Origin of the sequence: Senegalia massiliensis, from assembly GCF_900626135.1 — a bacterium.
GTDB classification, from domain to species: Bacteria; Bacillota; Clostridia; order Tissierellales; family SIT17; genus Anaeromonas; species Anaeromonas massiliensis.
On record NZ_LR130786.1, the window covers coordinates 57,672 to 115,342 of the forward strand.

Here is a 57,671-nt window from a genome sequence, read left to right on the forward strand (position 1 = left end):
CAAACGATATGCCAACGCGCTTGATTTATGATTTAGCTCCTCATATGTTATGTTTCTAGTACCACAAGTAATCGCAACACTATTAGGATAATTCTCAAGGTTTTTTTCAAACATAGAGTCAATTGTTAAGTTTTCATTATACTTGAGAAATTTGTTGTTGAAATCTTTTAATATCAATTTGCTTTCGGAACTAGTAAGAATCTCCATATTACTTATTTTTTTATTGCTGTGTTTAAAAACTTCTTCAAGAGCATTCTCAAAATGGCTACACATACCCATCACCGTAGATTTATTAAACACAAACTGATTATATTCAACATTATATGAAATCCTACCTTTGCTCAATTCAAATAAAAACGTTATATTGGAAGGTATGTCCTGTTTAGGTCTTTGGAAGTATATTGATGTCATGTAACTTGTTTTTTCAAGCATTCTATCAACAATTAATGAATCGTGAACATGTTCTAGGTTTTCCTCACATTGATTATTAACTTTATTCAACTCTCTTGTTAGTTCTTCGATTTGCATTTCACTGTTACAGTTTACTATTAATGGATAGATCTTATTCAAATACGATACCAAAAATACAACTTCTTCATAATTATTATATCTTCCAAGAACGATGGACCATGCCGTATATATAATTTCTTTCATCTTTTCAATATCTATACCTTCAGTAGGTTCAAAACTTCTTGAAATCTTATCAATGCTTCTTTTATCACTAGACTTTTTTTGATTATCAAATGGTAATAATTGTTTATTAGGAATCTGATTTAAATATTTTACCCAAAATATATTTTCTTTGTTCATATCTCACCATTTATGTTTGAATTGGAAAACTCAAACACTCCTTTCTTTATCTATTTTAAATTAAACATTCGTGAAACGCCATAACCTAAATAAATACAGGACATTTTTTTCTATAAAATAATATAACTCCTCACTGATTTATGATAAAAATAAAGTGAGACTCTACAAATCCACAAAAACCTGAAAGGAGTTATATATAATACCACAAAAATAACATTCTTTGGTAGAGATTTATTCTGATTGCGAAACTTTTTTAAGTAATAAATCTAAATTTCTTTCATTACTTGAAGATAACATATCCTACAGATACTTTTTAAATTAATTTCCTTAAATCTTCAGATCATTTAAGAGAATTTTGTGGGTTTAAAAAAGGTCCTGACGAATCTAAATTCACTCTTTTAAGAAAGTTTTTAAATAGATCTTCAAGTTTTCTATGATAATCTTATTGATTTTAATGAATAAATATGCCAACAAATTGTCAAAGTTAAAGCTTCTATGACTATTTTTGATACCTCAGGAATCGAAGCTTTCGTTACTGAAAATAATTTTAAAAATGTTAATAAAATTATCAAAGAATTAAATTTTTTAAAAAAAGTAAAAAGTTTTGATGATTATTCTGACCCATATAAAGCAGAATATTATTTATGTCTTCACATGCTGCTTGTAATACTGATATAAAGCGACTATATATTAATGGCCAATTTAAAATCAAAAATTTATTAAAATTTAAAATTCAGATTTGTTAAATTTTAATTTTAATTTGAAATATTTTTACTTATATTATTCATTTTTTAAAAATGGTTTCGCAATTATCTATCTATTTTAAATTATAGTAACAAACCCTAATTAAGCATTCTTTATCTTTAATAGTATTTTTCGTTATATTTTATCCTGCAAAATATATTAATTAATTTCTATTCTAATTCTTAATATCATCTGCGAACTTTTTATTATTCTAATTCACTTCTTCTCATTGGTTTAACAGGTGGAAAATAAATAGTATCTCTAATATTAGTAACATTAGTTAAAATAGCTAACAATCTATCTATCCCTAATCCTATTCCAGACATAATTGGCATACCATATTCCATGCAAAGTACATATTCCTCATCAGCTTCACTTGCAACTTCATCACCAGCTTCTCTCATTTTTTTCTGTTCTTCAAATCTTTCTTTTTGCTCTATCGGATCAACTAATTCCGAATATGCTTTTATTAACTCCCATGAATTAACTATGAGTTGAAATAACTCTAACCTTTTAGGATTATCATCGCAGGTTCTTGAGAGACATACAAGTTCTGTTGGGTATTCTGTTACAAAAGTAGGCTGAATTACATGAATTCTACTATACTTTTTATATAGTGCATCTAATAATGAACTATATGTAAAATACTTATCATACTCAATATCTAAATTCTTTTTCTGTATATCACTAACTAACTCCTCATAAGTGGTTACTTCATCAATATCGATATCTACATATTTAATTAACAATTCCCTAAATGTCACCTCTGGCCATTCTCCAGCAAAATCAATTTCTATTCCTTGATATGTTACTTTAGTAGATCCCATCAATTTTATGATAATTTCTTGTAACATTTTTTGCATAAATTTCATATTATCTTTATAATTCCAATATGCAACATAATATTCAAGTAATGTAAATTCTTGAAGTCTTGATGGATCAATCCCTTCGTTTCTAAAACATTTTCCAATTTCATATATTCGTTCATAACCACCAACCATAAGTCTTTTTAAATATGGCTCATGTCCAATTCTAAGAAATAAAGGAATGTCCAGAGAGTTATGATATGTTTTAAAAGGCCGAGCAGCTGCTCCAATAGCAACAGGCTGAAGTATCGGAGTTTCAACCTCCATAAAATGTTCTTCATCTAAATATTTTCTAATAAGACTTATCATTTTACTTCTTAATTCAAATCTTTTCCTTGTATCATCATTCACCAATAAATCTAGATATCGCTGTCGTACACAAAGTTCTGCTGAATTAAATTTCTCATAACTACTAGGAACAATCCTTAAAGCTTTAGATAATAAATAACACTCTTCAACCCTTAGAGTTTTTTGATTTCCTTTTGTACTATAAATTTCACCCATTACACCAATAATATCTCCAGTGTCTAAGTTGTTAAGATAGAATTTATATTCTTTATCTCCTAAATCATCTACTGTAAATGAAACCTGAAACATTCCACTATAATCTTTTATATCCATAAATGCAATTTTCCCTAAATTTCTTATTTTCGAAATTCTTCCGGCAAAAGATACTCTTTCATCTGCATTAAAAGAATTTAAATCTTTAGCAGAATGTGACTTCTCAAACTGATTAGGATATAAACCACATTCTCTATCCTTCCAATTATTTCTTCTAATTAAACGTGATTCAAAAATATTATTCATTATACACACCCCTCCTATAATATGTTTAGAAATACTTTTTAATTAAGGCTTCTAGCATATTTTTATTTTTATCAAATTGAATAAAAGTAAAATAATTATCAAAGGAAAATTCTTAACACCCTAGCAAAACTTTAGGTTATTATTTAAAAAGCAAGTTTCCTGTCTTAATTATCATAGGCCTCTAACCCAAATGCTACATCCCTTTTACTAGACCAATAGCAAGGTAATTTTAGCAGAAAATATTATAAAATGTTTAATTTTAAATGGTCTTAAAACTGTTTTTATTGCTTTAGAATCTACTTCTGTATATACCTCCATATAGCTAACTTTTTATCTTAAAATCAAGAATTAGCTGCATTTGATGCTAAAGTATATTGTCTTAATCAAAAGTCATTCATAACTATAGAAATCATTTGTAGATATTGATAAAACAGATCCTTTAGATGCTTTGATTATAGCAGATTATGCTAGAGCAAGAACTATTACCAGTTCTCCTTGGTGAGGTTCCCAATTTCTAGGTCTACAAAGACTTATTTGTCATAGATTTCATTTAGTTGAATGTATCACAAGAGAAAAATCATATATGGTATCTAAAATGTAGCTTAAATTTAGTTAATTAAAAGTATTAGAAAGAGATGAAAAACCCTCCTCTAACAATTTTGGTGCTATTTCGACAACCATTTTAACTGATTTTTTATCTCTAGATGATATTATTTATACTCCGATAGAGGATCTAACTAATTTTGTTAAAGAAAAAGGTGAAAATCGATTTAAAAATCCTTTAGCTACCGCTAAATTAATTAAAAAAGCAGCAAGAGATTCCTATCAGTTAGACAAAGTATCATATGAAACTTGAAATATTTATTTAGCTTCTTCACTAACCCTTATCAATATTTTTGAAAAAGAAGTTAAAGTTGTTGATAAAGTTATAGAAAAAAATATTAAAGGTCCTAATACTACAGAATATCAATCGTTAATATCTATACCTGGAATTGGTCGAGTTTTTTACTGTCTAATTAAGTATAACCTATTCATACTTTCGAAATTGGATCTATAAGTGTTTTTGAATCCAACAATGCTTTAGCTAAATACGCAGGATTTACTTGGAAATAAAAACAATCAGGGAATTATACTTCTAATAATACTAAAATGACTAAAACAGGTAATAGATATCTTCGATATTATATGGTTGTATCGACTAATACTGCTAAAAACAATATTACAGTATACAGAAATTATTACTACAAAAAGTTTAATGGGTCAAGCACTTATAAAATAAAAGATCACTTGCACTTACATCACGTGAATTAGTACGCCTGATTTTTAGATTGTCGCCTAACTATTGACATTAAAGCTTCATTTATTTTGGGGTTTCATTAGAGGGAATATTACACATTCTCTAATTGGTTTATCCATCATCATAGAGAATAGTCTCTCTGAAAATCCGAAACCAAATGCAGGAGGCATTCCATACTTCAAAGCCTCAACAAAATCTTCATCATGATTATGTGCTTCTTCGTCTCCTGCTTCACTCATCATTCTTTGTTCATTAAATCTTTCATCTAAATCTAAAGGATCATTTAACTCGCTGTATCCATTACCCATTTCTGATCCAGCAAGAATGATTTGCATCTGTGCAACCTTTCTAGGATCTTCTTTAAGTCTTTTTGGTAATGGATTAAGTTGAACCGGTTGTCCTACTAAGAATCCAGGACCAGACAAGTCTTTTCTAACAACTTTCCATAGTAGATCAACAAGTCTCCAGTAACCTAGATCAGGATCAAATATGACATCAAAAGATTCAAGTTTTTCTTTAATGTCCTCTAAACTCGTATTATAGATATCAACACCTACATTTTCTTTTATAACTTCTTGAAAATCATAAATTTCCCATTCTTTATCCATATCTATCTCAAATCCACGTGATATGAATTTTGAGGTTCCCATTAATGCTTTAGTAATTTTCCTGTACAACTCTTTTGTTATCTCCATTCCATCGCTATAATCAGCATATGCCCAATAGAACTCCATTTGAGTATAATCCTGTAGATGTTCATTACTCATACCTTCATTCCGAAACTGTCTTCCAATTTCGAATGTCTTTTCAAATCCAGCAACCAATAGCTTTTTCTGCCATAATTCACCCATAGATATTCTTAAGAATACATCAATACCTAAAGCATTGTGGTGTGTCTTAAAAGGTTTTGATGCAGCTCCACCTGATGAAACTTCAAGTATTGGAGTTTCTACTTCTAAAAAGCCTTTTTCAAGTAAGAAGTTTCTGACTGTGCTCCAAAATATTTGCTTCTTTATAAAAAGCTCTTTAACATCTTTATTCATAATAATATCAAGATATCTTTTTCTAAACTTCATGTCTTCATCTGTAATGCCATGGAATTTATCTGGTAATGGCTTAAGTGCTTTCGTCAAGTGTTTATATGTTTGAACTCTTACACTCAATTCATCTGTTTGAGTTTTGAATACTTTGCCTTCAATTCCAATTATATCTCCAATATCTGTTTGATTGTATACTTCAAACTCCAACTGAGTTATCTGATCCGCTCTAACATATACTTGAATTTGACCTTCCACATCTTGAATATGCATGAAACCTGCCTTACCTTTGCCTCGTTTTGTCATAACTCTTCCAGCTAGAGAGACAGTTATATTTTTTTCAAGTAGTGCTTTTCTTGAATATTGAGAATAATTATTGATCAATTCTTTTGAGTGAGTTGATGCTATGAATTTATCACCAAATGGGTCAATACCTAAATCTCTCAGCTTGTTCATTTTCTCAGTTCTAATTAATTCATGTTCACTAATTCTTTTTACATTTGAAAATTCTTGAGTATTCATAATTTTATCAAACTCTCCTTTTTTATAGTTCATGATTTTTAATATTAAGTCATATTTCTTAAACAAAAATATATGTGATAAGATTCCAGAAACAAATCAATAAAATTTTAAGTACTATAATCTTAATATCAGGCTCTTTTCACCTATAAATTATATTCTTACCTTTTACAGTTAGCATGTCAGTGCAATGGTCAACTTACATGTAACTTAATTGTTAGCTTTTTCAATATAAAAGCCAATTATCCAATATTATTAACTTAATAATTGTTAATTACTCTAAAGTCCTTTAAAATAATCTATAACTTCATTCAATTTATCAAAAGAATCTTCATCTTTTCTAATAGATACTTCAAAAATCCCAACTCTTCTCATGCTATTTTTCTTCATGTCTGGGATTTTATCGCCGATTTTCCAGTCATACTTCAAACCTTTAACAAACTGAAAATGTTGTTTTAAGTCAGATAAAGAAGGGAGCTCTTTTATATCTTTCCTTAAGACTGGAATATATGAAAAACCATATGCTTCATCTGATAATGAAGGTTCTTCAATATTAAGTTTTAATTGTGTACTTGCAACCAACTCATTGAGATTTAACCCAAAAAGAGATTGATAACAATCTACAATCATTCCACCCCCAGGTCGGGCACCACACTCACTGAATACATATTGCCCACTGCTACTAAAAAATTCTAAATGAAAAACGCCATTCTGGTAATCTAACGACTTTAAAGTTTTGGTCAAAAAGCTTTCTACTTCTGAGTATAAGGCTTTATTTGCTTCTGGATGTACTTGAATGGCTTTAACCACATGCCCTTGATTTATTTGTATAACCGGCTTTTCATATTTGCTGACGCAAAAAGTGCCTAACTTACCATCAACTATATAGCCATCAGCAAAATATTCTTGACCATTAACAAACTCCTCTATTAAATATTTCTTTCCTTTATTCAATTTGTGTGACATTACTATTAAATTCTCAAATGTATCAATCACAAATGTTGAATTTGTTGCAAACCCATCAATAGGTTTTATAACAATAGGATAAGTTAAATAAATATCTTCATTTTTTAATTCATATAAATTTTCTAATATCTGTATTTTTGTTACAGGGACACATTCTTTTGCTTTTAATTTTTGAAGATACTTGTTTCTCATAATAAAAGATTGTTCATAGTTCTTAAATTTTTTATTTATTAGAAATTCAAGAAAACCTGCAGTTATCATACCTCCTTCATATGAAGTGATAATTGCGTCATACTTTTCCGGTTTACCTATGAAAATTGCGGATACTTGATCTAGCTTTCTTACATCTTCTACATATAACCTTTTCCTTACTTCACTTAAATTGTCTCTATCTTCTTCATAATCCCATTGATCTATTAAGTTATCTACTATTATGTTACTTCTTGTGCAGTGCTCTATTAGCTTTTTATTATGACCTACTATTAGAACTTTCTTTTTCAAAACTTCCACCACTTTCAATAATAAATTTCTTGAAATCAGACACAACTTTTTCTAGATTAAAAAACGTTTCTTCTTCACTTTTTCCTTTAACAATAAATCTACCTATTCTAGATGAAGTTGACGCATTACTATCAGGTATTCCCATACCACATTCCCACTCATACTCAAATGCAATCAAATCCTTATTTTTTTCCTTTAGATAGTCTGCGGATGGCAATTCAATAATTACTGTCGGACTTGGCAAATAGCTAAATCCAGTATTAGTACTAATTTCTTTAAAGCTTCCTTTATATTTTTCGGGCTCTAATTGAACCAAATTCATGTCAATATCAAAATTGTACTTGAATTTTTCCTCGACTAATGTTCCACCTAATCTGGCGGCACATTCGCTAAAAACTATCTCTCCATTTTCATTTAAAAAGAATTCTAAATGGAATACACTATTTCCTAAATCAAGAGTTGGCATTACTGAATTAAGTATAGTTTCCACCTCATTATATAAGTCTTCATGTTCACTCTTCTTTAATGAAATCCCTTGTGTAAGTTCTCCATTATAAATATTTAACAACGGCGTTACATATTTAGAAACAATAAATTGCTGAAGTTTATAATCTGAAAACCATCCATCAACATAATACTCAGTTCCACTAACAAATGACTCCACAATTATAGTATTAAATCTGTTATACATAGCATCCAGTTTCGGTTTCACTTCTAAAAAAGTTTTTTTATCAGTAATTTTATAAGTAAAAATTGTTCCTGTACCAGAGTTTGGCTTAATAACAAATGGGGTTCCAACTAATTTTTTCAAATCATCAAAGCTAAACGCCTCATCATATTCTGTATACTTAGGCAATTTCACAGCACCCGCTAGTTTGGTTTTCTGGATGATCTTATCTCTAAAAGAAATTGCCACATTAGGCAAAATATAATCAACAGAAAGCAGCTTTGCCATTATAGATACATTCACTAGTGTATATTCATAAGGTGAAATGACTAGATCTATATCCTCTGCCTGATTTCTCATTAGTGAAGATAACACAAAAAAATCATTAGTACTATCTTTCACTTTTATTCTCATTTCATGATTCTCAGGACTAGGTAAAAACTCTGGATCGTCCCAATCGTCTATTACTTGAATTAGTTTGATATTCTTATTTCTAGTAGATTCTACTAATGATTTTTTAAATCCATAACATAAAACATTCTTCATTAAGAAACACCTCAATATCTTGAATTTTTTCTTTAAATTAGTTAGTTTATTATAATCCATAAATTCATAGTAAAAGCTCTTATCCTCAAGCATTTTAATGAGCTCCTCTATTATTTATATATTAATAACAATGTTGCTAACTAATCAATTAGTTTGCAGTGATCATCTGATTTATCAATTATATTAAATAACGAAAGGTTGGTATAGGAACAACCGTATATTTTATATTCTTCAAATAAAATACTTCGAACCCGCACCTCAACACTTCTACCAAAGCCTATACCCATCGGGTTTTCATTCTTATAAATTATAATAATTCCCAAAATAGAATCTGATTTGATTTACCTTCAATTTCTCTCGTTTCGCTTAATCTATATATCTATTTCAAATAGTTAGTATCAATTATTTCGATTTTAACATTCTCATTGAACTTAATAAATTTATAATCGTTATAATGCTCTTTTGAAACTTGTAATATAAATTTAAGATCTTCTCTAATGAATGAATTAAAAACTCCTAAAGTCATGAATCAAGTTATTATTTACTGCATTATATCTACTAAAAATCATTATATTTGCAGTCCCTATATATCAAAATCATAAATTTATTTGTAAGTATTCATCTTAAACAAATCCGAATTACTGGGTAATCCTTAAATTCTCTGTTTTTAACAAAATTATTTTTTAATATTCACATATGGAATTATTGGAAATGATAGTCAGTTCCATACCGTTATATCTCAGTAGAATCTACAAGTTTAAAGTCTTCACTAAAAATACTAAGACCTTATTTATCAATTTATTTCTAAGTCCACCAAAATTAACTTTAATCATTTTCATAGTCCAAATATGTTTTTGAAGTTGCTGGCCCTTTGCCATTTTGATATTTCCCATCGTATAAAGTGATTTCTCCAAGTGGCTGCCAAAAAGTCATTTGACCAATACTCATATTGGGGTAAACAACAACATCTTCCGTTGGCATAAACTGGAATGTGATCCTTCCTTTATAGCCAATATCTATAAGATCAGCGGTTACATGTACAAATAATCCTAGTCTTGCGATTCCAGACTTTCCATGAATTATAGGTACGTAGAAATCACTTCCAATCACTTCCATACTTGCTCCTAAACAAAATTCACCCTTATTAAGTTTCAAGCCTTCTGGAGGTATTTTAATTTTTTTATATGGATTATCTAGTTTTGGATCCAGTACATCTTGAGTATAGAATATTAATTCAGGAAAAAGAGATAAATCATATGAGTTTGTTGATAAATTTTTTTTGTTAAAAGGGTTAATATCAATTTTCTTATTTAAATATTCTTCATAAATTTTATTTCTTGTCAATATCATAATATTAATTGTATGATCAATACAGAAGCAAAAATCATACTCTCCTTTCATTTTATTAATTCTAGTTGATTGTAAAAATATAAGCTTACATTTACAAGACTATAATCGAGGAAAATATAAACTGCATACAATTGTCTTCAATGGCGTACTTATAATCTTAAGCAACCAACATCACACCTCAGTTTTCAAGGTATCTAAACAAATGTTTGTTTCATTAATATGCTTTCTCTGGGATCACTAAAATTGTTGTAATAGTGTTGAGTTTTCTCTACTTTTCCATAGTTCGTCCAAAATGATACTTGTCCAATTACCATTTTATAATTAAGTACGATATTATTGGGAGAATAGATTTCTAGTGTCCATTTATGGCTTGATCCTGTATGTCCTAGATTTGCCGATATTTGCAAAAATAATCCTAATCTTCCAAGTGAACTTTTCCCAATCAATGACATTGCATATCTACTTGAACCTATTTCCTCATATGTTACACCTAAGTATAAGGTGTCTTTTTTTATAACGTAGCTTCCACGTTCCTTCAAATCTATTACATTGAATTTCAATCTGCTATCTTCATCATAATATGCTTCTTTTAAATATTGTCCTAACCTATAGTTGTAGCTATCGCGTTTTATTTGATCTAAAGAAAATGGTTCTAAAGAAATTTTACCAAGCTTATATTCTTCATGTATTTGTTTACCTGTTAATATCATATTCTAAAACAACTCCACATATCTTTCCGGATAGATATTTTTTCTATATCTTAAAACTAAAACTGAATATTCTTGATACTTTCTTAATTCGTTAGTAACTTCTTTGATCTTATACAATCTATCATAGATGACTGGATAAAGATCTTCACAGTTTAAGTTTTTAACTGCTCGTCTTGTAATACAATCACAATAATATGAGATATCTTCTTCACTCTCAAATCTTAACTGATTTCGATCTTCATACAGTATCTCGAAATCTTTATATAGCTTCATAACCTCATCATATGGTTCATGCGTTACATCTATGCCAAACATCTGCTTACAAGAATCAAGAACTTCACTTGGAACTTCTTTTATTGCATAAAACGGAGAAGCGAGTAAGTAGCCATCATCATCAAAATAACTTATAATGTTTTCAACCATTTTCCTAGGATTTGAAAAAAACTTCAGACCTCCACCAACTATAACATGTGTGAATTTTTCGTTAGTTTTAAAATTTAATCCATCTTGAACAAAGTACTCTATATTTGCACTTGGCGAATAGATTTTCTTATTTTTGATCGCACTCTCAATTGCATACCTTGATAAATCAAAAGCTTTACCACTACACTTCGTTAAATGCGCTATTTCACGAACCTGAAATCCTGTAGTACATGCAATTTGAAGAATATTTGATGAAGAATCAATATAACTATGATTTATCCATTTATTTAAGGTTGTGAATGCACCTGGTAAAACGTTCCATTGGTTTATTAAACCTACAAAGTCTGGGTATGGCATGTTTTCAATAATTAGTTTATTCAGCATTCTAACATCTCCTTAAAACATTTTACTTATTTCATTTTCAAGCTTTAAATATGATTTATTCAAAATTTCAAAATCCTTTTTAGTACCCCACCAATGATTATCATTATCATATATTGTGTAAGATTCCCAAGTATCTGATAATCCATCTTTCAATTCATTATAAATTAGTGAGCCCGGTAATGGAACAAATCTGTACAAAGAAATTCTATCAATATTTTCTCGATTCTTTCTTAGAAATTTTATAGTATCTTCTGTTGTAGATTCATCTTCACCAGGAAAACCATGCATCAAATATAGCTTAACCGGAAGTAAATGTTTTTTACATAGTTCTAAAGTCTTTTCTGCCTTTATTATTTTTATGCCTTTTTTCATTTTATTAAGCAACTGTTGAGAACCTGTTTCCATTCCAAATCGAATTTCTTTACAATTGTTTTGCGCAAATGTTTTTATTATATCTTCATCTACAGTATTCAATCTACTATTACACTCCCAATCAATTTGAAAACTGCCTAGAATATTGGCTACACCAATAGCATGTGTTTTGTTGAAAGTGAAAGTCTCATCCATGACCGTAAAGCCATCGCATAGGGGGTACTGTTCCAATAGTTGTTCTACTTCTTTTTTTATTGAATCTAATCTTCTAAATTTAACTTTTTTTCTATTTTGTATTCCGCAAAACATGCACTTATATGTACATCCTCTAGATGTCATTATACTCAAAACATGGTTTTGAGTACCTCCAACTCTTCCGTCTAGATACAATAATGTGGGAGGTAATAAATGCCTTGCTGGAAATGGAATAATGTTTATATTTGTTTCTATCGATTCTATGATTCCTCTATCTACACAGCCATTCTTAAACCAGTACCTTAAACTTTCTTCTGATTCCCCACGGAAAACAACATCTGCTTCTAATTTTTCCAGCACTTCATCTGAATTTGTAGTAGCATGAGTATTGCCTACAATTAAAATTTTAGATTTCAACTTAAAAATATTACGCCTCTCTAGAAACATTGGAAATGTAACTGCCGCCGTTATACTTAAACAGTAAATATCAGCCTTTGGAAAGTTGTCTTCTTTAAAGTGATTTTCCATTGGAATGACTTCTACTTCATATCCATTTTCTTCAAATATTGAGCATATATAAAGCATTCCAAGGGGGGGGAATTCATTTCTATCTTTATAATGAATTTTATCAGTATATTTTGGGTATACAAAAACTACTTTCATTTAACATCCACCTCTATCTTTTTGATGATGTGTTCAAATACTAACTCCTCATCTTTATTATTACAGTCAATAACATACCCATAATTTTCTCTTGTAAGAAGTTCTTTATACATTGAGGAAACTTCGTACTTTATCTTTAATTCATCTTTCTTACCAAAATCTTTTGCCGTATCTCCTCGACTTTTTTGTCTTAATTCAGATATCCTTGGATCTAAATCTAAATAAACATATAAATCTGGTTTTGGAAAAATCCCTGCAATATGATGTAATAATTTTACATCCGAACCTAAACAATAAGAGTACGCTATTGAATCATAGTAATACCTATTCATAATCAAAAATTCGCTATTATTGTTATTTGATAATTCAATAGCATTATTTACATTAATCCATAAATCATGAATTAATAAGTTAGAAACTAAATTTGATGAATAATTGTCTTCGTAGCTAGTACCTATAGGAGAATTTTTTTGAAGTTCACCTATATAGTATCTCGGTTTATAACCATCACATATCTCGTATTTAATGTTATGGGACTTAAAATAATCTCCTAACTTATTAACTTGGGTAGTTTTCCCAGAGCCATCAAGCCCTGCAAATGCGATAATTTTTAAACGAATATTTTTTCACCTCACTATTGTAAATAAAATGACTTCTTTTAAATTTGTCTTGATTGCAAATTAAAGCTATTGACTTGTAATTATCTAGACATACACTATATTCCAGTCCTTGAATAAGCATCTTATAAGCTTCAAATATCCCCGTTTTTTCTATTTCTATGTTTTTACACATTTTGTACTTATCACTCTCCAAAATGGTGTAAGAGCTATCGAAGTAGGCTTGCAAATTTTCTGTCCCTTATACTTCGCCTTCCTTGTTTAATATTCATTTATATTCACATTCAATTTTCTCACCCTTAAAACAATTTTAATTTTCCAGATAAAATTATTGTTATTGCCCCAGCTATATAATAGAACATTCCGAGAGTTATTGCTCCATTATAACCAATACTTAAAAATAAAAAATTTAGAAAAAATGGGCTGAATATTGTTCCTATACTATTTAACAATGAAGTAATTGCGAACATATTAGAAACATTGCTCTCGTCACTATAAATATATATTCTTGCATTTAATAATGGTTGCAAAATACCAATAGATGAACCAACAAGAAAATATATAGCAGGATTTACAAAGTTGGGTTCTATCTTTAAACTGAAATAAAATATAGATAAAACTAAATAGCTAAAAAAAATTGAATATCCAAAGGGAACTTTGATTTTGCTAAAAATAGCTTTTAAAAAACTACCTGTTAAAGTTCCTAATAAAAACATTGAGCTAAATTTTGCAATACTTTCTAAAGGTGTCACAGAAAAATACTCTGAATATACAGTCATTACAAAAGTCGAATTACCCATCAACAAATTCAAACAAAATGTTAGAATTACAGATTGAAAAATAATTTTATTCGATAAAAATTCGCTAAATGCCAATCTTAAATTAATATTTCTAGTTTCAGTTATTTTAGAGTCGTTGAGAATTAATAATTCAATAAGTGGCACTAAAAATATAATAGCATTCAAAAGGGCAATTAATTCCAATGATAACAGTTTATTAATACTTGGAGAAATTATATACGCAAGTGACATTCCAAGGGTTGAAGATAAGTATATAAGATTTGATAACGAGTCAATTTTATTAATGGGAATTACATCCTTTTCTATTTTGTTTTGATTAAGATAGAAAACAGTACCAAACAAATCAGAAATAAAGTTCAAGATTACTATAACTATAATCCCAGCCATATTTTTGAAATCAAAGAATAAAAAACCACAAATAATTAAGTAGCATGAAAATCTTGTAAAACTCGAAACTAATAATATATTTTTAATTGAATAGTTATTTATTTTCGTAGAAATAATTGGGCCAATAAGTCGCGGAAAATATTCTAGAACAGTTACAAGCGCAATCATCCAACTTGAATATTTTGTTAAAACTAAATAGTTAATAAATATAGGATAGAATAATATATCTCCTATAGAAGACGTTAGATTTGCAATTAATAACGAAACTGTATTTCGTATTCTCATAGTAGTCCACCTACATGTCAATATTTTTTATTGCCTTAATTGTTTTTTTGAAAAAGTTGATTTATTTTTAAATAAGACAAATAAAATTTACATAAACCATAAATGTATTAACTAGAATAAATATTTCTGTTTTTTTAACACCGGGAATGAATTATGAAATTTACTCGATTATAACTTCCATTATTCAGTTCATAGATAAATTATTTAGTTTAACATGACAAGTCATTTTCAGCAACTTTATCAAAAATTCCTTAATTAGTAATGTCTATATTACTGATTACAGATATTTGTTTTTCAAAGTCCAATTTATTTTCTAAAAAAATTGAATTTTACAAATCTTATTTAATACAGTTTAACAAAAAGTACATTTTTTGTCAATAATAAGTGCCTGGATTTTTCGCAAAATTCTGATTAACATATAATAATGTCCTCTTATAACATTTATGATGTAAGCGTAAAAACGGTTCTTTCCATAGTTAGTTGATTAAATAACTATTCCATAATATAATATCTATATATAAAAATTTTGGAGAAATAAATATTGGAAGGTTTAGTTAAATTATTAGATAAAAATTTAGAATATATAAATCATGAAATAATAGAAGATACTATTTACATAAATGTAAAGTCAAGTAAAGAAGAATCTTTTCTAATAACCAACTATAATATACTCCTTCAATTATCCAATCTTCTTTTTATAATATATTACTTAGTTCTTCTGTTCTCTTTTCTATAGGCATTTTTATTCCATAAGTTTTTACTGTGTTATCCAAAAAATATTGTCTAGATCAAAGTGTTGGATATTATACTTCTTTGATATTTGTTTCGCTATATAAGATTTTCCCGTTCCGCTACCACCTATAATATGTATTTTCACAATATATCCCCCAAAACTTAATTTAACTTATCTACTATCTATATCTAAAACTTATTTTATCTAAATATTAATAAATTAGTTTTCATGCTTATTACATCATATAGATAATTAAAATTTTATTCATATATTTCATTAAGCAATGTAAAATCTATAGTTTCATCAATAATTTCATAGTTATATATAAAGTGATTATTTTCAAATTTAGTAATTTTATTATCTTCATCATATTTTTCTTCTAAAGTTGTTACAATGATTTGAAAGTGATTTTTATTAAAAAAATATATATCTATCTCATCATATCCACTACTACCACTAACCATTATTCTTTTAATAGGAAGTTTATTTTCTATTTTCATTTTTTATTTGTTTCTACAACTTTTAAGCTATTAAAATATTTTAATAATCTATCTATATCATTCCTATCTAATTTAGAAGTATGTTGTATATTTCCATTGGGAGGTTTAATAATAGTACCTGTATCAAATTCTGTTTGTATTGAATACTCATGTTTTAAATGATTTATTATTTCTTTTTGATATTTTTGATTTCCAGTACAACCTAATAAATTAAATAAAATGATAAAGATTATAAAATAATATAATATCTTATTCATAAAAATCTCCTTTAAGGCTTATTTTCTGTTTTCTTAAATAGATTTACAAAAAATTTTCCTATGCCTAATGTCTCTCCAATATATCCTGAAATTTTTATAAATATCTTTGTAATTACTATCCATATAAATAATAAGGCTAATAAACGTCCAATTACTTGAAAATCCATAGTTTTCTCCTCTTTATTATTTTAAAAATTAATTAATCTCATATCTAAACTAAATTTATTCTACAAATATTCACTAATTAAATTAATTGACTTATCTGTAGCATCTAATTCAATTATTGATCCTATTGGCATTGTAAACATTGGATGTGTATGACTACAATCTACTTCAGCTAAAAAAGGAAAGTTATATCTGCCTATTACTTCTTCTAATATTTCATATGGCTTCCTTTTGCTTCCTCTATCTTCAAAAAGTTCATGCTTTCCTAGTATCAATCCACCTATCTTATCAAATATATTATTGGCTTTTAGCATAGCAAATGAACGCTCTATAGTTTCAGCACCTTTTAAAGAATCTTCTATAAACAATATGTCTCCTTTTTTAATTTCAGGCATGTATTCACTTCCCCATATACCTGCCATTGTATTCAAGTTCCCTATTATTAATCTACCTTTAATCTTTCCTTCATTTATAGTTATCCACTCATTTTTATTCGATTTTTTGCTTCTATTTTGACTTTCCCAATCTATATATTCCTCAGTCCACATTTTTGGCATTTTATAATTATAAGGTATATTAATTTCTTTAACTAAAATATCTTCAAAATATTTAAAATTCAGTTCATTAAAAGGTTCTATTTCTCCAAATGAAGCTACTAATGCTGGCCCATAAAAAGTAGTTATTCCAGTTTTAGCATAAATAGCAAATAATATTGCTGTCATATCAGAATATCCTATAATTATTTTAGGATCTTTTTTTAAAGATTCATAATCTATATATGGTACTATTGAATTTGAATTCATTCCACCTATTGTAGAAATAATGCATCTTACTTCTGGGTCTCTTATTAACTGATTTAATTCTTCTGCTCTATCTTTTATACTACCAGACCTATAAAAGTCTTTTTTATCTGTTAAATTTCCAGCTTTTAATTTAAATCCTTTATTTTCAAGAAATTTTTTACTTCTGTTAAATCTATTAGGGCACAATGCAGTAATAGGTGTTGATGGTGAGAAAAATCCAATTGTATCTCCTCTTTTTAGTTTTTTTATCATTTATTTTACCCCCGTTACTTAATATCTATTTGTATAAAAACTTTATTTTACTATTAAATATTCAATTAACCTTTATCATAATTTATTCTATATATCTTTACAAAATCCTTTTTTATTACAAAAGGACCAGAGATAGTTTATTATTTATAATATCTCTGGTCCTTTACACATATATCTTTACTAATCTATTTTCTATTTTTATATAAACTTATTTTTGCAATCTTTTTTCTTTTATAGTTCTTATTTTATTTTTTAGCAATCCATCTTTCATTTTTTCTTTTTCTACAAAAAACATAGATAATCCTCCAGATCCTACATGAGTTCCTACCGCTGCCCCCATTTGCATTATATAAATTTCTCCATCAAAATCTGTTTCCTTCTTAATTTTTTCTTGTAAATTACTAGCTATATTTATATCTGTAGTATAACCAATAATAATGAAATCTGTAATATCTTTATCTACTCTTCTTGTAAACTCATCTATATAATAATTTAATGCTTTATTTTTTCCTCTTACTTTAGATACTATTGCTCCTTTACCATTTTTCATGGACATTATAGGTTTAACTCTTAAGACTTTACCAATTAATGCACTGACATTAGTTAATCTACCACTTTTTATTAAATTATCTAAGTCATCTACACAAAGAAAGTGCTTAACTCGGGTTTTATGATTTTCATTGAACTCTATTATTTGGTCAAAACTATAACCTTCTTCAAGTAATTTAGCAGATTTTACTATTAACCAACCACTTCCATGACTCATAGATAAAGAGTCTACTACGTGTATTTTAATATTAGAATCTTTATTATTTTCATAATAATAATCTTTTGCTATAACAGCAGACTGATATGAGCCACTTGTTCCACTAGACATACAAATACATAATATTTCAGTATATCCATCTTTAACTGCTCTATCTATAATTTTTAAATATTCTTCTGGGCTAGGCATTGATGTAGTTGGATTTTTATCTAGAGATCTTTGTACTTTATAAAATTCATCTGGCTGAATATCTATCTTATCTTTATAACTCTTTCCTTTAATAATAATATTAAGAGGCGCAACTCCTATATTATAATTATCAATTATCTCTTTAGATAGATCACATGTGGAATCTGCCATAATCTTAATCATATTTATCCCACCTTATATTTTAATATTTTATCATTCGTCAAATTTCTACAATATATTTGTTTTTACTAGTATAGCACATATTTAATCAATTAGGTATATACTATATATAAAAAATCTCTTAAATAATTATTTAAGAGATTTTATGTAACAATATAAGTTACTATTACTATGTTTTTATTGTTTTTTTGCAACTATCATAAACCTATGTTCTGTTCCAACAATATAACCTTTTTCATCTAACTCTTTTTTTAGTTTACATAAGTTCTCAAAGCAAGAATCAACTGAAAAATTAGGAAACTCCCACTCAATAATCTTAGCAAAATAAACTAGTGCTCCTATATCATAGAACTTACTTTTTGGAAAATATTCATGAGAGAATAATATTTCAAAACCAGCATCTTTTAATATTTTAATATTATTTTCTAAGTCATGATTTAAGTATTGATGCTCTAAACCATCAATTAATTTATATGCTAAATCATTATTATTTTTCCCTCCAACCTGCTGTGTTATAAAAAAACCATCTTTTTTTAATATTCTTTTTACTTCATTCATATCAAAAGCCTCATGTTTATTAATAACAATATCAAAATTATTATCCACATAAGGAATATTACTATCTTCTATTATCTGTTTTACTTCTATTCCTAATGAAGATAATTTCTTTTTACATAGTTCTACATTTGGTGGATATGCTTCTGTAACACTTGTTAATTCATAAGGGTGATTTAAAGTTAATAAAAATTCTCCACCACCAGTACCCATATCTAATAATCTATGAGAAGGATTAACATACTTTAATATAATTTCTTTATAATTCCAAGGAAGTTTCTCTTCTTCATATCTTGCATCAATATGGGAAAAGTCCCAGCCCTTAAATGTATATTGTTCTTCTTTTTTCCATTCTTCTTTCAAATTGTTATAGTTCATTATAATCACTCCCTTGACCCTTTTGAAAAAATTACTAAGAATACTAAATCAAATTTCTAGTAAATTAACACTATGTACATATAAATCTTCCTCTAATTATTCCAACTTTACTCTTTAAATCAATAAATCTTAATATATATATTTACTATACCACTTACAAGTAATATCAATAACTTTATCCCAATCTTTTCTCATACCATGTTTTGCTCCCTTAACAATTTCAAGTTTTGAGTTATCTATTATTGTATTTATTGCTTTTTGTGACCTTTCTAACAACTGTAACTCTTCTTGATCCTTGATATTGTCTCCATGAATAATTAATATAGGACAGTCAACATTTCTAAATAAATCCTTTTGATTGATTTGCTCAAAATCCATCAAAGTCTGATTAGTAATTTTATGTTTTCTATTTGTGCAAAAATAAAAGAAACCTTGTTTATGTAAATTATCTAACTGTTTTTTGGAAAAATAATCATTCCAATCATATTGCATACTATCTGTTAATGCTCCAACTAAAACCATTGTTATTACTTCTTTTCTATAGTTTTTTAAACATGCCAAAGTTCCAAAGCTATTTCCAAACAATCCTATTTTTTTATATCCTTTCCCTAAAGCAAATTGAATAGCAGAATTTAAGTCATCCACTTTATTTGTTAAAGTTATAGAATTGTCGTCACTTTCTCCACATCCACTAAAATCTATTGCTAAAACATCGTACCCAACTTTGTTTAAAGCTTCTGCCAAATCATCAAATCTACCATTTGATGATTTATCATTAGTAAATCCATGAGCCATTATGATTATAATATTTGAATCAGCTCTATATAAATTTGCAACAATTTTCAATCCTCTAGAGTTTTTAAAATTTATCTTTTTGCCATCCATAGTTTGAGACATTATACTCCTCCCTTGATATAAAAAATTCATTAATTTTTTGATATAAATAAGGCTGAATTAATGGATAAGTTAATGTTTTGGGTATAGTATCAAAAGGTTTGACTTCTCCAATTTCAGAATTTGGTAATTTACCAAGAGATTCTACATTTGAGTAAAATAATTGCCCAAAAGATTCAACTTCCTTTCTAGATACTGAATATATACAAACTGGAATAAGATTAAAATCTTTTGCTCCTGTTTCTTCAATCAATTCTCTTGAAGCTGTGTAATTGATATTTTCATTTTCTTCTCTATGACCACCTGGAATTTCCCAACTTAATCTTTCCTTATGTCTTACAAATATCCATTTATCTTTATATCTTGACATAATAACTGCAAATTTAAGTTTGCTATCTTCAACTGTATTTAATTCATAAAAGTTTACCTTTAACACTTTAATTATTCCTTCTTCCTTTTAATTTTTATATAATATAATTTCAAAAAAATTTATTTTCTATATTTCATTATTTTCAGAAAAATACTCTATATTATATTTCTACAAATTTATCTAAATTCCTTCTTTTAGATATTTTAAAGAGGATACCCTAATACTAGGATATCCTCTTTAAAATTTTATTTATTCTATATTTTAAACTTTAAAATATTTTCTTGCATTTCTGTTGCTAATTTTGCTAAAGACTGACTAGCTGTTGCTATTTCCTCTATAGATGCTGTTTGCTCTTCTATTGATGCAGAAGCCTCTTCAGTACCTGCTGCATTTTCCTGTGATATAGCTGATAAATTCTCTATCATTCCTATAATCTCTACTTTCTTTTCTTCCATTTCTCTTCCTGAATAATTAATATTTTTTATTACATATTCCATTCTTTCAATTGCCTCATTAATTCCTTCAAATTTTAAATTAGTAATTTTTACACTTTCTGATTGAGCATTCATTATTTCTCCAGATTCCTTCATTTTACCGACTGCATCTGATGTTTTTCCAATTAATTCCTCAATGATACTAGTGATTTCTTCTGTAAATACAGTTGATTCCTCTGCTAACTTTCTTATTTCATCTGCTACCACTGCAAAACCTCTCCCTGCTTCTCCCGCTCTAGCTGCTTCTATTGCTGCATTAAGGGCTAAAAGATTAGTCTGGTTAGCTATATTTTTAATCATTTGGCTAGCATTTTCTATTTTACTTGCACTTTCATTAGTTTTTACAATAACTTGATTTACTTCTTTAGATAATAAATTACTTTGTTCTGTCTTCTTCGTAAGGTCCTTTAGACTTTCAATTCCTTCATTTTTTAATGTATGTACTTCCTTAGTAGAATCATTTAAATCACTTATATATACCTGATTCTGTTCTATCAAGTGTCCTAATTTATTAATATTTCCTGCTCCATTATCTGTATTTTTTGCTTGTTCATTAGCTCCATTAGCTATTTCTTCTATAGTTTTCGCCACTTCTTCAGCTGCTACTGATGATTGCTGACTTGTTGCTGTTAATTCTTCAGATGATGATGCAACTTGCTGAGACATATCAGATATATTTCTAATTAAAGTAATAAAATTTCTCTGCATTGTTCCAAGAGCTTTAGATATTGTACCTATCTCATCTTTTCTATTTAAATATTTCTCAGTTTTGCTATCTTTAATAAATGTTAAATCATATTTAGATAATCTTTCAATCATTTCTGATAACTTTGTAATTGGATTTGCAATATTTTTTGCTACTAATAGTGCAATTAAAATAACAATACCAGTTACTATTGAAATTAATATAAGACTATTTAATAATAAACTATTCAGTTCGGAAAAAGCTTGTTGATGTGGTTGTTCTGTAACAACTCCCCATGAAGTTTTTTCTATAAAATTTGTTGAACTAAACATATCCACATTACTTTCATTAGTGTATACTTTTGTATCGTTAATGCCCTTTAATGCATCCTTAACTGCTGGATTTTCTGCTCCACTTTCCCCATTTAAAACTTTTTCTTCAAAATCAGGATGTGCAATATATGTTCCTGATGCATCCACTAGATATCCATATCCTTCATTTCCAATTTTAATACTTGATACAATTTCTTGTAATCCATTTAGATTGATATCTCCTCCAAGTACACCTATAGTTTCACCATTTCTTATAATAGGTACTGCAACCGTTATGCAAGGATTATTAGTTAAACTAGATATGTATGTAGATTCTGAAATATGATTTTCTCCATTTTTTGCATCTATGTACCATTCTCCGTCGCTATAGTCATACTCACTATAATCTTCTACAGATACATCACTAGTACTTGCTTTTAACATACCATCTGCATCTGTTACATATATAAATTCATAAGATGGATAATTCTTCTGAAATTCGCCAAAAATTTTCTTAAGTTCTAAAGGATTCATTTCATGAACGCGTTCATCACTAGCTAAGTATTCTAAAAGTTTTGTATTTTCGTTTAAAAAATAATCTATTCTTTCTTTTAGATTTTCATTCACATTTTTACTGTTTTCTGTAATGTTTCCATTAATCATATTTCTTTGCTCATAGTAATTAATCCCCGTTAAAACTAAAGTAGGTATAAGAGCTACTAATACTAACATAATTACTAATCTGCTCTTTAGTTTTAAATTTAATTTCTTCATCTTTTGATACACTCCCCCATATACATATTAATTTATTTTATATAAGCATCTTATTATCTTTTTCATCACCCCCTTAAATAAATTTAAAAGGAGAAGAAGTTAATCAAGTAACTTCTTCTCCCATGTTTTTTCTATTCTGCCATTTCTAAAGCAATTTTCATCATATTAGTGAATGCATTTTGCCTTTCTTCAGAAGTTGTTTCTTCTTTAGTTACTAAATTGTCAGATACAGTAAGTAAACATGCTGCTTTTTTTCCAAGTACTTTTGCATTATGGAAAAGAGCAAAAGCTTCCATCTCTACAGCTACACAGCCATACTTATTATAAATCTCTTTATATTCTTCAAAATTTTGTCTGTAAAATACATCAGAAGAATGGATTCTTTCTATACTCACTGGAATTTCTAACTCCTTTGCGTACTTTTCAAGACGCTGGTTTAATTCTGGAGTACCTTCAATGACATCACTTTCATAACCACCTTGTACTTTTGCATAACTAGATTCACTCCAAGCATCCTTAGCTAATATTACATCATATAGTTTTGCATCTGGAGTATAAGCTCCACAAGATCCAATTCTAATAATATTTTCTACATCATAAAATCTGTAAAGCTCATAAGAATAAATTCCTATACTAGGCATTCCCATGCCACTTGCCATAACAGAAATTCTTCTTCCTTTGTAAGTACCAGTATATCCTAAAACATTTCGAACTCCATTAAACTGTTTTACATCTTCTAAAAATGTATCTGCTATAAATTTTGCTCGCAAGGGATCCCCTGGCATTAAAACAGTCTTTGCAATTTCATTCTTATTTTTTGCTTCAATATGTGGTGTTGGTATCATAATATTTTCTCCTTTATAATTTAATATATAACCCCTACCATTAAAATTAACTCTAGGGTTAGAAGATTTAGTAATAGTACTTAAATTCTTCTTATAACTAGAATTGTATCTAACTTTGTTTATATTTTCAAGATTTATCTATTTAATAATTTAAAATTTACTATTTTTGTAATAATTTCATCCATTTTTACAATGATTATTTAAATTTTAACATACAGCTTATATCTTTGCAATATAATACTAATGTTATTAACATGAGATGATAATTGATTTATAGTTTGCTTTTTATAATCATGTCATGAATCTCCCATCCCAAATCCCCTGAACACCACCCTTGATTTCCTAGTATAACAACATCAATATTAAAGGATGGATAATAATATAATCTACAACTAACTCCATACTCTTCTCCAGTATGTCCACAACGAATTACATTGTTGTCTTTATCCAAAATAAACCAATTCCCATATCCATATTTCCATACATAATCTCTAAATCCATTTGATCCTTCATCTAATACATATGGCATAAGAATTTTATTAGCCATATCTTCTCCTAGTATTTTTGTAGCTCTTAAGGATTGTACAAAACTTATAAGGTCATATGCAGTTGATGTTGCACCACCATCAGAAGCTGGAACAGGAGTAGCTGTGTAAATGTTTTTCTTCCAAAGAACCATATTATCTTCTTCACTTTCTATAGGCTCATAACCTTCTGCCACATTATTATATACTTCATCTAAGCTTATAAAATCTGTATTATTCATATTTAATTTAGAAAATATATTCTTTCTTACATAATCAAAATACGATACTCCTGATACTTTTTCTATAATAAGCCCTAACAAAATATATCCAGCCCCATTATATTGAAACTTTTCTCCAACGTTATATATAGGTTCATCATAAGCAAATAATTGAAGATAATCACATAACTTTTTAAAACTATAAATAGGTTTTTTAGACCAAAGTTCCTCCCATTCATAATCACTTCCATTTTCATCGAAGTAGTCAGCTATACCCGATGTATGTGTTAATAAATTATGTATAGTTACTTCTTCAGGTATTTTTGTATTATCTAGTTCCAAATATTTAACAACACTTGTATCAAAATTAATTTTTTCATTTTCTATTAGTTGTATAATTGCTACTGCTGTAAACATCTTTGATATAGAACCTATTCTAAACTTTGTTTCTATTGAATTTTTAATACACCAGCTTCTATTTGCATATCCATATGATCCAGAATATATTTCTTTATCTGATTTTTTTATTAAAACAACTCCACTAAATTCATTATTATTACTTTTTTCATTAAGTAATCTAACAAGTTCTTCTTTAAACATATTTGCTTACTCCTTTTTATTCTTAAAATTTAGTATAACATCACTACAGTTTATTATATTCTACAAATTTTTCTTTCTTAATAAATTTGATGTCATTAATTTCTTCATCTTCAGTATTAAAATTATATCTACCTACTATATATTTAATTAAAAACTTAGTTGTTTATTATTCTTTGTAACTAATCTATTCTCTTATACTTTCAATAAAAGAAAAACTAATTTATTATCAGCTATTTTCAAAATCTTATATTTACAAAATATAACCTATATAATTAAATCTGTTCTACCTATTTCTTTTAAAGCTTTATTAAACTCCTTTGGAAATTCCTTAGGATTTTCAAGGATTTCAAATACTTTTTCTTTTCCGTATGTGTCATGTATTAAACCCCAAATTTCGTTTCCAAAATAATAGTTTTTAGAATGTTTTAATTTAGGGACCTCTTCTTTTTCCTGTAGTTTAGTACATGAATTTAACCAATATTCAGATATTATTTCTTTAAGATCATCTAAATCTTTTATTTTACCTATTCGAATTAACTGTATCTGAGAATTAAATTCATTAAAAATATCATAAAACTCATCTCTCAGATAATTCCATGTAAAAGTATCCATCCCAACATTTTGTTCCAGATCATTATATATCTTCTTTGTTAAAATTCCTTGTCCATTATTACAATACTTAACAGCAAGTCCTTCAAATGCTAAAAAATAATAAAGATACTCTTCAGGATTGAATTTACTTATATTTATTTCTTGTGAAAATTTATTATAACCTATATGATGTACTTCATGTCCAATAAACGATTTAAAACTATTTAAGTCGTTTATATTGCATACTTTAAAAAACGATAAAACATCAAAATGAATACAGTTTTTATATGGCCAACCAAAGCTATTGCCTATACTTATAGTAAATATAACATCTAAGCTATCAAAGTTTATATATGAAGGTAATCCATTGATAGTATATTTAAGTCCTTCCTTAACGATAGATTCATCAATTAATAATAATTTTTTTATTTCTTTTTCATAAAAATCTAAATTATTAAAAAAACATTTATACTGAATATGATGAATTCTAAGTCTTTCATTTTGAATATCTTTAGTGTCAAGTTGTTGTAAATTAATAAAATAATCTACAAACTCTTCTTTTGTAATATTTGTAATTGGAAGTCCTTTAGTATTGTATCTTTCAAATTCAACTTTATAATCATCATGTTCTAATAAATCCTCCAATTCTTCTCTATATAATTTTCCTTCTTTATGTCTTTTACATAATTCAAGCATCTTAAATACAGTCTTATTTCTAATATTTATATTCAATAATATACTCCTTTCTGACTCTTAAAAATTAAATATTATTTTTAACCATTTTTATTTTTTCATGTATTTCACTAAATACAACATAGAGGAATATTATATTCAGTAAGTTTCCAATGCTTATCTTCTCTTTCAACCATAGATGGATATTTTTTATCTGTTGAATAAGGATATTCGTTAAAACTTTCAAGGATCAGTTCATTATTAAAATTACCAATCTCATTGAGTTAAATTTCTTTAAGTGTAGAATTACCATTTATGAACCCTTCAACATCATAATATTGTGACTTAATATGACTATCAACTCATTCGTTCCAATTCTTTTTATTCATTTCAAAATAATTTTTCATAATTTTCATACTACTCGTATAATAAAATTGAAAAATAAAATAAATGTATTCTAATCTTTTGTTATCTTTTTAAAAGCTCTTTCTAATTCTCCGTTAAAAACTGCGTTTAAAGATTTCTTAGCCCATTCAGGAAATTTAGATCTTTTATATGCAAATATTAAAGTAATAAGAATTGAAAGACCATCATCCATTACTTTTTCAGTTTCATTAATATTACCATATTCTTTTATAAATGCTTTTCCAGCCTCTTCTGATAATGATGAGCATACATTCCTAATGTCACTATACCTATAACCTATTCCTAATAAATTATAGTCAAACATTATTGCCTTTTTTCTATGATTACTCACTGCAAGATTAGTACAATAAAAATCATTATATGTTAGAGTTTTTTCAAGGTCTTCAATTTTATTAAAAATTAAATCATAATTATCTAATATTATGCTCCATACTTTGTAACCACTAGTATTAGATCTATATTTTACAAGTTCAAGATTTTCTTTTGTAATAATATCAATTTCTCTATAGAAATTATCACACTTATCAACTATATATTTTTGCCCTTTATTATGTAAGTCTAGATACCATTCTGCTAATAACCTTGCTACTTCAATATCTGATAAATCAGACTTTACTCCTAATCTATAATTTTCACTTCTTTCTAAGTCTTCTAGTAAAATACTTCTATCTGTATGGGCAAACACTTTAATCGTTGATATATTTAGATCTTTAAGAATAGAGTAATTTTTTATTTCTCTTTTATATTCTTTTTTGAAAAAATACTTAATTATATAATATTTATTTTTATAATTAACTCTAAATAGATAAATTCCATCTTTATCTCGTATTTTTTGTAAATCAATATGATTGGTTTCAGATAAGCCAAGTTTAAATAGTTCTTTGTATATATTTTCAATAATATTCATATATTTTTCCTTTCTTTGACTTACATTTATGATGAATATATTCTAATTGCTTTAATCAGTAAAAGTCAATGTAACTGCTTGAACTAAGTCCATTTCTTTAAACCTTGAAGGTGAAAAGAAATTTTCTAGAGAATACGCTCTCATCATAGTACCACTGTCATAAATCATAATAGCAATAGGTATTTCTTTATTAATTTCAATCCTTTGAAAATCCCTCAAAAAACTTTTCGAAGATGCTGAAATTTCATTCTCCATTTTTAATGAATCAGTTTGGTATGAAGCTCTTCCCATTGTATTAATATTAAAATTTATTGCATGGTTATCTTTAAGTATCATTGCAAATGTCCCTTCTAATCTAGAATCCGGCTCAGCATATACCTGGCCCCCTCCTATAACATCCCAATTATTGTTACTATTTAAGACATAAACATTTAATTTAAGACTTTTTGCATCTTTAGGAGCTTTAAAAGATATTATATTTACATCATCTTGAATTTCTAATGTCTGAAGAAGATAAGTATCACTTTCTGACAATTCATAAGGTTTAATACCTTCCTTACTGAGTAATTTAGATATACCTGTGTTGTTTGAACAACCAGAAAAAAACACTATTGTAATAGTTACTACAAATATTGTAAAATTTTTTTTAATCATGATTTCCCCCTCATAATATAAACTTTTCTTGTAACTGTCTAAAGATTGCTAACATCCCTCATGTATTAATTTTATATTTACTAGATAAAAACAAACCATTCTATAGCGACAAACACTATTCCTACTATAACTAAACTAAGTAAAATAGACCAAATTATATATTCTTTATTATATTTACTTTTTTTAAGAATATAACTATCTGTAAAATATACTATAATCCCAATGATTAACATGATTCCAGCTACAATGATAAAATCTCTTATTGTTAATAAATATTCGTTAGGTAAATTACTCTCTATTCCGATTGTTCCATTTATAAACATTATAATCGATAAAATATAAAAACTTATGATACTTGTTAATCTATGTTTCTTTCTGAATCTTTCATGCTTTTCATAAATAATTTTATGTTGTTTAGGATTAATAAACATGAAATACTTATCATAATATTGTTTATTATAAGAAAACAAAGTTGCCATAATAAAAAAAGTAGCTGATAATATAAACATTACCTTAGTTACCCCTAATAAATAACTTAATCCTAAGTATAGTATGGTAAGAAAAGCCATAGATATAATAGTTCTCATACTAAACCTCCATTAATTAATATTTTATAAGATAAATTATCTTATATATCTATATTAATTATATAGTAATAAAGTCCAACCTCACTTCATTAAAATTAACTGATGGTATGCCTAATGTCCTGTTATTGAATTCCCCATGACAATCTGACCCTGCTGAAACTAACATGTTATTATCTCTACAAAAATCTAAATAAGAACCTGAATCTTCTAAATTTCTTAAATATGGAGAAAAACACTCAATTCCATCAATTCCGTAATCTCTCCATTCTTCTAATAACTTTAAAGATAACTTCTCTCCATTTTCATATGCACTTGGATGAGCTAAAAATGAATATCCTCCTGCATTTTTAATTGTTTTTATTACTTCCTTAGGACTTTTAAAAAGTAATTTTTCTTTACTTAATTCTACCAATTTAAAATATTCATCTAAATTTTTTATTATTCTCTTATCAAGTAAATAATTTAAAGAATCCCATCCACCTCTTTTATTATCATATTCATATGAATAATAATCTTCAATATTTTCTATTTTATTTATGGTTTTTATATATTGAACTATTTTATAATTATATTTTTTTCGCTGAAACTGATTAAATTCTAATAACTCATTTAATTTAAAGTTTTTATAGTCAAAATCATATGCAGTTATATGATACTCTTTCCCTTTATACGTAGTTGAAATTTCTACACCAACAGTATAATAAATATCATTAGGTATAATATCCATCATTCGTATACTATTATTAATAGTGTCATGATCAGTAATAGAAAAAACTTTAATATTTCTATCTATTAAATGTTTCAATAATTCATCTATATCCCATGTTCCGTCTGATTCATTTGTATGAATATGCATATCAACTTTATATTCAATATTTTTCACTTAGTCACCTCAATTTTTATTTGTTTGAAAATTCTAAATCAATACTTTGACATGTAAGTTAGAAGTCATAAAATATCTATGAATATTCTAATTACAGTTTATTTCTATTTAGTACTCGAATTATTACATCTATTAGCTCTTTGTTTTCACCTGTATTTAATAATCTAAAGTATAAGCTACGCATAAAATTCTTTATATTTAAATCTTTACAATAGTTTTTCATGGAATCATCAAGCTCTTCCAATTCTAAAAATGATTCTATCCATTTTGTTAATTCATCTTCTAGAATAATCTTTCTTGAAATAATACTCATTATAGCTGTTACTAACCTCTCATCTTCTTCATGAACATATACATAAGTTCCTATGCTTACTTTATATTTAATATTTTCAAGCATATTCTTAAGTTCATCAATTCCAATTTCTTCACACATTGCTAATTCATCAAGTGCATCAGCTGTATGAGCTACGGAATGCGCCCATCCATACCCTGCTACGTATCCACGCAAATCATTTTCATCTTTAAAGTACTGTGTAACTTTTCTATATATATATCTAGATTCTTGTTTATTAAATAATTTTTCTTTACGATGAGAATAGATAATTAGTGCTACTATCAATATGGAAAAAGACCTTGTAAATACTGCTGTCTCATCCTTTGAATCAATTTTATAAAACAAATGCTTGTTATCAAGAGCTACATTTATGATTTTCTTTAACATTTCTTTTTCAATCTTTTGATTTCCTATCCACCTCGCTAATGTAGAATATATTAGATTATCCCTTAGTTCAGAATCTAAACTTCCTATGTTCTCTAGCATTAATTCAATTAGTTTTTCTAAATTTATTTCATCAGGTATAGCATATTCATTCTTTGCTATTATTTGTAATTTTTCTTTTAAATACTCCATGTGTTTTGTTTCTCCTTTCAATTAACTTCTTCTTTCTTTTATTCTACATATATTACCAAACTCCTTTTTTCTTATAAAAAAATCAGAAATATTCCAAATGGAATATTTCTGATTTTTATACTTCTAATTTTATTGAATTTCCTGAAGTATCTTTTGTATATACTTTTTTACCTTTTTCAATAATTTTATAATTAAGTTTTTTCAATCTATTAATAGTTTCTTTCCTCATATCTTTATTAGGAAGTTTAATTGTATAATACTCCATACCAACTGAATTTTGTGGTAAAGGACCTACATCAGTTCCATTCCAAATATTTAAACCTACATGATGATGGTAACCACCAGAAGATAAAAATAATGCTGATTTTCCCATCTCCATAACCACATCAAAACCTAAGCCATTAACATAGAAATCCTTAGCTTTTTCTAAATTATCTACATGAAGATGAATATGTCCTATTATAGCATCTTCAGGCATCCCAATCCATCTACTATTTTCTGATTGTGATAATAAATCTTCATAATCTAAAAGTCTGTTAGACATTTGTACTTTTTTATCTTCCCATATCCATTTACTACTATCAATGTCCGAATATATTTCAATTCCATTATCATCTGGATCTTGTAAATATATTGCCTCACTAACTTCATGATTTGCTCCTCCAAGAATAGGATAATTTTTTTCTTTGATATTTTTTAAAAACGATCCTAATTGTAATCTATTAGGTAATAATATTGCAAAATGATATAACCCTGTTCTCTTTGGTATCTTTTTTATAACATCTTTAGGTTGTCTTAAATTTATTATAGGTGTTGAACCATCAATAGTTAATATTAACTCTTTTTCTTTTTCCTCTAAAACTTTAAATCCCATTATATTTTTATAAAAATCTAAGGACCTCTTCAAATCCTCTACCTTTAATTCTATTTGAGTTACATATATATTTGATTTGTTATGAAACTTTCTCATTTACATCACCTTTCATTAAACTTAATATTTATATAATTTTATTATACCCTTATAATTCACTTTAAAATAATTACATGAAGCTCAGTAATAAAGTTATTTAATAAATTACAGTTTATATAATTTTTAATCGGGTACTCATTTTATATAGAGGTTTAAAGGAGGTATATAATTATGACATGGAATAAAAATGATTATCCTGAATCCATGAAAGATTTAGATGACAAAGTGAGAAATAAAGCCATAGAAATAGCAAATGAACTTTTAGATGAAAATTACTCAGAAGATAAAGCAATTCCTATTGCAATAAATAAGGCAAAAGAATGGGCTGAAAATCATGTTTCTGGTTCAAAAATCCATCATATAGTTCCTAATGGAGATAATTGGGAAATCAAAAAAGAAAATAGCAAAAACGCTAGTTATAAATTTGATACAAAAAAGCAAGCTCTGGATAAAGCAAGAGAAATGTTAAAAAATGAAACAAAGAGTGTTATAGTACACAAAAAAGATGGTACTATAGAAGATGCCCTAACAAATTAGAAGTAGGTTTTTATCCTACTTCTTTTTTTGATCTAATTATTATATAATGAATTTAAGTTATGCTATTGAATTTACTTTCTAGGAGGTAAAAAATGAAGAGCTATCATATGTCAAATATATACAAAAAAATATCTAATAAAATATTAAATAATGAAGATATAAAAAAAGATGATTATTATAAAGAAATAAAAGAATATTTTAAAAGCGATATATTCTTGAAAAAATTAGATAGTATTATGAAAAGCAAAGATTTTAGTGCTAATAATATTTTTGAATTATTATCTGAGATATTTAAAAAATACGATAATAAAGATAAAAATTTTTGGTTGAATTATTTATATAATTATATATTATATAAATCTTTTCCTCATGCAATAACCGTTGAATTGAAAAAACAATATAATACTCCTGCTCTAATTTTTACAATTATCTTTAAAGTATTTACTGATTACGAAAGAAACAATGAAAATTTACCAGAAGGAAGATATCCTCTTAAGTTAATTTCTAATTCAAATATTAAAAAATTTAATATATTAAACGAATATAAACAGTTTAAAAAATCATTTGAAAATAATTATGTATATGAATTAATGAAATTACACCAAGAGATAACAGGACACACTACTCTAAATCACGTTACAGGTGTTCATTATGTAGCTATGCATATTTCTTATCAATTATATCATCTAAATTTACCAGTAGACTTAGGAGTAATTTCAGGGGCTGCTGCAGGACATGATATAGGTAAATTTGGATGTAAAGGTAAAGAGCTGAAACGTGTTCCATATTTACATTATTATTATACAGAATTATGGTTCAAAAATAATAATATCGATTATATAGGTCATATTGCTACTAACCATTCCACTTGGGATCTAGAGTTAGAAAATTTACCTATAGAATCTCTAATTCTTATATATTCTGACTTCAGAGTGAAAAATAAAAAGATAAATGGACAAAATAAAATGCATATATATTCCCTTAAAGACTCTTTCGATATTATTCTTCAAAAGTTAGATAATGTTGACGTACATAAAGAAAATAGATATAAAAAAGTCTATGCAAAATTAAAAGATTTTGAAGATTACATGTTAAATTTAGGAGTTAGTCTAGAACCTGAAGTTATTAACTCAGAATCTCCTCCTAGTAAACGTTTTTTACTGATGGAAAATGAAGAAATTGTAAATCATTTAAAGTATAGAGCTATAGAACATAATATATTTCTTATGAACAGATTAGAAAGTGAATCTTCTTTAAGCTCAATATTAGAAATTGCTCGTAGTGAGAATGATTGGAAAAAATTAAGAGGATATTTAAATATATTTGAAGAATACTCAACATATTTTACTCAAAGACAAAAAGAAATTACTCTTGATTTTCTATATGACCTCTTAATGCACAAAGAAGAAGATATAAGAAAACAAAGTGCTGAATTAATTGGTATTTTAATTGCACATTATGACGAAGAATATAGAAAAGAAGTTCCAGAAAATATGGAAGTAGAAAATGAAAAAAATACTAGTTATGATTTACTAGATAAATATATTAATTTAGTAATTTCTCCAGATCACAAGATACTAGATACACATAAAAGATGGATGGGATTAAGTCTTAAAACAATAATATCCTCTATTTTGTCTAATTGTAATAAGTCTCAAAGAAAAGAATTTAGAAATGTAATATTAAATTATTATTCTAAAAGTGATTTAAAAACTGTAGATACACAGTTCTTCTTGTTACAAACAAGTAGTCATATCCCTTTTAATTCTGATGAAGAAAAAATTATTGGTGATATGCTATCTTTTATAATCGATACATTATCAAGTGAAAATGAAATAATTAAGCTTACATCATTACAACAAGTATATAATATAATTTTTAGAATTGATAAAGATAGTGTTTTCATCAATAATGTGAAGAATTATCTAAGATATAATTTAGTTTATTCAAATATACCTTCAGAAAATTATATCAAACTTAAAATTTCAAAGAAAATAAAAATGGATAAAAATATCACTAATATATTTTATTCATATTATAAGAAAGATTTTTCTAAAACACCTGATATATTCTTAATGAATTTAAAAACTGCTACCCATTGGGCTATTAAGAAAAATAATATTGAATTACTCTTAGATTATATTATTGATAATCATGATAAAAATATAATTCATACTGCTATGCATTTCACTAACCTAATAAAAGTAAGTGCAAATGAAAATGTGAGGAATCATGCCGGTGATGCATTACTTAAAATATTTCCATTTCTTTCATTAGATAAAAGAAATGATGTTACTGTTGAACTATTAAGAGCACTTGAAATTCAAGGATATCATTTTACAAAATATATTCCCAATTATTTGGGTCAATTAATACTATATCTTCAGCCAACAGAATTAGATGAATTAATTGATGACTTTATTGATAAAATAAAATCTAATAACAGACAAATTCAATTTTTAATATTAAAAACTGTTGGTATAGCTATACAAAACTATTCAAACTATAATGATCTTTTTTCAGAAAGTGAATCATTTTCTAATAAAAGATTTACAAAGCTATTAGGTATATTACTAAATGGTCTAGTTAATTATGATATTCAAGTTAGTCAAGAAAGTTTTAGAATAATAGGTTCTGAGATTTTTGGAAGTAATATATTAGATTTAAAAGAAAAAAATATTATATTTAAGCATATAGCAAAAAAAATATTGAATTTGCTCCCTACTAAAGAAGAAAGTGAATTATGGTTTCTAAATAATTCTGCTTCATTAAATAACATATATAGATTTATTTCTGATTATATCTTTATAAATGGAAATATAGATATAAAACATACAAAAAAAGTAGCTTTTTTTCCAGGTACCTTTGACCCGTTTTCATTGAGTCATAAAATGATTACCCAGGAAATACGAGATTTAGGCTTTGAAGTGTATTTACAAGTGGATGAATTTTCATGGTCTAAAAGAACACAACCCCATGAAATAAGAAGAGAAATAATTAATATGAGTATAGCTGACCAATTAGATATTTACTTATATCCAGAAGATTTACCTGTTAATATCGCAAATGACAGCGATTTAAAAAAGCTTAAGGAGAATTTCAAAGATAAAGATATATATATTGTAGTTGGCAGCGATGTATTATTAAATGCTTCTTCTTATAAAAAGAATAAAACTGCAAATTCAATTCATAATTTTCCTCACATAATATTTGATAGAAAAGGTGGAGGTTATAATGAAAATAACCTTAATGATATTGAACAAGTATTAAAAAATATAACAGGTGACATTATACAACTTAAATTACCTTCAAAATACCAAAAAATCAGTTCAACAAGAATAAGAGACTATATAGATGAAAATAGAGATATATCTCAATTAATAGATCCATTAGCTCAAAATTTCATTTATAAAACAGGTGTATATAAAAGAGAGCCTCAATATAAGATTTTACTTCAAACTCAATCAATTAGTATAGAGATAATAGATAATATAACCGATACATTAATTCAACATCTATCTTCTACTATACTTAAAAAATATGATAGCTCTTATGATATGTTGAAATTAATACAAAGTAAATTAAATCCTAGAATTATATTATTGAGAGATATTAAAAAAGATACTATTATAGGTTTTTCAATATTTCATTGGATTAGATCTAGTAATCTATTTGAACAATTTAATAATAATCGCATATCTGAATACATTAGAGAAAATTCTGTAGGACGAATAATATCTATCGATGGGATATATATTAATGATAATTCTAGATTTAATAATTTGGATCAAATTTTACTTACAGAAACATTATCATTTTGTTTATCTAAAGATTATACTTATGGAGTATTTAGAAATATTATAAAAGACTATCCTACAAAAACATTAAACGAAGTTTTAATACTACAAGGATTTACTAAAATAAATTTTAGTAATGAAAAAAATCCAATATATGCTGTTAAAATGACAAATCCTTGTACTTTAAATTTAGACTTAGAATCAATTCTTAAACCTGAGTTTTCAAATAATAAAAATATAAGAAGAGCAATTGTAAGGACAAGAAAAAGAATGCAGAGAGTACTTACATCTCTATACCCTGGTCAACTTATTCTTTCCTTTGATAGAAATATACTACATGAAAAAATGATTAAAAAGATTTGTGAACTAAATAATGTTTCTACACAACAAACTACTCCTAAAAAAAATGGAGAAAAAATGTGTGTACCTTTTGGTAGCATTTTAAATGGCAATATTGTTCCAAATACTGTGACTAAATCACTTCATACAGAAAAAATGTATTCTCCTGATATTAGTGATTTTGACATTGAACCATTCCCCTATTATATGAGTTTAGATAATCAAATAAAGATGATTAATTCATTTAATAGACCTGTAATTTTAGTAGATGATTTACTTAATAAAGGGTATAGGATAAAAGCAATTGATCCTTTACTTAAAAAAGAAGATATAAATGTAGAAAAAATAATAGTTGGTATATTATCTGGAAGAGGAAAAGAGCTTATGGATATACAGAATAGAAAAGTTGATTCTGCATATTTCATACCAAATCTAAGAGTATGGTTTAATGAAAGTGCTTTCTATCCTTTTATTGGTGGAGATACAGTATGGAGAGGAAATAACCCACTAAGAAATATATTACCTTCTGTAAACTTTATACTTCCTTATACTTCTCCTATTTTTATAAAAGGAACAGAAAATAAGACTCTTTATGAATTATCAAAAGTATCACTATATAATGCTATAGATTTACTTTCTACATTAGAAAATGAATATCAAAAAAAACATGGAAGAAATTTAACTATAAAACAATTATCTGAAGTATTTTTATCATCAAGATATCCTGATAAAGGTAGCGATATTGAATACGATATAAATTTAAAGGCTTCTCATTATTTGAAAAATGATTTAGAACAACTTAAACGCTTAGAAGACATAATAAAAAGATAAGAGGTGTATTATGAACTTATACCAAATAGATAAAAATATTTATGGATTTTCATTTCAAAAATATAATTTTAAAACAGCTAAAAAAGAAGATTTAATCGATTCTGATAAAATTTATTATTTATTTAAAAATGACCCATTAAAAAGCAGGCGAAGCTACATTGTCTCTTCTCCTTCTCTATTATCTTTAGAAAAGGAAGATATAAATATTTTAAATAATAAAGATAATATAGTCGTAGATGAATGGATTAAGGAAAAAATAGATTCCAAAAAAGTTATTGCTCTAAATATAAGTTATCCAAATTGGAAAGATGTTTTACATCAAAAATCAAGAAAAAATTGGAATATAAATATTTTGGCTCTAGGAGATGTAGGTACAACTTTACTTACTGGATTAAAGCTTTTAGGTGGAAATAAAATCTCAAAAATAGGTATATACGATAGAACATTAGAAAAACAACAAAGATGGGAAATGGAGATGAACCAAGTATATTCTGCATTTAATTACAACTCTCCTGAAGTGAAAATAATAAATAGAGATGAAATATTTGATTGTGATATGTTTGTATTTTGTGCTTCTAAATCAGTTCCAAAAGTAGGTAGCAATATAAAAGATGTAAGAATGGCTCAATTTGAAAGTAATTCTAAGATTATAAAAGAATATGCTATCCAATCTAGAAAAGAAAATTTTAAAGGAATATTTGCAGTAGTATCTGACCCAGTAGATTTACTTTCTAAAGTAGTTTTTTTAGAAAGTAATAAAGATGAAAATAATAATATGGATTTCTTAGGATTAGCTCCTGAACAAATTAGAGGATATGGACTAGGAGTAATGAATGCTCGTGCAGTATATTATTCAAAAAAAGATTCTAAATTAAATCATTTTCTAAAAGAAGGTAGAGCTTTTGGTCCTCACGGAAAAGGTCTAATAATAGCAGATAGTATAAATAATTATAATGATGACTTATCATTGTATTTAACTGATAAAGCTAAAAATGCAAACTTAGAAATGAGAGATATTGGTTTTAAACCTTTTATAGCACCAGCTTTATCATCAGGAGCACTTTCTATTATGGATACTATAAATGGAAATTGGCATTATAGTGCTACTTTTATTGGTGGAGTCTTTATGGGATCAAAAAATAAACTTAAATATAATACTATAGAATTGGAACAATTGAATTTACATGACAATCTATTTAGTCGAATAAAAGAAACATATGAGACTTTAGGAGAAATTATATGAAAAAAGTTTATTTAATAATGTCTAAAAATCCTTCAAAGTTTTTATTAAAAATGGTAAAGCATACTTTAAATAATAAAGATTATATATTGATTGATGACTATAAAAATATACCTAATTTAAAGAACAAAAAAATACTATTTGCAGTAGAATTAGATGATTTTGGTGGAAATATATTCATACAAAAGATTTTTAATCAATTATTCATTTTAGGAAAAGATTCTCTTAAAAACTCTATAGGATCAGTTTTAATATATAACAGTAAAAATGATTTATATACTAAAACAATGGCTCAAAATATTATATTTAATGCAAATATATTAGGTTGCACTTTTCCAGGCAGACCTTTAGTAGAAGCTACAAAAAGTCTGCTAAATATGAAAACATTAGCCAATGCTAAAAATATGACTTTAAAAGAGGCACTTTTTTGTTCTTGTGATACTCTTGGTAATAATTTAGAAAATTTTAATCATAAAAAATTAGAAAAACCAAAGCTATTAGTACTTCATTCTAGCAATTATGAAACATCAAATACATTAAGACTTTGGTCTATGGTTAAAGAAAATTTAAATAATATGGATATAAAAGAAATTCATATTGCAAATGGTACAGTCAGAGATTGCATAGGTTGTCCATATACCACTTGTAAGCATTATGGAGAGAATACAAGTTGTTTTTATGGAGGTATAATGGTAGAAGAAGTTTACCCTGCTATTTTAGAAGCTGATTCTATTGTTTGGATTTGTCCTAATTATAATGATTCTATAGCAGCTAATTTAAAAGCAGTTATAAATAGACTTACAGCACTTTTCAGAAAAACAAAATTCTATGATAAATCCATTTTCTCTATTATAGTATCTGGTAACTCTGGAAGTGATGCTATAACAAAGGAACTTATAAGTGCATTAAATATCAATAAAACCTTTAAACTTCCTCCTAATTTTGCTATTATGGAAACTGCTAATGATAAAGATGCTATTTTAGAAGTTGAAAATATTGAAAAAAAAGCATATGAATTTAGTGAAAATATAACTGATTTTTTACAAAAATAGGTACTCCATTTGGAGTACCTATTTTTTAAAATAATTTTTCTTTAATAAACTTTATACTTCTAATTTCTTCGACAATGAACTTGAATTACCATAATCCTCACATCATTTAATTAGCCACCACTTTATCTTTTACAATAATCCCATCATATAATTCTATTAATCTATTTCCATATAAACTTTTGCTTTTATCATGAGTAACTTGAATAATTGTAATACCATATTCATTATTAATATATCTAAATAATTCCATAATTCTTTCACCAGATTTACTATCTAAATTACCTATTGGTTCATCGGCAAGTATAATACTAGGATTAGTAATAACTGCCCGTGCTATAGCAACACGCTGCTGTTGTCCCCCTGATAAATGACTTGGAATATATTTACGTTTATCCTTAAGACCTACTATCTCTAAAATCTCATCTAATTTTTTATGATATTTTTTTACACGTTGACCACTCATTGATATAGGTAAAAGTATATTTTCTTCCACGGACAAATTATGTACTAAGTTATAAAATTGAAACACAAACCCAATATCAGATCTTTGTATTCTACTGATTTCTCTATCCTTTAATTTTTGAATGTCTCTATCCTTTATTAAAATTTTACCTGATGTTGGAGCATCTAAACCTCCCATTAAATACAACAATGTACTTTTACCACACCCAGAAGGTCCCATAATAGATAGAAATTGACCGTCCTCTACGTCAAAAGTTATATCATTTAAAACTTTTGTAATATTATTTCCAGACCCAAAATTTTTGCATATATTCTTTACTTCAATAACTTTTTTCATTTTTGCCCCCCAATATTTCTAATTGTTATTACTTTTAATTTTAAATTTAGATTAATAATTTAATATATAAACTATTCATATTTTATTTCTTCAATTACATTCATTTTTAAGATTTTAAATATTGGAATTATTGCTGTTAACATAAGAATTACAAAAATCGATGCTACAACTATAAAAATATCTCCCCATTGAAAATTAAATTCCAAATAAATACCTATAGAACTCAATAATACCCCTAATAATTTACTCATCCAAATACTTAATGCTAAACTAAATATACATCCAATTAAAAAAGAGGTTACTATTTCAAAAAATATCATTATATTTAACTGGGCTTTACTCATAGATACGGAATATAAGACGGCATATTCTCGCTTCCTCTGTATAAATCCTATAACTTGATTATTTACTAATCCAATGGCTGAGAGTAAAATAGAGAGTATTAAAAATACCCATACAGTTGATAATAAACCACTTACTTGTTGTTCTTGATTTTCAATAAATTCATTAAATGTTTCTGCAGTAATATTTTCTCCAGATAATTCTTTATATAAAGTTTTTTTCATCTGTTTTAGATTCTTATCGGTACCTACATATATATTGCTAGGTATATCTAATATGTCTTTTTTAAATTGATTCTCAGAAAATACTAGTGTATTCCTAGATATAGTAAATATAGATGAATCTATAGTTCCCGCTATATTTACTTTAATTTTTTTGCTTTTGAAATCATCTGATTTAATTTCTAATTTATCTCCTATTTCAAATCCATTCTTTATAGCATAAAACTCATCTATCATAACCTCACCATTTTTAAGATTTTCTATTTTTCCATCTTTGTTTTTAACTCCAAGTCTTTCACCTTCAAGCCCAGATAAAATAAGATTCATTTCCTTTCCATTGATCGTCGGATTATTCATATAAGTATAAAGAAACTGAAGGTCTTTTACTCCTTGGACTTTCTTTAATTTTAAATAATCATCTTCCTTTTTTTCCATTCCATATAACTGAATATCTAATTCAAAAACATCTCTTGCTTTTATAAATAGATTTTCAAGAGATAAAGATGTTATAAATATCATTAAAATCATTGAAAGTGAAATGACTACAAGCTTAATATTAGAATTAATAATTTTACTAGTTGAAATATTTTTTGCTCCTAAAGAAGCAGCTTCTCCAAATATCATTTTATTTATCTTAGTCATGAACAAAGATAAATATTTAGTTATAAAAGGTAATATTAATATTCCTCCAACCATAGCTAATACTAAAGCTAATATGGTAAAAATAATATTGTATAAATTGTTCATCTTATACAATATATAAGAAAACCCTTGGAATACAAAACCTAATACAGTAAGAACAATAGAAACTTTTTGAATAGAACTTAATTCTTCAAATATTAAATTCTTTATAGAGTAATTTCCAATCTGATAAATAACATGTATAACACTTATCAATTGAATTATTATAGCAAATATTAATGAAAATATTATGTATGCATAATTAATTGGTGCTGATGTTTCTCCTAATGGAACATTAGATACACTCTGAGCTATTGTCCCTAATATTGTTTCTCTAAAATAAAGTCCACAAACAACACCTAAAGTTCCTCCCAACATACCATATACTAAATTCTCCAAAACAAGTATTACATTAACTTTAATTTTACTTGCTCCTAAGCTTCTAAAAGTCCCTACTACAGGAATTCTTGATAATAAAATAACCTTAGCATTAGAAGAAATAACATAATAATTCATCAATAAAGCTAATATCAAAATTATTAACAATACTTGACTAATCATATCAATATTAGAGTCCATTGTCTCCTTATCAACTAAAGATTCTATTATAAAATCATCATTATTTTCTTGAAGTGCTTTAATACTATTTTTTATGTTAGATTTATCAGTAAGACTAATCATTAATACGTTACTTTTATTTTCTTGTTCTGTTATTTTTTCTACTTCAGAGTTGGTCATAACTACAAGATTTTCATTGTCCACACCAAAAAATAAACCTGTATCTTTAGCAATAGCTCCTATTTCATACTCCTTTACTCCTATTTGAGTTTGAATTAAAATTCTATCGCCTAATTCGTATCCATAATTTTTAGCTAATTGAGGACTAATTAAAATCTGATCATCTTTACTAATACCAAAATTATCCTCTTCTGAAATCACAAATAAACTCTCATCTAAATAACTTTTTCTATTACAGCCATATAATTGAAGAGTCAATAAATCATTATTATCAACTACTCCAAACGTAGTTATAGCTGATAATTTATTACTAACATCAATATTATTAGTTTTAAATTCATTCTCATTAAAAAAAGGATCCTCCGTATTTTCATGATTAACGATCATATCGTAACCATGATATGATTCTTCATGTAACTTTTCATACTTATGAATAATATCATCACGAGCTACAAGGTTTAAAAATACAATAAATGTAGAAATCATAAGAGAAAATAAAATCAAGAAACCTCTTAATTTATTTTCCCAAATATTTTTTATAATGTACTTCATAAAAATACCCATATCTTTCCCCTTTATTATAATATTTTTAAAATATATTAACAATATAGCAAAATAAAAACAATTAGAAAAAATTTTTTTATCCTATTAAACATTTTATATTTATTAAGTTAGATAATTATGTACTTACTATTTCTAGTATATATTATTTTTTTCAAAAAAATTGTCATTTATTGTTGAAATAAAATAAAATACTACAAAAATAGGTACTCCAAATGGAGTACCTATTTTTGTAGTATTTGTATATTATATTTTTCTGCTAACTTATCTAATTTCTTTTTGAAATATCTTAACTCATAGAAGTTTCCTCGTTCTTGAATATCAAAGAATTCTTCTCTATAATCATCTATTTCTTTTACCTTTCCTGAGAAATAAAGGGTTTGTATTTTATTTAGTATCTCTGCTACTAAACTACTTTTCACTTGAAACATTTCTTGAGCTTCAACTATTTCTTCTCTAATTTCAGACATTTGTTCATCTAGATTAGATGCTGAATCTGCTGCATTTTTTAATTTAATTTTTATATGTTCTGGCATATTACCTTCAAATTTATAATTAAGAGAATGTTCAATAGTTGCCCAAAAATTCATAGCAAGTGTTCTTATTTGTATTTCTGCTAATATATCTCTTTGACCAAAGGCAGTATGAACAGGATATCTAATTATTATATGATACGATTTATATCCACTTTCTTTTTGATTTTTTATATAATCTTTTTCATATTCAATTTTTAAATCCTTTCCATCTCTTTCTTTTATCAAATTTACTACTTTGTCAATATCCTCAACCATTTGGCACATTATTCTTATACCAGCTATATCTTCCATTTTCTCAGTTATATCATCTAATGGAATATTAAGACGTTTAGATTTATCTAATATGCTTGATATTTTTTTGACTCTACCTGTAACAAATTCAATTGGAGAGTATTCATCCATTTTTCTATATTCATTTCTTATGCTTTTAAATTTTATTTTTAATTCTTCAACTGCTTGATCATAAGGTATAAGCACTTGATTCCAATTTTGTATCATAAAACCTTAACCTCCCCTGAATAGCATATGATACTAAATAATATTCTACATATAATAATTAAATTACTTTTCTATTCTAAAACTCTGCAGATTTTGTCGTTCTAGGGAAAGAGATTACATCTCTAATATTACTCATTCCTGTAAGATACATTATAATTCTTTCAAATCCAAGTCCAAATCCTGCATGTTTTGTAGTACCATATTTTCTTAAATCTAAATACCACCAATAATCTTCTTTTTCAAGTCCAAATTCTTTTATTCTCTCTTCTAATTTCTCAAGGCGTTCTTCTCTTTGACTTCCTCCAATTATTTCTCCTACACCTGGAACTAATAGATCCATAGCTGCAACAGTTTTATCATCATCATTTAATCTCATATAAAATGCCTTTATATCTTTTGGATAATCTGTTACAAACACTGGTTTATCAAATACTTTTTCCGTAAGATATCTTTCATGTTCCGTTTGAAGATCCATACCCCATTTAACTTCATATTCAAATTTTTCATTTGATTTTTCAAGTATGTCTATTGCTTTTGTGTAAGTTATTCTTTCAAAATCAGAACTTGCTACATTTGTAAGTCTTTCTAAAAGACCTTTATCTATAAATTTATTAAAGAAATCTAATTCTTCTTTTGCATGTTCCATGATATATTTTATTATATATTTCATCATATCTTCAGCTAAATCCATATCATCATTTAAGTCTGCAAAAGATATTTCTGGTTCTACCATCCAGAATTCTGCAGCATGTCTTGCAGTATTAGACTTTTCTGCCCTAAAAGTTGGTCCAAAAGTATATACATTTCTAAATGCTTGAGCATAAGTCTCAGCTGCTAACTGTCCACTTACGGTAAGTGATGTTTCTCTCCCAAAAAAATCTAAAGTAGAATCTATTTTTCCTTCTTCAGTTTTTTGAATATTTTCAAGATCTAATGTTGTAACTCTAAACATTTCTCCTGCACCTTCTGCATCACTTGAAGTAATTATAGGTGTATGAGTATATACAAAATCTCTTTCTTGGAAAAATTTATGAATAGCATAACTTGCTAAAGATCTCACTCTAAATACTGCTGAAAAAGTATTACTACGAGGGCGAAGATGTGCTATTGTTCTTAAGTACTCAAAAGTATGTCTCTTTTTCTGAAGTGGATAGTCACTAGGTGCCTCTCCTTCTATAGTTATTTCACTAGCCTGTATTTCAAAGGGTTGTTTTGCATCTGGTGTTAATACTAGTTTCCCTCTTACTATTATAGCACTACTTACTGAAAGTTTTGTAACTTCCTTAAAATTATCTAATTCATTACCTATTACTATTTGAATTCCCTTGAAAAAAGTTCCATCATTTAATTCTATAAACCCAAATTTTTTAGAACTTCTAGATGTTCTAATCCAACCTGAAACTTTTATTTCCTTGTCTTTAAATTGTTCTTTGTCTTTATAAATTTCTCTTACTAAAATATTTTTCATTTTTTTACCTCCTTATTTTTTTGCAAAATAAAAAATCTTCTCTCCCTAAAAAGGGACGAAAAGATTCCGCGGTACCACCCTAGTTGTCTTATGACCAACTCTAATCAAAATAACGGTTTGTATCCGTCTAATCCTACTCTCAAAAGATTTCAGTTAGAAACTCAAGGATGTTCTTCAATATAGTATACATGTTGAACTTTCACCATAATCAACTCGCTAAAATGTTTTTCTATATCTACTCTTCCTATCATAGTCTATTGAATATATTGTAACCTTATTGTATTATAGTTATTATAATATATAAAAAAAAATAAGTAAAGTATATATTAATTTAAAAGGAGTGTGAAATATGATTTATATAGAAAATAACAATTTTGACCCTCATTATAATCTAGCATTAGAGGAATATGCAGTAAAGGGATTAGACTTAGATGAAGATATACTTATATTGTGGCAGAATGAACCTTCAGTAATCATTGGAAGAAACCAAAATACTATTGAAGAAATTAATAAAAATTATATTGAAGAAAAAGATATTAATGTAGTTAGAAGGCTATCTGGTGGTGGAGCTGTCTATCATGACTTTGGAAATTTAAATTTTACTTTTATAACTAAAAACTTTAAATCTAATGTAAATAATTTTAAAACGTTTACACAACCTGTAATAGATGCATTACAAAAACTAGGTGTTAATGCTGTTTTCCATGGAAGAAATGATATTGTAGTAGATGGAAAAAAAGTTTCAGGTAATGCACAATATTTCTTTAAAAATAAAATGCTTCATCATGGGACAATCCTTTTTGATTCTACATTAGAAGATATTGTAGAAGTTTTAAATGTAGGTGATGAAAAAATCAAATCTAAAGGTATAAAATCTATTAGAAGTAGAGTGACTAATATATTACCTCATTTAGAAAAAAAGGTGTCTATGGATGAATTTAAAGACATTCTTTTAAAATTTATACTGGATACTGATAATATAGAAGAAAAAGAATATAAGTTAAGTGATCAACAGTTAAAAGAAATTGAAGAACTTAAGAACTCTAGATATGATAAATGGGAATGGAATTTTGGTGAAAGTCCTGAATTTGAAATTCAAAAACAAAAGAGATTTGAAGGTGGCTCTTTAGATATAAGATTTACAGTTAAAGATGGCAAAATTAAAGATTTAAAAATCTATGGAGACTTCTTTGGAGACAAGGATGTTAACTCTTTAGAGAATAAATTAATAAGTGAGAAATACAAAATAGAAGACATAAAAAATATACTTGATGATATAGATATTGAAAAGTATTTTTATAATATAAATAAAGATGATATTTTAGAATGTCTCTTTAGTTAATAATCTAAATAAAAAATAGCAGCCTTAGCTGCTATTTTTTATTTGAATATGTGAATTGGTTTATCTATTATTCCATGAGCTGCTTCCATTACTGTTTCTGATAATGTAGGATGTGGATGTATAGCCTTAGCAAGCTCATAGGCTGTTCCTTCAAGCTCCATAGTAGTTACAGCTTCTGCAATCATATCTGTAGCTGTTGGAGCTAAAATGTGAACTCCTAATATCTCTTTGTATTTATCATCTGAAACTATCTTTATAAATCCATCAGTTTCACCTTCTGCAAGTGCTTTTCCATTTGCAGCTAATGGGAATGTGCTAGTTATTACATCATATCCCTTTTCTTTTGCTTGTTGTTCAGTTAAACCTGCTACACCAATTTCAGGGAAACTATATATACAAGATGGAACTGTATTATAGTTTATAGTAGATTTTTCTCCTAATATATTTTCAACTGCTGAAATTCCTTCAGCACTTGCTACATGAGCTAACATATATTTTCCATTTACATCACCTATAGCATATATATTATCAATATTTGTTCTCATATGCTCATCTGTAACAATACCTTTTTTATATTTTTTAATATCAATATTTTCAAGGCCTTTTAGATTTGGTACTCTACCTATACTAGTAAGTATTTTGTCACCTTCAAATACTTTTTCTTTCCCTTTAACTATAGTAGTAATTTTGTTATCTTCTATTTTTTGTATATCACAATTATATACTATTTTCACACCATCTTTTTTCAATATTCTATTCATTTTTTTACTTATATCATCATCCAGACTTCTTAGTATTTTTTCAGAACGATGTAGGATTGTAACTTCAGTTCCTAAGGCATTATATAGTGTAGCAAATTCTACTGATATTACTCCACCACCTAATATTAGTAACTTTTTAGGTAAATTATCTAAATCTATAACACCTTTACTTGTTACAATATATCCTTTTTCCATTGACTCTTTAAAACCAGGTATATTAGGTAATCTAGGAGAAGATCCTGTAGCTATAATTATATTCTTAGTATTGATTTTTTCATTATTTATTTCTATAGTATTTTTATCAACTATATTACCAAATCCATTATATATATCAACACCATTTTTCTTTAATAATGTCTCTACTCCTCCTGTTAATTGGCTAACCACTTTATTTTTTCTATCTTTCATATTTTCCCAATTTATTTTTACATTTGATTTATCTTCTAAATCTATACCATATTTTTCTGAGTTCATCATATATTTATATATTTTTGCACTTTTAAGCAATGTTTTAGTAGGTATACAACCCCAATTCAAGCACACACCACCAATATTTCCATCTTCTATAATAGCAGTTTTTGCACCCATTTGAGCTGCTTTTATAGCAGCTACATAACCACCAGGACCTCCACCTATAACTGTAATATCATAATTAGTCATTTGTATGCCTCCTAACTTAATAACAATAACATAGGGTCTTGTAAATATTCTTTTACTTTATTTAAGAACCTACCTGCATCTGCACCATCTATTATTCTGTGATCTATACTTAAAGAAATAGGAACAATATCTCTTATAACTATTTCTCCATCTTTTACTACAGGTTTTTTAGTTATTCTACCTATGCCTAATATTGCTGCTTCTGGATATTTTATAACAGGCACTCCATAAGTAGAACCTACTGCTCCATAATTAGTTATAGAGAATGTTCCACCACGAAGATCTTCTAAGCCTATTGTTCTATTTTGTGATCTTTCTATTAAATCATTCATTTCTTTTGATATTTCTAAAATACCCTTTCTATCAGCATTCTTAACAACAGGTACCATAAGTCCTTCTGGGGTATCTACTGCTATACCAATATTATAATACTTCTTCAATATTATTTCTTCATTTTCCATATCATAACTTGAGTTTAATATTGGATATTCTTTTAAAGCAAGAGTTATTGCTTTAATTATAAATGGCATATACGTTAGTTTTATACCTTGTTTATCAGCAATTTCTTTTTGTTCTTTTCTAAATTCAACTAATTCTGATACATCAAAATCATCCATAGATGAAGCATGCGGTATTACTGATTTTGACAATACCATATTTTCTGCAATAGTTTTTCTCATTTTAGATACTTTAACTCTTTCTACTTCTCCATCTATTTTGATTTCAGGAATATCTATATCTTTACTATAGGATTTTTTGTTATTACCTTTAGAATCATTTTTTTGGTCAGATTTTTCTTTCATTTCACTAGCTTTATATATATCTTCTTTCATTACTCTCCCATTTGCACCGCTGCCATTTATACTATTAATATCTATTCCTAAATCTTTTGCAAGTTTTCTAGCTACTGGTGTTGCTAGTGATTTCTTTTTAGAAGTAGTTTCTTCTTTTCCTTCATTTTCGTCACTACTTTCTAATACATCTTCTCCCACTTCTAATTCTCCTACAACTCCAGCCATATCTTTTCCTTCATCTATTGTTTCTTTTCTTGTTTCTCCTTTTTTTTCACTTTTCTCTTCTACATTTTCACTTTCTTCACCATCATCTATTTCTACAACCACATCACCTACATGAATAGTATCTCCTTCTTCAGCAAGTAATTTTGTTATTACTCCATCAACTGGTGAAGGAATTTCTGCATTTACTTTATCAGTTTCTACTAAAAATAATGTATCTCCATCTTTTACTTCATCTCCTACATCAAACATCCACTTTAGAAGTTTTCCTTCATGTATTCCTTCTCCTATATCTGCAAATTTAAATTTATACATTTTTTATCACCTCTCTAATACTTTACTAATTCTTTTATTTTATCCATTATTCTTCTTTCATCTACCATAAAGAAATGTTCAGATTTAGGTAGAGGTACTGTAACATCAAGTCCTGTAACTCTAGATGGTGGTGCTTCTAAATAAAGAAACGCTCCTTCATTTACTATAGATATTAATTCTGCACCAGGACCAAATGATTTAACTGCTTCATGAACTACTAAAAATCTACCTGTTTTTTTCACTGATTCTATTATTGTTTCTTTATCTATAGGTGATATTGTGCGTAAATCTATTAGTTCTACGGATATCCCTTCTTTTTCTTCTAATGTTTTAATAGCTTTACTTGCTTCTCTAACTAATGCTCCCCAAGCTACAACTGTAATATCTTCTCCTTTTTTTACTACCTTTGCTTTTCCAATAGGTATAGTATAATCTTCTTCAGGCACTTCTTGTTTAAATGCTCTGTATATCCTCTTAGGCTCCATAAATATTACAGGATCTTCTTCTCTTATTGCTGAAAGCATTAATCCTTTTGTATCATATGGTGTTGAGGGTATAACTACTTTAAGTCCCGGGATATGTGCAAATAATGTCTCTGGACTCTCTGAATGGTGTTCAGGTGATCTTACTCCTCCACCATAAGGCATTCTAATAACCATAGGTAGTTTATATCTAGAGCGAGATCTATTTCTCATTCTTGCAACATGGGCTACTATCTGATTATATGCAGGTAACATAAATCCTGAGAATTGTATTTCTACTACAGGCTTAAGTCCATTTATTGCCATACCTACAGCTGAACCTACAATTCCAGCTTCAGCTAATGGTGTATCAAACACCCTTTTTTCACCGAATTTTTCTTGTAATCCTTTAGTGGCTCTAAAAACACCACCTTCAAGTCCTGCATCTTCTCCATATACTACTACTGATTTATCCTTTTCAATTTCTTGTTCAAGTGCATAAGTGAGTGCTCCTATATTATTTAATAATGGCATTATTTTTCGCCCCCTTCAAAATATTTCTTTTGACTTTCATATTGTTCTTCTAAGTTTGGTGTCATTTTGCTATAAGTGTGTTGGAATATATCTTTCAGTTCAGTATCTGTACCTATCTTTTCTACTTTTTTAAATGTTTTTGTTACTATATCAGAATACTCTTCTCTTAGTTTTTCGTCTTTTTCTGTTGACCATAGTCCTTTATCTATTAAATATTTTTGGAAACGAGTTAATGGATCTTTAAGTGCCCATTCTTCCACTTCCTCATCTTTTCTATATATAGTTGGATCATCTGATGTAGTATGAGCACCAAGTCTATATGTTACAGCTTCAATAAGTGTCGGTCCTTCACCATTTCTTGCTCTTTCCACCGCTTCTTTAGTTACTGCATACATTGCTAAAATATCATTTCCATCAACTTGAATACCAGGAATTCCATAACTAATAGCTTTTTGTGCTAAAGTTTCAGAAGCTGTTTGCTTTTGCCTAGGTAATGATATGGCCCAACCATTGTTTTGTATTACAAATACATTTGGTGTTTTAAATACACCAGAGAAGTTTAATGCTTCATGAAATTCTCCTTCACTTGTTCCACCGTCTCCTACATAAGCAAGTGTTACATCTTTTTCACCTTTTATATTTGAAGCCATACCAATTCCTACAGCATGAGGTAATTGGGAAGCTATAGGTACAACCATTGGTAAAACCTTTTCATTTTCACTGAATTCACTTCCTCTTTCATTTCCGTACCAATAAAGATAAAATTTTTCAAGTGAAACACCTTTATACAACCAAGCACCTAATTCTCTAAATGCTGGTACAAGCCAATCTTCTTTTTCTATAGCTGCAGCTGAACCTATTTGAGCTGCTTCTTGACCTTTGTTTGGCGCATAGGTAAGCATTCTTCCTTGTCTTTGATATTGAAGTGCTTTTGAATCTGCAATTCTTGAAAGTAACATGGTTTTATACATTTCTATTAATTTATCATCTGATATTTCAGGCAAAATATCTTCTCTTACTATTTCACCTTCTTTATTTAATATACTAATCATTTCGTCCTCTAAAGGATTAAATTTATCTATTATCATGGATTTTGAAACCTCCTTTATATATTCTATTTTTTAAATACCCCAATCCTTATAAATTTAACAGTATATTTCATTACATTAATTTATTATATGCAATTATTCATATAAAAAAACAGAGTAAACCTAAAAAGGTTTACTCTATACTATTTAATTTATTTAATACATTTTCTTTTATATTATTTACTTTTATTTCAGCATCTTTTTTATCTTTACCTTTAGCATAAATATATATCTTTATTTTAGGTTCTGTTCCTGATGGTCTTATGGCATACCAAGACTCATTATCCATTTCATATTTTAAGGCATTTGTTTTATTTATCTCTATTTTTTCTTCTTTATTATTTAATAAATCTTTTCTTATAGAGTTTTCATAATCTGTAATATTAATTAATTTTGCCCCTTCTATATCTGTTAAATATTCATCTTCATAAGTCTTCATCATTCTTGATATTCTTTCTTGACCTTCAATTCCTTCTAAAACAAGTGAAAATAAATCTTCACTATAATACCCATATTCTCTATAAATTTCATCTAAAACTTCCAATAAATTTTTACCATTTTGTTTATAATATGCCGCTGCCTCTGCTATTAACATTGAAGCTATTACACCATCTTTATCTCTTACAAAAGTATCATATACATAACCTATACTTTCTTCATATCCAAATATAAAAGTTTTTTCTCCTGTTTTTTCAAATTCATTTGCTTTTGCACAAATGTTTTTAAAACCTGTAAGTGTATTTATAGTTTCTATTCCAAAAGCTTTAGCTATATTTTTGCCTAAATCACCTGTAACTATGGATTTAACTATAACTCCATTCTCTGGCAATTCATCTTTATCTTTTAATCCTTCTAATATATAATTTATAAGAATTGCTCCTGTTTGATTTCCATTTATAGATACATATTCATTGTTATTATCTTTTACCATACAAGCCATACGATCACAATCTGGATCATTAGCTATAAGTATATCTGCATCCTTTTCTTTTCCTAAATTAATTGCATATTTAAAAGCTTTAGTATCTTCAGGATTTGGATAACCTACTGTAGCAAATGTAGGATCTGGTTCAGATTGTTCTTCCACTACATATACATTTTTGAAACCACTTTCATCTAATACACGAGTAACCGGTATGTGCCCTGTACCATTGAGTGGTGTATATACTATTTTTATATCTTTATTAACATTACTTCTTATAGATGACTTTTTAACTTTTGAAAGATATTCATCATCAATATCTTTTCCGATTATTTCTAATAATCCTTTTTCTTTTGCTTCTTTTTCATCCATAGCTTTGATTCCAGCAATATCCTCAATTCCAGATATTTTTTCTGTAACCCTTTCAGCTATATCAAACAATATTTGACTGCCCTCTTTCCAATATACTTTATAGCCATTATATTCTTTAGGGTTATGGCTTGCTGTTACAACTATACCAGCTTGTGTTTTAAATCTTCTTACTGCATAAGAAAGTTCAGGAGTAGGTCTTATATCCTCAAATAAATATACTTTAATACCATTATTTGCAAGAACAAGTGATGCTATTTTTGCAAATTCATCAGATTTATGTCTTACGTCATAAGCTATAGCTACTCCTTTATTACATGCTTCTTCTCCTTCTTCTTTTATTACTTCTGCAAGAGCTTGAGTTGTAAGGGATATAACATACTTATTCATTCTATTAGTTCCTGCACCCATTTTACCTCTTAATCCTGCCGTTCCAAAAGCTAGGTCTGTATAAAATCTTTCTTCTATTTCTTCTTTATTATTTTCTATACTTCTTAATTCTTTTTTAGTTTTTTCATCAATATTTTCATTTTCTAACCAATGATTATATTTTTCTAACCATTTCATATTAGTCACCTTCCTATATGTAATATAGTTTAATTTTACCCTATTTTTAATAATTAATCAAAAAAATAACTACAATTTCTTGTAGTTATTTCCTTATTCCATATCCCCCATATATTACTTTAGTATCATTAACTGATATAACAGTAGGTATATTTGTATCATCAATAAGTTTTAATATTTCACCTTTTCTTCTTCTCTTTGCATGAATTATAAGTAAATTTCTTGACTTTTCAATACCTTCTGCATCTACCACAGTAACTCCAATTTTTTTATTTCTTAAAATATTTGCAAGTTTTTTACCATTCTCTTCTGTAGCAATTATATTTATAGTCATAAGACCTACAGCCAATTTCTCTTCTATAAATGAACCGACATAATTTCCACATGCAAATCCTAATGAGTAAACTATCATTCTTAATGGGTCATCTTGAATCCCATCAAGTACACTTCCAATAAGCCCTAGCCAAATTGCTACTTCAAAAAAACCTATAATTGAACCGTATACCTTTTCTCCTTTAGTTATAAACACTACTCTTAAAGTCATAAATGATACTTCAATTATCTTTGCGAAAAAAATAAATAAATAAATCATTAATATCCCCTTAATTTTATATTATTTAAAAATCAAATCAATTAGAGTGTCAACCTCATCTTTTGTCATATCTTTTAAATCAGCATCACAATATACTGCATATTCTTCTTTTAAAAATGCTAAGATATTTTTAATTTTTGCCTCTGTCAAACTTTTGTTAAATCTGTTTAAATTTATTTTAAAAGTATAAAAATCATACTCATTTTTAAAATCTACACCTTTAAATAAATCCTTTGATGAAATTTTCTTGTTTACTAATTGAACGTTCACTTTTTCTTCTCCTTATTTACATAAATATTTAATAAAATGTATTATGAAATAAATTATAACTATTTAGTTTTAATAAATCAATATAAAAAATATATATTTATAAAAAATTATTTAGTTTTTTTATTAAAATCTGAAATTATTTCATTAGATAACTTTTCCATATTAATGCCTCTATCCATACTTTGTTTTCTGATTCTATTATAGGCTTCATCTTCAGAAATTTTATATTTTTCTATTAATATTATTTTAGCTTTATTAATAATTTTTCTTGATTCTAATTTTAAGTTTAAATCTTCAATTTTTTTTTCTAAATCTTTGATTCTATTAGAATTAATAAGTGCAAATTCTACCATTTGGTATAAATTTTCATTTATTATAGGTTTTTTAATATAACTATATATTTTCATAGTTTCTATTTGCTTTAGAAATGTAGAGCTTAAGTTATTAGTCATATAAAGTACAGTAGAGATATTATCTTCTTCTATTATATTACCTACCTTAAAACTATTCATACCCCATAAATTCACATCTAAAATCACAATATCAGGATATATTGTTCTAGCAAGTCTTAAAGTTTCTAATCCATTTGTAGCTTCATAAACTTTATATCCTCTTTTATATAAGAGATTTTTTATGTTTTTCCGAATATATTCACTACTATCACAGATTAAAATTTGTCCTTTAGACATATATAATCACTCCAGAAATTCAAATATATATTTATTATATTTATATATATTAAATTATACAACTAAAACTTCATTAAATATCTATCAATTTCCCACTCTGTTACAAATTTAGAATATTTATTCCATTCATAAAGTGCAGCATCAATAGTTCTTTCATATAAATGATTTCCAAGTGCTTTTTTCATAAATTCATCTTTAGAAAATTCTATAAGTGCTTCTTTTAAATTTGTAGGTAATCTATCAATACCTTGATCTCTTAAATCTTGTTCTTCCATATCATATAAGTTGTTCTTTACACCATTTGTTGGTCTAATATTATTTTTAATTCCATCAACACCTGACTTTAACGTTACAGCAAGGGCCAAATATGGATTAGCTGATGGATCTGGACTTCTAAGTTCTATTCTAGTTGAAGCTCCTTTTTTAGAAGGTATTCTTATAAGTGGGCTTCTATTTCCTTCAGCCCATGCTATCATAACAGGTGCCTCATATCCAGCTACCAATCTTTTATATGAGTTTATAGTAGGATTTGTTATAGCTGTAAAAGCTTTTGCATGTGTTAATAAACCACCTAAAAAATTATATGCTACATCTGTAAATTGCATTTTATCATTCTCATCATAAAAAGCATTTGTTCCATCTAAATGAGCAAGTGAAATATTTAAATGCATTCCAGATCCAGCCATGTTGTTCTTCGGCTTAGGCATGAATGTAGCGTGTAATCCATGTCTTTGGGCTACTATTCTTACTACCATTTTAAAAGTCATTATATTATCAGCTGTAGTTACTGCATCTGCATATTCAAAGTCTATTTCATGTTGTCCAGGAGCATTTTCATGGTGGGAAGCCTCTATATTAAATCCCATTTTTTTAAGTGTTATAATCATATCTTTCCTGGCACTTCCACCTAAATCTGCAGGAGCTAAATCAAAATATCCAGCATTATCATGTGTATTTAAGGAAGGTTCGCCTTTTTCGTCAGTATGGAATAAAAAGAATTCACATTCAGGTCCTACATTCATAGTATATCCCATTTCTTTTGCCTCATTTACAGTTCTTTTCAAGGCATTCCTAGGACAACCTTCAAATGGAGTTCCATCTGAATTATATACATCACATATCAATCTTGCCTCTTTATATTCTCCTGACCATGGAAATATTCTAAAAGTATCTAAATCAGGTCTCAAATACATATCAGACTCATCGATTCTAACAAATCCATCTATTGATGAACCATCAAACATTATTTCATTATCAAGAGCTTTCTCAAATTGTTCACAAGTTATAGAAATATTCTTCATAACCCCCATAATATCTGTAAATTGAAGGTGTATAAACTCCACATTTTCTTTTTTCACTAATTCCATTAAGTGTTCTTTAGTATATTTTTTCATATTCTCCTCCTATTATAGACAATAAAAAAGGTCCAAAACAAAAGGGTTTATATACCCCTTTATTTTGGACGCCATTGCCCTAAAATTATTTTTTTATAGTATATATTATAAAACTATATAATATATTTTGCAATAGTTTATATACTTTTTTTTCATTTAATATATTTTACTGCTCTATTAGGTTATCTATATTTAATTCCATCTCTGTAGTATAATTTTTAGCTATTGCATATTCTCTTAATACTTTATATAGTTCTGCATAAGTAGCATTCACATAAGGAAATACAAAAAATATACCCACTATAAATAATAGTACTCCTAATAAATACCAACCTATAAATGAAAGATCTAAAATAAACATATCAAATTTATGTCCTCTAGTCATATCTTGACTAAGTTCTATTGCTCTTTTAGCTCCTATATTAGGATTGTCACTTAATATATATGGTACCATGCTATAAGAATATCCTTTGATTATTCCAGGTATTATTAATAACAAATACCACAAGAAATTATATACTCCTCTTAAAAGCATAGTTTTAATTGTATCTAAATATATTCCTTTTTCAAATATGTATCCTAAATAATTCATATTAAATTCGTATTCAGTAGAACTTACAAAGTATCTTTTACCTCCTACTTCAAGTGGATATCCAAGAAATATTCTAAAAATCATAACAACAGCAATAACTGATAAAGCTACAAATAATATAATAAATATTATTTCTGGAAAAATTTCACTAGGAATTGAATTTGTATTATTGCTAAATTCATTGCTACCACTAGTAGCTCCTCCAGATCCTCCTCCAGAAAACCAATTGTTTCCTCCAGCTAAAGCAATTACTATACTTACAATAAATGCTTTCCAATAAGATTTTTTAAGTACAGCTTTTGCATTTAACTTTAATTCACTTCTAGACCACATACTATCACCCCTTTTTTACTATTATATTAATATATATCCATAAATAACTATTATACTAAATATTTTATTAAATTAAAAAAGATT

49 protein-coding genes and 1 other annotated feature (1 of these 50 only partly in view) are annotated in these 57,671 nt (G+C 27.0%); of the genes, 6 read left to right on the forward strand and 43 right to left on the reverse strand.

Features of this window, described 5'->3' with window-relative positions:
• A protein-coding gene (locus tag E0D94_RS10160) for an amino acid adenylation domain-containing protein (protein ID WP_130807455.1) crosses the window boundary here: on the reverse strand, nucleotides 1–810 show its start. 1,338 nt of this gene lie to the left of the window's left edge; only the first 810 of its 2,148 coding nucleotides appear in the window; its start codon is at nucleotides 808–810; its stop codon lies off the left edge, out of view.
• A gap of 495 nt (nucleotides 811–1,305) precedes the next feature.
• Between E0D94_RS10160 and E0D94_RS10165 the strand changes: the two genes are divergently transcribed.
• On the forward strand, nucleotides 1,306–1,488 hold the full coding sequence (locus tag E0D94_RS10165) for a hypothetical protein (RefSeq protein WP_130807456.1): 183 nt from the start codon (nucleotides 1,306–1,308) through the stop codon (nucleotides 1,486–1,488).
• A gap of 272 nt (nucleotides 1,489–1,760) precedes the next feature.
• Here E0D94_RS10165 and lysS (E0D94_RS10170) read toward each other — a convergent pair whose 3' ends face one another.
• The 28 genes from lysS (E0D94_RS10170) to E0D94_RS10300 form a co-directional block, all read right to left on the reverse strand.
• Nucleotides 1,761–3,227, reverse strand: coding sequence for a lysine--tRNA ligase (lysS, locus tag E0D94_RS10170; protein ID WP_130807457.1), 1,467 nt, complete (start codon nucleotides 3,225–3,227; stop codon nucleotides 1,761–1,763).
• Between the two features lie 1,356 nt (nucleotides 3,228–4,583).
• The gene (lysS, locus tag E0D94_RS10175) at nucleotides 4,584–6,116 is read right to left on the reverse strand and encodes a lysine--tRNA ligase (protein WP_341274578.1); all 1,533 of its coding nucleotides are present in this window, start codon (nucleotides 6,114–6,116) and stop codon (nucleotides 4,584–4,586) included.
• Between the two features lie 243 nt (nucleotides 6,117–6,359).
• Nucleotides 6,360–7,547 (reverse strand): ATP-grasp domain-containing protein, encoded by a 1,188-nt coding sequence (locus tag E0D94_RS10180; protein WP_165442936.1) that lies wholly within the window; start codon nucleotides 7,545–7,547, stop codon nucleotides 6,360–6,362.
• Nucleotides 7,516–8,760 carry an ATP-grasp domain-containing protein gene (locus E0D94_RS10185; protein ID WP_165442937.1) on the reverse strand — a complete coding sequence of 415 codons (1,245 nt, stop codon included), beginning with the start codon at nucleotides 8,758–8,760 and terminating at the stop codon, nucleotides 7,516–7,518. The genes E0D94_RS10180 and E0D94_RS10185 overlap by 32 nt, the downstream gene beginning before the upstream one ends.
• A gap of 825 nt (nucleotides 8,761–9,585) precedes the next feature.
• On the reverse strand, nucleotides 9,586–10,161 hold the full coding sequence (locus E0D94_RS10190; protein ID WP_207289748.1) for a dCTP deaminase: 576 nt from the start codon (nucleotides 10,159–10,161) through the stop codon (nucleotides 9,586–9,588).
• Nucleotides 10,162–10,304: 143 nt separating this feature from the next.
• Nucleotides 10,305–10,820: a dCTP deaminase gene (locus tag E0D94_RS10195; protein ID WP_207289750.1), complete on the reverse strand. Its 516-nt coding sequence runs from the start codon at nucleotides 10,818–10,820 to the stop codon at nucleotides 10,305–10,307.
• A 3-nt stretch (nucleotides 10,821–10,823) separates the two neighbouring features.
• Nucleotides 10,824–11,627, reverse strand: coding sequence for a methyltransferase domain-containing protein (locus tag E0D94_RS10200; protein WP_130807460.1), 804 nt, complete (start codon nucleotides 11,625–11,627; stop codon nucleotides 10,824–10,826).
• A 12-nt stretch (nucleotides 11,628–11,639) separates the two neighbouring features.
• Nucleotides 11,640–12,857 (reverse strand): B12-binding domain-containing radical SAM protein, encoded by a 1,218-nt coding sequence (locus E0D94_RS10205; RefSeq protein ID WP_130807461.1) that lies wholly within the window; start codon nucleotides 12,855–12,857, stop codon nucleotides 11,640–11,642.
• Nucleotides 12,854–13,477: a hypothetical protein gene (locus E0D94_RS10210; RefSeq protein ID WP_130807462.1), complete on the reverse strand. Its 624-nt coding sequence runs from the start codon at nucleotides 13,475–13,477 to the stop codon at nucleotides 12,854–12,856. The genes E0D94_RS10205 and E0D94_RS10210 overlap by 4 nt, the downstream gene beginning before the upstream one ends.
• Before the next feature lie 296 nt (nucleotides 13,478–13,773).
• Nucleotides 13,774–14,946 carry an MFS transporter gene (locus tag E0D94_RS10215; RefSeq protein WP_130807463.1) on the reverse strand — a complete coding sequence of 391 codons (1,173 nt, stop codon included), beginning with the start codon at nucleotides 14,944–14,946 and terminating at the stop codon, nucleotides 13,774–13,776.
• A 993-nt stretch (nucleotides 14,947–15,939) separates the two neighbouring features.
• On the reverse strand, nucleotides 15,940–16,179 hold the full coding sequence (locus E0D94_RS10220; protein WP_130807464.1) for a hypothetical protein: 240 nt from the start codon (nucleotides 16,177–16,179) through the stop codon (nucleotides 15,940–15,942).
• Nucleotides 16,176–16,436 (reverse strand): hypothetical protein, encoded by a 261-nt coding sequence (locus E0D94_RS10225; RefSeq protein ID WP_130807465.1) that lies wholly within the window; start codon nucleotides 16,434–16,436, stop codon nucleotides 16,176–16,178. The genes E0D94_RS10220 and E0D94_RS10225 overlap by 4 nt, the downstream gene beginning before the upstream one ends.
• Before the next feature lie 11 nt (nucleotides 16,437–16,447).
• Nucleotides 16,448–16,603, reverse strand: coding sequence for a hypothetical protein (locus tag E0D94_RS14870; RefSeq protein ID WP_165442938.1), 156 nt, complete (start codon nucleotides 16,601–16,603; stop codon nucleotides 16,448–16,450).
• A 60-nt stretch (nucleotides 16,604–16,663) separates the two neighbouring features.
• The gene (locus tag E0D94_RS10230) at nucleotides 16,664–17,656 is read right to left on the reverse strand and encodes a S66 family peptidase (protein ID WP_130807466.1); all 993 of its coding nucleotides are present in this window, start codon (nucleotides 17,654–17,656) and stop codon (nucleotides 16,664–16,666) included.
• 208 nt (nucleotides 17,657–17,864) lie between these two features.
• A complete protein-coding gene (locus tag E0D94_RS10235) occupies nucleotides 17,865–18,794 on the reverse strand; it encodes a DegV family protein (protein ID WP_130807467.1) in 930 nt (309 codons plus the stop codon).
• Between the two features lie 174 nt (nucleotides 18,795–18,968).
• A complete protein-coding gene (locus tag E0D94_RS10240; RefSeq protein WP_130807468.1) occupies nucleotides 18,969–19,724 on the reverse strand; it encodes a class I SAM-dependent methyltransferase in 756 nt (251 codons plus the stop codon).
• A 129-nt stretch (nucleotides 19,725–19,853) separates the two neighbouring features.
• Nucleotides 19,854–20,621, reverse strand: a complete 768-nt coding sequence (locus E0D94_RS10245; protein WP_165442939.1) for an alpha/beta hydrolase — start codon at nucleotides 20,619–20,621, stop codon at nucleotides 19,854–19,856.
• Nucleotides 20,584–21,054, reverse strand: coding sequence for an NUDIX hydrolase (locus tag E0D94_RS10250; RefSeq protein ID WP_130807470.1), 471 nt, complete (start codon nucleotides 21,052–21,054; stop codon nucleotides 20,584–20,586). Before E0D94_RS10250 ends, E0D94_RS10245 begins: the two co-directional genes overlap by 38 nt.
• A gap of 188 nt (nucleotides 21,055–21,242) precedes the next feature.
• Entirely contained in the window at nucleotides 21,243–23,252 is a 2,010-nt protein-coding gene (locus E0D94_RS10255; RefSeq protein WP_130807471.1) for a methyl-accepting chemotaxis protein, read from the reverse strand.
• A gap of 131 nt (nucleotides 23,253–23,383) precedes the next feature.
• Nucleotides 23,384–24,097, reverse strand: a complete 714-nt coding sequence (deoD, locus tag E0D94_RS10260) for a purine-nucleoside phosphorylase (protein ID WP_207289752.1) — start codon at nucleotides 24,095–24,097, stop codon at nucleotides 23,384–23,386.
• 271 nt (nucleotides 24,098–24,368) lie between these two features.
• Nucleotides 24,369–25,442, reverse strand: a complete 1,074-nt coding sequence (locus E0D94_RS10265) for a serine hydrolase domain-containing protein (protein WP_130807472.1) — start codon at nucleotides 25,440–25,442, stop codon at nucleotides 24,369–24,371.
• A 264-nt stretch (nucleotides 25,443–25,706) separates the two neighbouring features.
• Nucleotides 25,707–26,765 (reverse strand): DUF5700 domain-containing putative Zn-dependent protease, encoded by a 1,059-nt coding sequence (locus E0D94_RS10270; protein ID WP_130807473.1) that lies wholly within the window; start codon nucleotides 26,763–26,765, stop codon nucleotides 25,707–25,709.
• Nucleotides 26,766–27,162: 397 nt separating this feature from the next.
• Nucleotides 27,163–28,038: a hypothetical protein gene (locus E0D94_RS10275; RefSeq protein ID WP_130807474.1), complete on the reverse strand. Its 876-nt coding sequence runs from the start codon at nucleotides 28,036–28,038 to the stop codon at nucleotides 27,163–27,165.
• 51 nt (nucleotides 28,039–28,089) lie between these two features.
• Complete coding sequence (locus E0D94_RS10280) at nucleotides 28,090–28,692, reverse strand: hypothetical protein (protein ID WP_130807475.1); 603 nt, start codon at nucleotides 28,690–28,692, stop codon at nucleotides 28,090–28,092.
• An 80-nt stretch (nucleotides 28,693–28,772) separates the two neighbouring features.
• Entirely contained in the window at nucleotides 28,773–29,279 is a 507-nt protein-coding gene (locus E0D94_RS10285; RefSeq protein WP_130807476.1) for a hypothetical protein, read from the reverse strand.
• A 58-nt stretch (nucleotides 29,280–29,337) separates the two neighbouring features.
• On the reverse strand, nucleotides 29,338–30,162 hold the full coding sequence (locus E0D94_RS10290; RefSeq protein WP_130807477.1) for a PHP domain-containing protein: 825 nt from the start codon (nucleotides 30,160–30,162) through the stop codon (nucleotides 29,338–29,340).
• Nucleotides 30,163–30,253: 91 nt separating this feature from the next.
• Nucleotides 30,254–31,093, reverse strand: coding sequence for a DUF2785 domain-containing protein (locus tag E0D94_RS10295; RefSeq protein WP_165442940.1), 840 nt, complete (start codon nucleotides 31,091–31,093; stop codon nucleotides 30,254–30,256).
• A 94-nt stretch (nucleotides 31,094–31,187) separates the two neighbouring features.
• Complete coding sequence (locus tag E0D94_RS10300; RefSeq protein WP_130807479.1) at nucleotides 31,188–32,042, reverse strand: VOC family protein; 855 nt, start codon at nucleotides 32,040–32,042, stop codon at nucleotides 31,188–31,190.
• Between the two features lie 171 nt (nucleotides 32,043–32,213).
• Between E0D94_RS10300 and E0D94_RS10305 the strand changes: the two genes are divergently transcribed.
• The 4 genes from E0D94_RS10305 (at nucleotide 32,214) to E0D94_RS10320 (ending at nucleotide 39,838) form a co-directional block, all read left to right on the forward strand.
• Nucleotides 32,214–32,579 (forward strand): DUF2188 domain-containing protein, encoded by a 366-nt coding sequence (locus E0D94_RS10305; RefSeq protein ID WP_130807480.1) that lies wholly within the window; start codon nucleotides 32,214–32,216, stop codon nucleotides 32,577–32,579.
• A 92-nt stretch (nucleotides 32,580–32,671) separates the two neighbouring features.
• Entirely contained in the window at nucleotides 32,672–37,546 is a 4,875-nt protein-coding gene (locus E0D94_RS10310; RefSeq protein WP_130807481.1) for a nucleotidyl transferase family protein, read from the forward strand.
• 10 nt (nucleotides 37,547–37,556) lie between these two features.
• Nucleotides 37,557–38,789, forward strand: a complete 1,233-nt coding sequence (locus tag E0D94_RS10315) for a lactate/malate family dehydrogenase (protein WP_130807482.1) — start codon at nucleotides 37,557–37,559, stop codon at nucleotides 38,787–38,789.
• Nucleotides 38,786–39,838, forward strand: coding sequence for a flavodoxin family protein (locus E0D94_RS10320; protein ID WP_130807483.1), 1,053 nt, complete (start codon nucleotides 38,786–38,788; stop codon nucleotides 39,836–39,838). The genes E0D94_RS10315 and E0D94_RS10320 overlap by 4 nt, the downstream gene beginning before the upstream one ends.
• 106 nt (nucleotides 39,839–39,944) lie before the next feature.
• On the opposite strand, the gene E0D94_RS10325 is transcribed toward E0D94_RS10320, so the two are convergent.
• The 4 genes from E0D94_RS10325 to asnS form a co-directional block, all read right to left on the reverse strand.
• Nucleotides 39,945–40,637, reverse strand: a complete 693-nt coding sequence (locus E0D94_RS10325; RefSeq protein WP_130807484.1) for an ABC transporter ATP-binding protein — start codon at nucleotides 40,635–40,637, stop codon at nucleotides 39,945–39,947.
• A 71-nt stretch (nucleotides 40,638–40,708) separates the two neighbouring features.
• Nucleotides 40,709–43,171 (reverse strand): ABC transporter permease, encoded by a 2,463-nt coding sequence (locus tag E0D94_RS10330; protein WP_165442941.1) that lies wholly within the window; start codon nucleotides 43,169–43,171, stop codon nucleotides 40,709–40,711.
• Nucleotides 43,172–43,404: 233 nt separating this feature from the next.
• On the reverse strand, nucleotides 43,405–44,214 hold the full coding sequence (locus E0D94_RS10335) for a GTP pyrophosphokinase (protein WP_130807486.1): 810 nt from the start codon (nucleotides 44,212–44,214) through the stop codon (nucleotides 43,405–43,407).
• Nucleotides 44,215–44,290: 76 nt separating this feature from the next.
• The gene (asnS, locus tag E0D94_RS10340; RefSeq protein ID WP_130807487.1) at nucleotides 44,291–45,682 is read right to left on the reverse strand and encodes an asparagine--tRNA ligase; all 1,392 of its coding nucleotides are present in this window, start codon (nucleotides 45,680–45,682) and stop codon (nucleotides 44,291–44,293) included.
• A gap of 48 nt (nucleotides 45,683–45,730) precedes the next feature.
• Nucleotides 45,731–45,942, reverse strand: a binding site (T-box leader).
• A gap of 89 nt (nucleotides 45,943–46,031) precedes the next feature.
• Here asnS and lplA point away from each other — a divergent pair.
• A complete protein-coding gene (gene lplA, locus E0D94_RS10345; protein ID WP_130807488.1) occupies nucleotides 46,032–47,024 on the forward strand; it encodes a lipoate--protein ligase in 993 nt (330 codons plus the stop codon).
• Nucleotides 47,025–47,062: 38 nt separating this feature from the next.
• Here the strand turns inward: lplA and lpdA are convergent, their stop codons facing one another.
• From lpdA to E0D94_RS10395, 10 genes are all read right to left on the reverse strand, one after another.
• On the reverse strand, nucleotides 47,063–48,445 hold the full coding sequence (gene lpdA / locus E0D94_RS10350) for a dihydrolipoyl dehydrogenase (RefSeq protein WP_130807489.1): 1,383 nt from the start codon (nucleotides 48,443–48,445) through the stop codon (nucleotides 47,063–47,065).
• 11 nt (nucleotides 48,446–48,456) lie between these two features.
• Nucleotides 48,457–49,776 (reverse strand): dihydrolipoamide acetyltransferase family protein, encoded by a 1,320-nt coding sequence (locus tag E0D94_RS10355; protein ID WP_130807490.1) that lies wholly within the window; start codon nucleotides 49,774–49,776, stop codon nucleotides 48,457–48,459.
• Nucleotides 49,777–49,790: 14 nt separating this feature from the next.
• Complete coding sequence (locus E0D94_RS10360; RefSeq protein WP_130807491.1) at nucleotides 49,791–50,771, reverse strand: alpha-ketoacid dehydrogenase subunit beta; 981 nt, start codon at nucleotides 50,769–50,771, stop codon at nucleotides 49,791–49,793.
• On the reverse strand, nucleotides 50,771–51,859 hold the full coding sequence (gene pdhA, locus E0D94_RS10365; protein ID WP_130807492.1) for a pyruvate dehydrogenase (acetyl-transferring) E1 component subunit alpha: 1,089 nt from the start codon (nucleotides 51,857–51,859) through the stop codon (nucleotides 50,771–50,773). The genes E0D94_RS10360 and pdhA overlap by 1 nt, the downstream gene beginning before the upstream one ends.
• 133 nt (nucleotides 51,860–51,992) lie before the next feature.
• A complete protein-coding gene (locus E0D94_RS10370) occupies nucleotides 51,993–53,717 on the reverse strand; it encodes a phospho-sugar mutase (RefSeq protein WP_130807493.1) in 1,725 nt (574 codons plus the stop codon).
• A gap of 85 nt (nucleotides 53,718–53,802) precedes the next feature.
• Entirely contained in the window at nucleotides 53,803–54,315 is a 513-nt protein-coding gene (locus tag E0D94_RS10375) for a DUF2179 domain-containing protein (protein WP_130807494.1), read from the reverse strand.
• A gap of 15 nt (nucleotides 54,316–54,330) precedes the next feature.
• Entirely contained in the window at nucleotides 54,331–54,579 is a 249-nt protein-coding gene (locus E0D94_RS10380; protein ID WP_130807495.1) for a hypothetical protein, read from the reverse strand.
• A 107-nt stretch (nucleotides 54,580–54,686) separates the two neighbouring features.
• The gene (locus E0D94_RS10385) at nucleotides 54,687–55,268 is read right to left on the reverse strand and encodes an ANTAR domain-containing response regulator (RefSeq protein ID WP_130807496.1); all 582 of its coding nucleotides are present in this window, start codon (nucleotides 55,266–55,268) and stop codon (nucleotides 54,687–54,689) included.
• A 62-nt stretch (nucleotides 55,269–55,330) separates the two neighbouring features.
• Complete coding sequence (gene glnA / locus E0D94_RS10390; protein WP_130807497.1) at nucleotides 55,331–56,662, reverse strand: type I glutamate--ammonia ligase; 1,332 nt, start codon at nucleotides 56,660–56,662, stop codon at nucleotides 55,331–55,333.
• A gap of 166 nt (nucleotides 56,663–56,828) precedes the next feature.
• A complete protein-coding gene (locus E0D94_RS10395; RefSeq protein WP_130807498.1) occupies nucleotides 56,829–57,587 on the reverse strand; it encodes a DUF975 family protein in 759 nt (252 codons plus the stop codon).
• Nucleotides 57,588–57,671: the final 84 nt, after the last annotated feature.

Bases quoted from the DNA above. Each gene is read 5' to 3' on its own strand.
- E0D94_RS10305 (WP_130807480.1), top strand. From the start codon at position 32,214: ATGACATGGAATAAAAATGATTATCCTGAATCCATGAAAGATTTAGAT.
- pdhA (WP_130807492.1), bottom strand. From the start codon at position 51,859: ATGATAATAGATAAATTTAATCCTTTAGAGGACGAAATGATTAGTATA.
- E0D94_RS10185 (WP_165442937.1), bottom strand. From the start codon at position 8,760: ATGAAGAATGTTTTATGTTATGGATTTAAAAAATCATTAGTAGAATCT.
- lysS (WP_130807457.1), bottom strand. From the start codon at position 3,227: ATGAATAATATTTTTGAATCACGTTTAATTAGAAGAAATAATTGGAAG.
- glnA (WP_130807497.1), bottom strand. From the start codon at position 56,662: ATGAAAAAATATACTAAAGAACACTTAATGGAATTAGTGAAAAAAGAA.
- E0D94_RS10215 (WP_130807463.1), bottom strand. From the start codon at position 14,946: ATGAGAATACGAAATACAGTTTCGTTATTAATTGCAAATCTAACGTCT.
- E0D94_RS10335 (WP_130807486.1), bottom strand. From the start codon at position 44,214: ATGATACAAAATTGGAATCAAGTGCTTATACCTTATGATCAAGCAGTT.
- E0D94_RS10370 (WP_130807493.1), bottom strand. From the start codon at position 53,717: ATGAAATGGTTAGAAAAATATAATCATTGGTTAGAAAATGAAAATATT.
- E0D94_RS10315 (WP_130807482.1), top strand. From the start codon at position 37,557: ATGAACTTATACCAAATAGATAAAAATATTTATGGATTTTCATTTCAA.
- E0D94_RS14870 (WP_165442938.1), bottom strand. From the start codon at position 16,603: ATGGATTTTCAAGTAATTGGACGTTTATTAGCCTTATTATTTATATGG.
- E0D94_RS10245 (WP_165442939.1), bottom strand. From the start codon at position 20,621: ATGTCTCAAACTATGGATGGCAAAAAGATAAATTTTAAAAACTCTAGA.
- E0D94_RS10220 (WP_130807464.1), bottom strand. From the start codon at position 16,179: ATGAAAATAGAAAATAAACTTCCTATTAAAAGAATAATGGTTAGTGGT.
- E0D94_RS10225 (WP_130807465.1), bottom strand. From the start codon at position 16,436: ATGAATAAGATATTATATTATTTTATAATCTTTATCATTTTATTTAAT.
- E0D94_RS10330 (WP_165442941.1), bottom strand. From the start codon at position 43,171: ATGAAGTACATTATAAAAAATATTTGGGAAAATAAATTAAGAGGTTTC.
- E0D94_RS10190 (WP_207289748.1), bottom strand. From the start codon at position 10,161: ATGAAAGGAGAGTATGATTTTTGCTTCTGTATTGATCATACAATTAAT.
- E0D94_RS10360 (WP_130807491.1), bottom strand. From the start codon at position 50,771: ATGCCATTATTAAATAATATAGGAGCACTCACTTATGCACTTGAACAA.
- E0D94_RS10355 (WP_130807490.1), bottom strand. From the start codon at position 49,776: ATGTATAAATTTAAATTTGCAGATATAGGAGAAGGAATACATGAAGGA.
- deoD (WP_207289752.1), bottom strand. From the start codon at position 24,097: ATGATACCAACACCACATATTGAAGCAAAAAATAAGAATGAAATTGCA.
- E0D94_RS10395 (WP_130807498.1), bottom strand. From the start codon at position 57,587: ATGTGGTCTAGAAGTGAATTAAAGTTAAATGCAAAAGCTGTACTTAAA.
- lysS (WP_341274578.1), bottom strand. From the start codon at position 6,116: ATGAACTATAAAAAAGGAGAGTTTGATAAAATTATGAATACTCAAGAA.
- E0D94_RS10320 (WP_130807483.1), top strand. From the start codon at position 38,786: ATGAAAAAAGTTTATTTAATAATGTCTAAAAATCCTTCAAAGTTTTTA.
- E0D94_RS10235 (WP_130807467.1), bottom strand. From the start codon at position 18,794: ATGATTAAGATTATGGCAGATTCCACATGTGATCTATCTAAAGAGATA.
- E0D94_RS10285 (WP_130807476.1), bottom strand. From the start codon at position 29,279: ATGAGAACTATTATATCTATGGCTTTTCTTACCATACTATACTTAGGA.
- lplA (WP_130807488.1), top strand. From the start codon at position 46,032: ATGATTTATATAGAAAATAACAATTTTGACCCTCATTATAATCTAGCA.
- E0D94_RS10195 (WP_207289750.1), bottom strand. From the start codon at position 10,820: ATGATATTAACAGGTAAACAAATACATGAAGAATATAAGCTTGGTAAA.
- lpdA (WP_130807489.1), bottom strand. From the start codon at position 48,445: ATGACTAATTATGATATTACAGTTATAGGTGGAGGTCCTGGTGGTTAT.
- E0D94_RS10310 (WP_130807481.1), top strand. From the start codon at position 32,672: ATGAAGAGCTATCATATGTCAAATATATACAAAAAAATATCTAATAAA.
- E0D94_RS10230 (WP_130807466.1), bottom strand. From the start codon at position 17,656: ATGATAAAAAAACTAAAAAGAGGAGATACAATTGGATTTTTCTCACCA.
- E0D94_RS10205 (WP_130807461.1), bottom strand. From the start codon at position 12,857: ATGAAAGTAGTTTTTGTATACCCAAAATATACTGATAAAATTCATTAT.
- E0D94_RS10385 (WP_130807496.1), bottom strand. From the start codon at position 55,268: ATGTCTAAAGGACAAATTTTAATCTGTGATAGTAGTGAATATATTCGG.
- E0D94_RS10300 (WP_130807479.1), bottom strand. From the start codon at position 32,042: ATGAGAAAGTTTCATAACAAATCAAATATATATGTAACTCAAATAGAA.
- E0D94_RS10240 (WP_130807468.1), bottom strand. From the start codon at position 19,724: ATGAACTATAACAATTTGAAAGAAGAATGGAAAAAAGAAGAACAATAT.
- E0D94_RS10255 (WP_130807471.1), bottom strand. From the start codon at position 23,252: ATGAAGAAATTAAATTTAAAACTAAAGAGCAGATTAGTAATTATGTTA.
- E0D94_RS10265 (WP_130807472.1), bottom strand. From the start codon at position 25,442: ATGTTTAAAGAAGAACTTGTTAGATTACTTAATGAAAAAAGTAATAAT.
- asnS (WP_130807487.1), bottom strand. From the start codon at position 45,682: ATGAAAAATATTTTAGTAAGAGAAATTTATAAAGACAAAGAACAATTT.
- E0D94_RS10325 (WP_130807484.1), bottom strand. From the start codon at position 40,637: ATGAAAAAAGTTATTGAAGTAAAGAATATATGCAAAAATTTTGGGTCT.
- E0D94_RS10200 (WP_130807460.1), bottom strand. From the start codon at position 11,627: ATGCTGAATAAACTAATTATTGAAAACATGCCATACCCAGACTTTGTA.
- E0D94_RS10165 (WP_130807456.1), top strand. From the start codon at position 1,306: ATGACTATTTTTGATACCTCAGGAATCGAAGCTTTCGTTACTGAAAAT.
- E0D94_RS10275 (WP_130807474.1), bottom strand. From the start codon at position 28,038: ATGAATATTATTGAAAATATATACAAAGAACTATTTAAACTTGGCTTA.
- E0D94_RS10280 (WP_130807475.1), bottom strand. From the start codon at position 28,692: ATGATTAAAAAAAATTTTACAATATTTGTAGTAACTATTACAATAGTG.